At 39.4% G+C, this 57671-nt stretch carries 45 protein-coding genes and 1 tRNA gene (2 of these 46 cut by a window edge); 32 read left to right on the top strand and 14 right to left on the bottom strand.

Annotation, left to right across the window (positions count from 1 at the left end):
- Both C7972_RS08995 and C7972_RS09000 read left to right on the top strand, forming a co-directional pair.
- Positions 1-1284: the 3' portion of an ATP-dependent helicase gene (locus C7972_RS08995; protein WP_027126735.1), read on the top strand. Its footprint begins 492 nt before the window's first position; only the last 1284 of its 1776 coding nucleotides appear in the window; the start codon falls outside the window, past its left edge; its stop codon occupies positions 1282-1284.
- A 60-nt stretch (positions 1285-1344) separates the two neighbouring features.
- Positions 1345-3054, top strand: coding sequence for a hypothetical protein (locus tag C7972_RS09000; protein ID WP_027126734.1), 1710 nt, complete (start codon positions 1345-1347; stop codon positions 3052-3054).
- 72 nt (positions 3055-3126) lie between these two features.
- Here the strand turns inward: C7972_RS09000 and C7972_RS09005 are convergent, their stop codons facing one another.
- Positions 3127-3804, bottom strand: coding sequence for an N-acetylmuramoyl-L-alanine amidase (locus tag C7972_RS09005; RefSeq protein WP_257895163.1), 678 nt, complete (start codon positions 3802-3804; stop codon positions 3127-3129).
- A gap of 154 nt (positions 3805-3958) precedes the next feature.
- Here C7972_RS09005 and C7972_RS09010 point away from each other — a divergent pair, with 154 nt between their 5' ends.
- The 9 genes from C7972_RS09010 to C7972_RS09050 all read left to right on the top strand — a co-directional run bounded on the left by C7972_RS09010 (position 3959) and on the right by C7972_RS09050 (position 11719).
- On the top strand, positions 3959-4246 hold the full coding sequence (locus C7972_RS09010; protein WP_025743366.1) for a hypothetical protein: 288 nt from the start codon (positions 3959-3961) through the stop codon (positions 4244-4246).
- On the top strand, positions 4246-4530 hold the full coding sequence (locus C7972_RS09015; RefSeq protein WP_027126732.1) for a hypothetical protein: 285 nt from the start codon (positions 4246-4248) through the stop codon (positions 4528-4530). The genes C7972_RS09010 and C7972_RS09015 overlap by 1 nt, the downstream gene beginning before the upstream one ends.
- Entirely contained in the window at positions 4517-6919 is a 2403-nt protein-coding gene (locus tag C7972_RS09020; protein WP_025743365.1) for a TraG family conjugative transposon ATPase, read from the top strand. The genes C7972_RS09015 and C7972_RS09020 overlap by 14 nt, the downstream gene beginning before the upstream one ends.
- Before the next feature lie 35 nt (positions 6920-6954).
- Complete coding sequence (locus C7972_RS09025; protein WP_339917541.1) at positions 6955-7512, top strand: conjugal transfer protein; 558 nt, start codon at positions 6955-6957, stop codon at positions 7510-7512.
- The gene (locus C7972_RS09030; RefSeq protein WP_034230060.1) at positions 7512-8351 is read left to right on the top strand and encodes a hypothetical protein; all 840 of its coding nucleotides are present in this window, start codon (positions 7512-7514) and stop codon (positions 8349-8351) included. The genes C7972_RS09025 and C7972_RS09030 overlap by 1 nt, the downstream gene beginning before the upstream one ends.
- A gap of 21 nt (positions 8352-8372) precedes the next feature.
- A complete protein-coding gene (locus tag C7972_RS09035) occupies positions 8373-8999 on the top strand; it encodes a conjugal transfer protein TraK (protein ID WP_025743362.1) in 627 nt (208 codons plus the stop codon).
- A complete protein-coding gene (gene traM, locus C7972_RS09040; protein ID WP_025743361.1) occupies positions 8980-9954 on the top strand; it encodes a conjugative transposon protein TraM in 975 nt (324 codons plus the stop codon). The genes C7972_RS09035 and traM overlap by 20 nt, the downstream gene beginning before the upstream one ends.
- 13 nt (positions 9955-9967) lie before the next feature.
- On the top strand, positions 9968-10768 hold the full coding sequence (locus C7972_RS09045; protein ID WP_027126729.1) for a DUF4138 domain-containing protein: 801 nt from the start codon (positions 9968-9970) through the stop codon (positions 10766-10768).
- Between the two features lie 84 nt (positions 10769-10852).
- A complete protein-coding gene (locus C7972_RS09050) occupies positions 10853-11719 on the top strand; it encodes a cation diffusion facilitator family transporter (protein ID WP_025743359.1) in 867 nt (288 codons plus the stop codon).
- Between the two features lie 53 nt (positions 11720-11772).
- On the opposite strand, the gene C7972_RS09055 is transcribed toward C7972_RS09050, so the two are convergent.
- The 5 genes from C7972_RS09055 to C7972_RS09075 all read right to left on the bottom strand — a co-directional run bounded on the left by C7972_RS09055 (position 11773) and on the right by C7972_RS09075 (position 22821).
- Positions 11773-12294 carry an ORF6N domain-containing protein gene (locus C7972_RS09055; protein ID WP_025743358.1) on the bottom strand — a complete coding sequence of 174 codons (522 nt, stop codon included), beginning with the start codon at positions 12292-12294 and terminating at the stop codon, positions 11773-11775.
- Between the two features lie 21 nt (positions 12295-12315).
- Positions 12316-13581, bottom strand: coding sequence for a site-specific integrase (locus C7972_RS09060; protein WP_025743357.1), 1266 nt, complete (start codon positions 13579-13581; stop codon positions 12316-12318).
- A gap of 254 nt (positions 13582-13835) precedes the next feature.
- Positions 13836-13910 (bottom strand) — tRNA-Pro (locus C7972_RS09065).
- Between the two features lie 37 nt (positions 13911-13947).
- Positions 13948-14139 carry a GIY-YIG nuclease family protein gene (locus C7972_RS24400; RefSeq protein ID WP_220020883.1) on the bottom strand — a complete coding sequence of 64 codons (192 nt, stop codon included), beginning with the start codon at positions 14137-14139 and terminating at the stop codon, positions 13948-13950.
- A 291-nt stretch (positions 14140-14430) separates the two neighbouring features.
- Positions 14431-22821 (bottom strand): T9SS type B sorting domain-containing protein, encoded by an 8391-nt coding sequence (locus tag C7972_RS09075; protein ID WP_110355859.1) that lies wholly within the window; start codon positions 22819-22821, stop codon positions 14431-14433.
- A 135-nt stretch (positions 22822-22956) separates the two neighbouring features.
- Between C7972_RS09075 and C7972_RS09080 the strand changes: the two genes are divergently transcribed.
- Positions 22957-24078 carry a PQQ-dependent sugar dehydrogenase gene (locus C7972_RS09080; RefSeq protein ID WP_110355860.1) on the top strand — a complete coding sequence of 374 codons (1122 nt, stop codon included), beginning with the start codon at positions 22957-22959 and terminating at the stop codon, positions 24076-24078.
- A 39-nt stretch (positions 24079-24117) separates the two neighbouring features.
- On the top strand, positions 24118-24522 hold the full coding sequence (locus C7972_RS09085; RefSeq protein ID WP_110355861.1) for a cytochrome c: 405 nt from the start codon (positions 24118-24120) through the stop codon (positions 24520-24522).
- A gap of 1 nt (position 24523) precedes the next feature.
- On the opposite strand, the gene C7972_RS09090 is transcribed toward C7972_RS09085, so the two are convergent.
- Both C7972_RS09090 and C7972_RS09095 read right to left on the bottom strand, forming a co-directional pair.
- A complete protein-coding gene (locus C7972_RS09090) occupies positions 24524-25339 on the bottom strand; it encodes an N-acetylmuramic acid 6-phosphate etherase (protein WP_110355862.1) in 816 nt (271 codons plus the stop codon).
- Between the two features lie 208 nt (positions 25340-25547).
- Positions 25548-26297, bottom strand: coding sequence for a DeoR/GlpR family DNA-binding transcription regulator (locus C7972_RS09095; protein ID WP_110355863.1), 750 nt, complete (start codon positions 26295-26297; stop codon positions 25548-25550).
- 192 nt (positions 26298-26489) lie between these two features.
- Here C7972_RS09095 and C7972_RS09100 point away from each other — a divergent pair, with 192 nt between their 5' ends.
- The 10 genes from C7972_RS09100 to acs all read left to right on the top strand — a co-directional run bounded on the left by C7972_RS09100 (position 26490) and on the right by acs (position 41435).
- Complete coding sequence (locus tag C7972_RS09100) at positions 26490-29465, top strand: SusC/RagA family TonB-linked outer membrane protein (RefSeq protein WP_110355864.1); 2976 nt, start codon at positions 26490-26492, stop codon at positions 29463-29465.
- Between the two features lie 18 nt (positions 29466-29483).
- Positions 29484-30827, top strand: a complete 1344-nt coding sequence (locus C7972_RS09105; RefSeq protein ID WP_110355865.1) for a RagB/SusD family nutrient uptake outer membrane protein — start codon at positions 29484-29486, stop codon at positions 30825-30827.
- 81 nt (positions 30828-30908) lie between these two features.
- The gene (locus tag C7972_RS09110) at positions 30909-32420 is read left to right on the top strand and encodes a glycoside hydrolase family 10 protein (RefSeq protein ID WP_110355866.1); all 1512 of its coding nucleotides are present in this window, start codon (positions 30909-30911) and stop codon (positions 32418-32420) included.
- 71 nt (positions 32421-32491) lie between these two features.
- The gene (locus C7972_RS09115) at positions 32492-33766 is read left to right on the top strand and encodes an MFS transporter (protein ID WP_110355867.1); all 1275 of its coding nucleotides are present in this window, start codon (positions 32492-32494) and stop codon (positions 33764-33766) included.
- The gene (locus C7972_RS09120; protein ID WP_110355868.1) at positions 33756-35321 is read left to right on the top strand and encodes a glycoside hydrolase family 3 protein; all 1566 of its coding nucleotides are present in this window, start codon (positions 33756-33758) and stop codon (positions 35319-35321) included. Before C7972_RS09115 ends, C7972_RS09120 begins: the two co-directional genes overlap by 11 nt.
- A 5-nt stretch (positions 35322-35326) precedes the next feature.
- Complete coding sequence (locus tag C7972_RS09125; RefSeq protein ID WP_110356060.1) at positions 35327-35986, top strand: bifunctional 2-polyprenyl-6-hydroxyphenol methylase/3-demethylubiquinol 3-O-methyltransferase UbiG; 660 nt, start codon at positions 35327-35329, stop codon at positions 35984-35986.
- 45 nt (positions 35987-36031) lie between these two features.
- Complete coding sequence (locus tag C7972_RS09130; protein ID WP_110355869.1) at positions 36032-37108, top strand: anhydro-N-acetylmuramic acid kinase; 1077 nt, start codon at positions 36032-36034, stop codon at positions 37106-37108.
- Between the two features lie 80 nt (positions 37109-37188).
- Positions 37189-37449 carry a DUF4212 domain-containing protein gene (locus tag C7972_RS09135; RefSeq protein ID WP_110356061.1) on the top strand — a complete coding sequence of 87 codons (261 nt, stop codon included), beginning with the start codon at positions 37189-37191 and terminating at the stop codon, positions 37447-37449.
- Positions 37450-37555: 106 nt separating this feature from the next.
- Entirely contained in the window at positions 37556-39253 is a 1698-nt protein-coding gene (locus C7972_RS09140) for a sodium:solute symporter family protein (protein WP_110355870.1), read from the top strand.
- A gap of 274 nt (positions 39254-39527) precedes the next feature.
- Positions 39528-41435 carry an acetate--CoA ligase gene (gene acs / locus C7972_RS09145; RefSeq protein ID WP_110355871.1) on the top strand — a complete coding sequence of 636 codons (1908 nt, stop codon included), beginning with the start codon at positions 39528-39530 and terminating at the stop codon, positions 41433-41435.
- 522 nt (positions 41436-41957) lie between these two features.
- On the opposite strand, the gene C7972_RS09150 is transcribed toward acs, so the two are convergent.
- Positions 41958-42374, bottom strand: coding sequence for a response regulator (locus C7972_RS09150; RefSeq protein ID WP_110355872.1), 417 nt, complete (start codon positions 42372-42374; stop codon positions 41958-41960).
- Between the two features lie 13 nt (positions 42375-42387).
- Positions 42388-45045 (bottom strand): PAS domain-containing sensor histidine kinase, encoded by a 2658-nt coding sequence (locus C7972_RS09155; protein ID WP_110355873.1) that lies wholly within the window; start codon positions 45043-45045, stop codon positions 42388-42390.
- A gap of 429 nt (positions 45046-45474) precedes the next feature.
- On the opposite strand from C7972_RS09155, the gene C7972_RS09165 reads away from it, so the two are divergent.
- A complete protein-coding gene (locus C7972_RS09165; RefSeq protein ID WP_110355875.1) occupies positions 45475-46776 on the top strand; it encodes an APC family permease in 1302 nt (433 codons plus the stop codon).
- 60 nt (positions 46777-46836) lie between these two features.
- On the opposite strand, the gene C7972_RS09170 is transcribed toward C7972_RS09165, so the two are convergent.
- The gene (locus C7972_RS09170; protein WP_110355876.1) at positions 46837-47073 is read right to left on the bottom strand and encodes a hypothetical protein; all 237 of its coding nucleotides are present in this window, start codon (positions 47071-47073) and stop codon (positions 46837-46839) included.
- Between the two features lie 574 nt (positions 47074-47647).
- On the opposite strand from C7972_RS09170, the gene msrA reads away from it, so the two are divergent.
- From msrA to C7972_RS09185, 3 genes are all read left to right on the top strand, one after another.
- Positions 47648-48313: a peptide-methionine (S)-S-oxide reductase MsrA gene (msrA, locus tag C7972_RS09175; protein ID WP_110355877.1), complete on the top strand. Its 666-nt coding sequence runs from the start codon at positions 47648-47650 to the stop codon at positions 48311-48313.
- Positions 48314-48535: 222 nt separating this feature from the next.
- Positions 48536-49927: a DUF1080 domain-containing protein gene (locus C7972_RS09180; protein WP_110355878.1), complete on the top strand. Its 1392-nt coding sequence runs from the start codon at positions 48536-48538 to the stop codon at positions 49925-49927.
- Positions 49928-51256, top strand: a complete 1329-nt coding sequence (locus C7972_RS09185; RefSeq protein ID WP_110355879.1) for a Gfo/Idh/MocA family oxidoreductase — start codon at positions 49928-49930, stop codon at positions 51254-51256.
- Positions 51257-51331: 75 nt separating this feature from the next.
- Here C7972_RS09185 and C7972_RS09190 read toward each other — a convergent pair whose 3' ends face one another.
- The 3 genes from C7972_RS09190 to C7972_RS09200 are packed head-to-tail and all read right to left on the bottom strand — an operon-like array spanning position 51332 to position 54009.
- Positions 51332-52846 carry a hypothetical protein gene (locus C7972_RS09190; protein ID WP_146216290.1) on the bottom strand — a complete coding sequence of 505 codons (1515 nt, stop codon included), beginning with the start codon at positions 52844-52846 and terminating at the stop codon, positions 51332-51334.
- A gap of 40 nt (positions 52847-52886) precedes the next feature.
- A complete protein-coding gene (locus C7972_RS09195) occupies positions 52887-53483 on the bottom strand; it encodes a hypothetical protein (protein WP_110355881.1) in 597 nt (198 codons plus the stop codon).
- The gene (locus tag C7972_RS09200; RefSeq protein WP_110356062.1) at positions 53467-54009 is read right to left on the bottom strand and encodes an RNA polymerase sigma factor; all 543 of its coding nucleotides are present in this window, start codon (positions 54007-54009) and stop codon (positions 53467-53469) included. Before C7972_RS09200 ends, C7972_RS09195 begins: the two co-directional genes overlap by 17 nt.
- A gap of 142 nt (positions 54010-54151) precedes the next feature.
- On the opposite strand from C7972_RS09200, the gene C7972_RS09205 reads away from it, so the two are divergent.
- The 5 genes from C7972_RS09205 to C7972_RS09225 form a co-directional block, all read left to right on the top strand.
- A complete protein-coding gene (locus C7972_RS09205) occupies positions 54152-55060 on the top strand; it encodes an aldose epimerase family protein (RefSeq protein WP_110355882.1) in 909 nt (302 codons plus the stop codon).
- Positions 55061-55089: 29 nt separating this feature from the next.
- On the top strand, positions 55090-55650 hold the full coding sequence (locus tag C7972_RS09210; protein ID WP_110355883.1) for a DUF2911 domain-containing protein: 561 nt from the start codon (positions 55090-55092) through the stop codon (positions 55648-55650).
- 2 nt (positions 55651-55652) lie between these two features.
- Positions 55653-56699, top strand: a complete 1047-nt coding sequence (gene meaB / locus C7972_RS09215; protein WP_110355884.1) for a methylmalonyl Co-A mutase-associated GTPase MeaB — start codon at positions 55653-55655, stop codon at positions 56697-56699.
- Positions 56700-56890: 191 nt separating this feature from the next.
- The gene (locus C7972_RS09220; protein WP_110355885.1) at positions 56891-57604 is read left to right on the top strand and encodes a glycosyltransferase family 2 protein; all 714 of its coding nucleotides are present in this window, start codon (positions 56891-56893) and stop codon (positions 57602-57604) included.
- Positions 57605-57671: the 5' portion of a lipid-A-disaccharide synthase N-terminal domain-containing protein gene (locus tag C7972_RS09225; protein ID WP_110355886.1), read on the top strand. The gene runs 572 nt beyond the window's last position; the window shows 67 of its 639 coding nt (coding positions 1-67); it begins with the start codon at positions 57605-57607; the stop codon falls past the right edge of the window.

Raw genomic sequence — 57671 nt, forward strand, 5'->3', positions numbered from 1 at the left:
ACAGAGAAGTTAATTGATTTTGAGCTTCTACTATACTATTCATACAAACTCTTAACCAAGCATCCTAAAATAAAAAAAACGTTATCGAACATTTTTAGCCTTATATGTGTTGATGAATATCAAGACACGCAAGATTTGCTTTACGCAATTATTTCGTCGATTGTAACAACTGGGGAAGGTAGCTCAAATCTATTTTTAGTAGGAGATACAGACCAAGCAATTTATGCATCTTTGGGTGGCATTGCCAAAAGTTTGGAAGAAATACAGGAAGAGTTAAACACTTTACCTATTGAGCAACTTACGCTTTCTGGAAATTATAGGTCCACACAAAGAATTATCGACTTTTACTCTATATTCCAGACAAACCCAATTAAAATTGAAGCTATTGGTACTAATAAAGACGTTGATAGTATAATAACGTACAATAACACCATTGACAAAGGATATTTAGTAGATGAAATTGGACGACTTATAGAGCATAGTTTAGATAATGGAATTCCAGAAGATGAAATATGCGTATTGGTTCCGCAATGGTGGTTAATAACTACTATCACAAAACAGTTGAGAGCTAAACTACCAGATGTAAATTTTGATGCTTCAGGTTTAGCACCAATGTCAAAAAATCGAAATAACATTTGGTATAAGTTATCGAGGTTGTTCTTAACGCAGCCACAACCAAAAATATATTCATTGCGATACAAATGGTGTTCTGAAGTAATTGAAAACTTTAAAGAACATACCAATACTGAATTCAGCGAACAATATCAAACAGAGCGAAATGTATTGAAATTGATTAACTCGATAACATCCAATGAAACTGAAGGTATCGATTATCTTAATGATTGTTTTGACCAGTTTTTAGAGGCTGTTGGGATTGACCAAACTATTTACGCACAACTTCTTATAAATAGGAAGACCTTTTTCGATGTAATAAAGAGCCGTCTTGAAGACCCAACGTTTCAAGTTCCAAGTGACATAGCATCATTTATGAGTTTTTATAGAGAAATGTCAGGCGTCGTCATCAATACTTGCGTTGGTGTTAAAGGAGAAGAATTTGAAACCGTTATTGCTTATGGTTTGCTAAATGGGTATATCCCACATTGGAATGACATTTTTACTGGAGACCCTGTTGCCGCTTCAAAAAAACTACTTTATGTTATCTGTTCAAGAGCCAAAACCAATTTACACTTGATATCAGAAACTGGCAGACAAACCAAAAAAGGAAACCCGTTAGAGATTACCCCAGAATTGCAAAATCTTAATTTTGAATTTGATGAAATATAAAAAATGTTGTAATCCATTTGTAACGATTTGAAAAATTAAGGATAGTGTTTTTAGGATAAAATGAAGAAAATAGATTTAGAGAAAAAATCATTAGAAATTCAAAAAATAATCTCTCGTTATACAAAAGAGAGCTTTGTATGTTTTTTTGCTGATTTTATTAGACACCATCCAGAAAGAAGCAATATTGGATTTTCAAAAAAATTCAAGTCAAAATTAAAAGATTCTTTATATCTGATAATGTTAAGACTCTCTACACCATTGGCAGGCAAGGAAGAACTTCATTATTCAGAAAAAAATGATTTAGTACTTCAGCAAGTTGCTGACATTCTTTTAGAGATAGTTAGTTTCTATTTATCAGAAAATTATGAGGGAAATGAATTTGATGAGATTTCTGATAAAAGACAAAAATTACTTGTTCACGAATTAGCATTCAAAAATTACTTTCAAAACGGAATATTAAATTATAGAGAACAAGAGGTAAATAAGGTTATTAGGATGTTTAAACCTTATCAAGATAAAATACAGGAAAGATTAGAAATCGATTTAAAAACCTTAATTAATTTATGCAATCATTCTGAATTAATTTATCGTGCAAAGTCAATAAATTCAAAGTCATTTATTTTAGACAAAGGCTTTGACAAACTGGCTCGACAATCTGCAAATGGATTATTAGCAGAGAATGAGTTTACAGATAAGCTGTTAGAACTTTCGAATGAGACCCAAGAAAGTTTTTTGAATTTTTTTGAGAAACCCCACCAATGTTTACTTTTTGCCAAACAAGATTTTCACCTCTCTTTTGAAGAAAAACATATTGATATTTTCTGTGGCTTATTTTCAATTGATATTAAAGATAATCATAGTAATTTATTTTATTCCCAACAAAATCCTTTAGAAAATAAACCGATTATAAGAATTAGTGATAATCAGTATTTAAACGTATATCAAAAACAATTGCCTTCAGCTCTATATGATTTACTTTATACCACGCTTACTCAAACAAAAAAGGAAAAAGAACAAGTAAATTTCCGTAGAGGAAAAGTTGTTTTGGAAAGCCATACTTTGGATATATTTAAAAAATTCTTCAAAAAATCAAAAAGGATTAAAATTTTCACCAACTATTACATAAACAACGAGCCAGAAGAAAAAGATATATTAATCCTTGTGGATAATAACGCCTATATCATTGAATGTAAAGCTTCAAGATATAGAGAACCACGAAGGGTTACGGAACAAGCATACCAAAGAATTAAATCTGACTTTAACGACTGTATTCAAAAAGGTTATGACCAATGCTATCAGGTTGAACAGGAATTGTTAAACAATGAAAAGGTTATTGTTAGCTTGAAAAATAAATCGGAGGTAATTATCACGAATGAAATTCACGAGATTTTTTGCATTGTAGTTACTTCAGAAAGATTTGCTTCCATACAAACCGATTTAGGATTAATGCTTAAAAGGAAAAATAATGAAGACCCTTACCCTTGGTCAATATATGTCGATGATTTAGAAACTTTTTTGAAAGTGCTTTACAATAGTTTCAGTAATCCATCCAGAAAGATTTTTAACTTTTTGGAGCATAGAGAATTACTACACGGAAGATTAATAACCAATGATGAATTGGATGTATGTGCTATGTTCCTAAAAGACCCAAAGAACTTCAAAGAAATATGTGAAAGTGAATATGTTGTTTTTACTGACCCAACCCTACAAAATTATTTTGACAAGTTATATTTTGACAAAAAACTAAAATTTAGGATTGAGGATTTTTAGTTTTAATTATCTCTTTGAAGATAGTTATAATAATCTTTCTAATGCTTTTTACAATTTCCATAAATATTTCCTTCATAACCCAACATTTAAATAGTTATACAATCCCATTAAAATGGCCAATGCCATTGCTCTTATATTTTTGGGCTTTAAAAAATAATCTGCTTCATCGGTGCTCGAAATAAAGCCCATTTCGATGAGTATAGCAGGGCGAATTTCGATATTTTCACGTAGCACTTGAAAATTTGCGAATCGAACTGCTCGTTTTTTAAAGTCCAATTTCAGAGTGCTTTCTTCCAAAATGGACAATCCCATTCCGATAGATTTCTTTATAAGTACTTCTTCATCGTTGGTATTATGCACGTAAATGTCCATTCCTTTTGCCGATGTGTTAGAGGCATTGCAATGTAACGATACAAACACATCAGCCTTTAAGCTTTCAGCTAATCGACTTCTATCGGATAAAGAAATTAAAGTGTCCATATATCTGGTCGAATACATATCAAACTCGTTATTTAAGAGGGTTTCATTTAGCCTTATAATCTCTTTGGCAATACTTAACGATACATCCTTTTCTTGAATACTATTTGTACCGATTGCACCAGTATCTTTTCCACCGTGTCCAGGGTCGATGATAATGACTTTTTGTTGACCGAAAATCACACAGAATTGTAGCATCAAAATCACAAAACTGACGTTTTTGGGCGTTACCCACTTCCAAAATTTTAGAGTTATCAACATCGCACTTTTCAATTTTCATAAAATTTGATACCAATTCGCATCAAATAAAAACAATTGACATCAAAACTTATTTTATTCACAATTTACTGATTATCAGTTCTTTGTATTGCAATATACACTATTTTTCAAATATCAAAATTGACGTAAAATCTAAATCACTTTGATTATGAAAAAATCACATTATGTAACCATCTTATCATTACTTATTTCAAGTACAACTTTTGCACAAATTGGAGGTATCGAAGATTCCGTAAACGATGTTTCTGATACTATCCGAACCATTTTCCCCATTATTTTGGGCGTTATCTTTTTAATTGGATTCCTATTTAATGCTGGACATTTCTTTGGCGAAAATGCCGATTTAAAAAAAGGGATTACCCGCGTACTGGTCTTTGTATTGATTGCGGGAGCAGTCGTGGGCATCTTTACGTACCTCATTAGCATCGTAGTGTAATGAAACGATTCGAGGTCTATAAAAACATACGCAAGCGAGCCGTGATTATGGGTCTGCCCATATCATTGTTCGCTTTAATGATGACCGTTGTTATCGGTTCATTGCTGTTCATCATCTTTTCGTTCAGCTTTACTGTTATCATTTCAGTATTTCTATTGAACGGTGCACTGTATATCGTATTGACTCACATTACCAAAAACCCTGCATTGATGCACATCAAAAAGGTATTCCCACAAACAATTAGTAACAAAAAAGGAAGTCGTCTGTACTATGAAGAAAATTAACCTATCGGCATATCATCCTATTTTGGATATTCAAGACCATATCGTGTTCGCTAATAACGGCAATGTGGTATTGGGCTATCAAGTGGACAATCCTGAAATCTATTCCCTCGCGGAAAAAGATTTTGAGGATATTCACGGTTCGTGGTTTCAAGCGTTTAAATCATTGCCTATTGCCACGGTTATCCACAAACAGGACATCTATCAGAAAGCTGAATATTTGGCGGAAGAACTTCCGAACAAAAGCTTTTTGCAACGTGCCACACACGATTATTTTAAAGGTCGGGAATTCATTAAACATTCTTCTTACCTATTCTTTATACTTCCGCACAACAAAGCTTTGAACGCACCGAAGTTTACCAACCCATTCCGCAAGGTCGAAAAGGGTATTCATAAGCAAATGGACCATAACGTTCAGGAATTTATTGCTTCTGTTAACGATGCCGTTTCCTTTGTAAATAACAGCCGGAAAGTGTCATTGATACCTTTGGGTATCGATAAAGTCTTGTCATTGACCAATGCTTATTTTAATGGATTCAACGAAGGATTTGATACCGACATTCTATTGAAAAAAGCGAATATTGAAATTGGCGACCATCATTTTGATGTGCTGGCCATCAATAGCGAATTGTGTTATGGCGATGTGGTTCAGAGTAGCAAGACCAATGATAAATTTACTTCGGACGACTTTGTATTCCACCAAGGATTTATTGACGGATTAGGGTTGAATCTCAATGAAAATCATATTGTCAACCAAATCATTTATTTGGATGATAAGCACAAATGGCGAAAGCTGTTGGACAAGAAAATTGAAGAACTCAAAAAGAGTTCCAATTTTGGAACACAGAACAAAGTCATCTTAAAGAAGATTGAAGACATTGTTACCAAAATCAATGAGGACGATAGTTCAAGAATTATTAGGGGTCATCTAAATATTATATTCTGGGATAAAGATGAAGCACAATTAGAAAGAATTGCTTCCAAAATAAAAACCGAATTCAAAGAATTGGATATAGTGCCTTATTATCCAAAAGGCGAAGAACGCAAGCAATATTTCTTAAACTCATATTGCTGTTTTACTTCCAATTTTTCTAATGAGGATTTATACGTAACCGATTTAAAACACGCTCTTTGCCTGTACATTAACAATACCAACTATCAGTCAGATGCCACAGGTGTCATCTTTAATGACAGACAACATAACATTCCTGTACTTAAAGATGTCTGGGATGAAAAGAAGAAACGCATCAAGGCAAGGAACTTTGCCATTTTCGCACCTACTGGAGAGGGAAAATCTTTTTTGGCAAACAATATTCTACGCCAATATTTTGAACAAAATGTTCGATTGGTCATTATTGATTTAGGTGGTTCATATTCAAAATTTGCCAAGCTCTATCCAGACGACCATATCATCCTTCGCTATGAACAGGGAAAAAATTTGGGTATCAATCCATTCTATATCTCTGATGTCAATGATTTGACACCAGAGCGATTGGAAGATTTGGCAATCTTCCTTTTAGAGCTCTTGGCTTCGGGCAAAGCAACGACTAAAGCTGAAGAAGTGGCGGTCAAAAAAGTACTTCGGTACTACTATCTACAAAATGTGGGTGGTACACATTCTTTGGAAAATTTATACCAGTTCGTTGATACAAAAAAAGACACCTTTTTAGAAGAACTACATATTCAAGAGCAACATTTCAACATCTACGATTTTCTGCACATTCTCTCTGAATATGTGGATGATGGCTTGTACAGCTTCCTGTTCAATGTAAGTGAAGACCAGACCTATAAAATTGAGGATAAAAGACTGATTGTTTTTGAACTTGATGAAGTAAAGGACAATAAGGAAATCCTTTCCGTAATGTTGAAGCTGATTAAATCTGCCATTCAAAGAACCATTTGGAGAAATAAAGCCGAGAGGGGAATCATCCTATTCGACGAGTTTGCCAAACAGCTCAAATTTGGAAATGTACTCGAAAGTGTAGAATTCTATTATCAAGCCATTAGAAAACAAAATGGAGCGATTGGGATTATACTGCAATCCATTAACCAATTGCCCAACAATTCCACATCGGCGAGTATTCTTGAAAACACCCAAGTAATTTACAGCCTTCGTAATGAAAAAGGCTATGCCGAATTAAAAAACAGGCTCAACCTTACCAGTCACGATTTAAACCAGTTAAAATCCATTCGTAACAACCTTACAGGAACACGAAAATATACCGAAATGTTCATCAAAATCGGAAAGGAAAGCAACATTTTCCGATTGGAAGTACCGCCCGAAGTCTTTGCTGCTTACCTCACGGATGGCAAAGAAAACGAAGACATTATGAAACATTTTGAAGAACACCAAAATATGGAGAAAGCCATTAAAATATTTATTAATTCTTAAAAATAAAAATTATGAGACACACTATCAGAAATCTAATGTTATCCGCACTATTTGTAGTGCTAATTGGAAGTAAGGCTTCGGCCCAGGGGATGCCTGTGTATGACAACACAAACTTTATCTCTTTTGTAAAATCATTATTGGAATCAGGTAAACAAACCGCCAATTTAATGAAGACGGTAAAATTCCTTAAAACCCAAAAAGAGAATATCGATAAGGTAAACAATGTCATCAAACAACTTCAAGCAGTCAGGGAACTGGCAAGAAACAACCAACGATTGTTTGATGTTGTACAGGATGATTTGAGGGAAATCCTCAATTCCCCTTTTATTAAACCAAATGAAGTTACACGCATTTCAGATTCCTTTGATGCCATCCTTCAGAACTCTATGGCTGGTATGGAATATATCGACCAAATATTGTCCAGCGACAATCTGAAAATGACCGATGCCGAACGTGCCGAAGTCCTTAAAGAAAAAGAGCTGGAATCCAAGGAAATGGTAGCGGAAATTGAGGCAAAAACCAGACGCTATCGAGAGATTATTCAATTTCGAGAAATGCAGTACAAAATCAATAACCGAGAAACCGATTACTAATGTCAGGTATTTTTTTAGGCATAGGGTTAGAGTTTGTGGACACTATTTTTCAAACGATAAAAAATAGTGATTTCTCACAATACACTATTGTAGGAATGAAGACACTCGCCCTCTTGTTTTTTCTCATCAACATCCTAAAAAAGTACAATGAAGGTGTAGCCAATAATGAGGGTTATACGTGGGGATTGACCCCTGCGGAACTGGCCAAAAACTTTGCAATAGTGATTTTAGTCATTTTTTCCACACAGGTATTAAGTGTTTTCGACACCATTTTGGTGGCCATTGAAAACCAATATCGGGACACGGCACCCGCACTTCTTCCTTTACAGATGCAAGATATTGACATCGAACAGGATGTAAGTGCTTGGGATGCCACCAAAAAAGCAATGGCAATGCTTTATGAAGCATTAGTAACACCTTTATACGGCTTAAAAATACTATCCTTTATTGCCGGAATATTTCTCTGGCTATTGGATTTGTTTATTTACCCCTTATTCCTTGCAGAACGATTCTTTTTGCTGGGCATAATGCAAGCCTTTTTCCCTTTGGTCATCAGCTTGGCGGTTTTTGAAAAGTTCAGGTCGTTGGCATACAACTTTTTTAAGCTTTACGCTGGCGTATATATGTTAGTTCCTGCCTTCTTTCTGGTCAATGTTTTCGTGAATAATCTTTATACCGAAATCAATACAAATTTCTGGAGCGACTTATTTGGTACGGATTGGGGGAGTAATTTTTTCGCACCGCTTTTACAGTTAGGGTCTATCGGATTTATTGTATTGCTGAAATTCAAATTATATAAACGAGCGACCTCGTTCACTTTTAAACTCTTTACAGGCTGATAAAGCAATAATAATTTACAGATGAAAACACCATATAAGAATATTTACAACATCTTAAAGCTCAATCGCTTTATAGTATTGACCGTCGTTATTGGAGCTGTGCTCACGTGCGTCATTTCCGTTTTGATGGTCATAAAGCTGCATAAAGAAACAGTTAATAATGCTTTTGTAGTCAATTCGGACGGAAGTGTTATTCCCTTGAAACTGGTATCTCAACAAGAAAATTTAAAAGTAGAAGTCTTGGCACAATTGGAGTTGTTTCACACTTATTTCTATAACATTGATGCCAGCAATTACGAAAAGAACTTGGAGAAAGCCCTTTGGTTGGGTAATAGTTCTGTAGATGCTCTGTACCGACAGAAAAAAGCCGATGGAGTTTATAACCGTTTGTTGCAATACTCGTTGGTTCAAAAAGTATTGAATATCGAATCCAAAGTTGATATTCAAAACGAACCCTACAAGTTTGAAACGAAAACCATTTTTGAAATCAATAGAGGTACTATCACAGATACTTATGAGTTGACCACTATTGGAAATTTGATTCACGTAGATAGAAACTTTCCAAACAATACCCACGGACTGCTAATTACCAACTTTTTTGAAAGCACATTACGAAAATTAGAAAATTATGAAAGTAGAAAAAAATAAAATAGTCTTTGCCATCGTGTTGGTATGCATCCTGCTTTTTATAGGTGGCTATGCAATGCTTATATTGGGCGAGGACGAAGAACCGACCATTGAGAACAACCAGATTCCTGTACCGGAACTGGAAGACGACCAAAAGGAATACGATTCCAAATTGGATGCCCTAAACGACTTAAAGGAAGTTAGGGAAACCAACGCACCCAGCATTTATGATGAACGGCTGTTGGATTCCACAGGCGTATATGACCCTGATTTATTGGACAAGAAAAAAATGCAGATGGTAGATAGCATTTACCAACAAGGGCAGATTCGATATTCAGATAGAACGTTTGAAAATATTAATCCAAGATACTATCCACCAAAACCACCTGTTAAGAAGGAAAAAGACACAACGGATGCTATTGAAGAGCAAGAAACGAACGTGGAAGCCAAAGAACGTGCTTTGGAGCATCAACTCTTTTTTGCTTCGCATCCTATTGAAAATGAGGATTTGAATTCAAAAAATACCGATGATTTCATTTATGTACGAGTAGATGGCACACAAACAGTTAAAACCAATTATCGCTTACAAATGCGGTTGATAAAAGATGCTACCATTTATGGACAACGCTATTCCAAGAATACGCCTATTTATGGATTTGTCAATTTTAAACCCAATCGCACCATCATAGACATTGAGAATATCAATCATCAACCAGTAAAATTGAAAGCCTATGATTTTCAGGATGGTAGCGAAGGCATTTATGTTGAAAACAGTTTTAGAGCAGAAGTTACCAATGAAATTGTTGGCGATATGGTGGACGACATTAATATTACTGGTGTTCCGCAAGTAAGCGGTTTCAAGAAAATATTCCAACGTAACCATAAAAACGTAAAGGTTACGATAACCGATAATTACAAACTCATTTTAAGACTTCCTAAAACAAAATATCAAGGAAAGCCCATAATGGGCAATTAATAAACTCACTCTTATGAAAACATATATCACATTACTGTTATTGATTTGTTCAATGTCAATTTCAGCACAGCAACCCCTTGACACTATTTACGCCAACGACCAGAAAAACGTTGCCCTGTTTTTTCCAAACCCTATTCGACAAGGAATTACAGGAGCTTCCAATTTTGTATTCACCTATAATCGTGAGAAAGAGCAGTATTTCGGTTTGTTACAGGCGAAGCCTGGAACAGAAAGCAACCTATTGACCGTTACAAGTGATGGTCGCGTTTATTCTTATATTTTGAAATATTCTGAAAAACTTCCAGAACTGAATTATTTTATCAATGAAAATGAAAGCATTGGCAGTGAACTTCCGGAAAAGATTAAGCAGAAGCCAGAAGTTAAACCGTTGAACGAATATGCAAATAGAATAACACATTTTCAAAAATTCAGCGAGTATTTATTAAAATCCAACTTTGAGCGTATTGAAACCAAACGCAAAAAAGGAATTAAAGTCCAATTACAAAAAATAGCGTATGATGCTTCTGAAGTGTATTTGGTTATAGAGGTCAAGAACAGGTCTGGAATCGATTTTGAAATTGACTACATTAAAGTTTATAGAACCAACGGAAACAAAAAGCGTAAAGCCTCTTACCAAAGATTACAACAAGAAGTTATTTACAAACACAAAATGCCATATTCCATTACTGATGGAGAAAGTCAATGCTTTGTGTATGTAGTTCCAAAGTTTGTTTTAGGCGACAACGAAAAGTTAATGCTGGAGCTGAAGGAGCTAAAAGGGAGCAGAAAAATGATTTTGGAAACCAAAATTTAAGAGGTGTTTATCACCTCTTTTTTTTGTGATTAAAAAAGTATCTTTGTTATAAATATAACAAATTTATTGACAACTAAAATTAGAATGAATAACGAACAAACCGCAATACGAACAACTTATTTCAGCATAATTGGGAATACTGCTTTAGCCTTAATTAAAGGACTTGCGGGATTTTTTGGAAATTCTTATGCTTTAATTGCAGATGCGATTGAATCGACAACGGATATTTTTGCTTCATTTTTAGTTTTATTAGGTTTTAAATATGCAAAACGACCAGCGGACGAAAATCATCCCTATGGACACGGCAAAATTGAGCCATTAATTACCTTTGGAGTTGTTACATTCCTTGTTGTTTCTGCCACAATAATCGCCTATGAAAGTATTCAAAACATTCAAACACCTCATAAAATCCCGAAATCTTGGACTTTGATTGTGCTAGGTCTAATAATAGCTTGGAAAGAAATCTCATTTCAAATTGTAATTAAAAAAAGTAAACAAACAAATAGTTCATCATTAAAAGCAGATGCTTGGCATCATAGAAGTGATGCCATAACTTCGGTAATGGCCTTTATCGGTATTTCGATAGCAATCATATATGGAAAAGGTTATGAAACAGCAGATGATTGGGCTGCCTTATTCGCTTCTGGATTCATTTTATATAATAGTTATTTAATATTACGTCCAGCTTTAGGAGAAGTTATGGACGAACAACTTTATGACGAACTGATAATTGAAATTAGAGAAAAATCAACAGAAGTTCAAGGTGTTTTAGGAACAGAGAAATGTTTTATTAGAAAATCCGGAATGAAATTCCACGTGGATTTACACGCAATTGTGAATAATGAAATTTCGGTAAAATCTGGTCACGACATTGCTCATAAGTTAAAAGACCATTTACAAAAAGAAATACCGAATTTAGGACACATACTAATTCATATTGAACCGAATTAATAAAAGCAATATATTCATAAAAATTGTCTATTCTGATAAGCAAAGAAAAGTTACTAATCTTTCCTATCCGTTTTAAAACCAATTCGTTCCCTGTTATGCTGTTCAATCTGTACCTTGTCCTTTTGCAGTAAATAATTCAAAGCCTGATGAATGTCCTTAAATTTGATATTCATTTCTTTTTCAAGTTGGGCTATATGTTCTTTAAGGTTGCTATAATCTGTAAGATGCTGCCGTAACGCTACAAATGCACGCATAATAGATATATTTACGTCAATGGCCTTGTCGCTGTTAAGTACGCTAGAAAGCATTGCCACGCCCTGTTCGGTAAAGGCAAACGGAGTGGCAGGACTAAATTTAATGTTCTCTGGAAGGTTGTCACAATTTGTGATAACCTCTTTCCACTCATCTTTTGAAAGCTGAAACATAAAATCATCGGGGAAACGTTTAAGATTACGTCTAACCGCTTGTTTTAGTACTCTAGTTTCTACTTCATAGAGTTCAGCAAGGTCAAAATCAAGAATAACTTTGTTTCCTTGAATATTATGGATTTTATTTTTTATTATAGATAGTTCCATTGTATTTTTAATTAACTGGAATTATGAATTTTGAGAAACCACTTTAGAGATAGATTCATTTTCTATCTCATTGAATTGAGCCCTTAATTTTTGCATATCATCACTTACTTTACGTTCAATGACTTTAGCATAAATTTGGGTTGTAGATATTCGGGAGTGACCCAACAATTTTGAAACCGTCTCAATGGGCATACCATTACTTAATGTAACCGTTGTAGCAAATGTATGTCGGGCAATGTGGAAAGTAAGGTTCTTTTTAATACCACAAACATCAGCAATTTCCTTTAAATAAGAATTTAGTTTTTGATTTGAGATTTTAGGAAATATACTTCCTTGTGATATTGATTTACGGTTGCTCTTGTATTTTTCAACAATTTGCATCGCCTTTGGCAACAAAGGTATTCGTATGGGCTTTGTCGTCTTTTCCCGTTTGTAATAAATCCAAAGTTCGCCATCGATGCCAATACAGATATTATCCGCAGTTAAATGGATGACATCGATATAACTTAAACTGGTATAGCAACTAAAAACAAACAAATCCTTTACCAATTCCAATCTTGGAATGCTAAATTGTTTATTTTCTATCTCTTGAAGCTCTTCGAGACTTAAAAAGCCTCTTTCGTTTTTAATGAATTTAGATTTGAAATTGATAAATGGGTCGCGTTGAATCCAACCCAATTTAAACGATAAATTTATCATCTTTCTAAAACGCTCGATATGCTTCATTACGGTATTGTTGCCCATTGGCTTTTGATGGTCTTCTGGTATGTAGTCCCGGAGATATTTCTCAAACTTTATGATAAAGTGATAATCAAGTTCCCGTAAATAAAGGTCTGTGGTCTTATAGGATTTCGATAAAAATTTGGAGATATAACTCTGTGTAGTGTAATAATTTTTTTGTGTTCCCCACTTTAATTTGTTTACCATATCTTCATTATGGTAATTGATAATATCTGTAATGGAACGATTATTTTCGTCATTACCGAAATATCGAGCCTTAACGACCTGTGCGGTAATCAATTTATGCTCATTCATTAAATCGCGATAACATTTAAACAGATGATTGTAAGTTTCATCTAAATAACTGTTTAGAATTCTTGATTTCTGATTTGTTCCCCGAGCTCTGTTTTTATGGACATCCCAATCAGACACTAAAACTTTTCGTTTTAGACTGATGGTAGCTCGCTTGCCATTTACCGTAATTCTTGCGTAAATAGATGCTTGGTCATTTTTTGCCCTGGAGAAGTCCGCCCAGAACAAAATACTGAAGGTGGTAGATGTTTTCATTATTTCGTCTTTTAGTTAACAATAATTCGTTGTTATCAGACGAAAGTCAAATCACTTATAAAGATACATTTATTTATTGATTAGCAGACCGTTGGTCATAAATCTGGTCAACACTTTTTGAAATTTTAATTTGTTATCCGATTTGTTGACATTTTTAATCAAAACATATCAATTCTTATGATATTCTTAAAAACAGAAAAACCTGAAAATCATACGATTAACAGGTTTTTGTTATAGATTGATACTATAATTTGTCGGGGTGGCAGGATTCGAACCTGCGACCTCCGCGTCCCAAACGCGGCGCGATAACCGGGCTACGCTACACCCCGAAATGGTCATCTATAAAACGTTTTGCTCCTCTCTTTTTTATTTTACGCTCCAAGACCAATGCCTCAGATCGTGATAAAACTTCAATTTGCAAAATAATTTCCAAGGCGTCCCACTCTTAGTAAAAGGAACTACTCCTTGATTATGTCTTTTTAATCTTCTTTCAATATCAGCAGTTTGACCTACGTAATATTTTGAACGTTTCTCGCTATATAAAATATAAACGAACATATGTACTATCTTTCTTCGGGTGGTCACGCCCAAAGCGTGACGACCTCCGCGTCCCAAACGCGGCGCGATAACAATGCCTTGGGCTTTGCAAGCCGGGCCAGACCTGCCACGCCATCAGCGTGGTACACCAAGAACATTTAATAGAACCGAATATTTCAATGGGAAAATTCAATCCTATTTTTTGGGACTGCAAATATAGCATAATCCTTGGAAATAAAAAGATATGTTACATAAAAAAGGACACTAATATTTTTAGTGCCCTTTTCATGGAAAATACAGGTAATAATTCCGTTATCTATACAGGGTGAAGTGGCCCATAAACTGCTGCTTATCCTCGTCATTGGCATTCACTTCATACCAATAATCCCCAGAAGGTAAGGCTTTGCCATCATAATTACCATCCCACCCGGATACCTGGTCCAAAATAGCCACTACCCTACCATATCGGTCATAAATCTTAACCTCCAAATTAGGGAAATAGTCCCTATTGTCGGGAAACCACTCATCATTCATATTATCTCCATTCGGAGTAAAGAAATTTGGTACTACCAACATACCCGTAAATTTAAACGGAATGGATATTGTAGCCTCGCAACCCATACGATCTACAACTCTCACCGTAACATTGGTATCTTGGTTGGACAAAAACACATTTACTGCACCATATGAGTCCCCTTGGAAAAAATATTCGTAATCGCCAAAGCCTCCAGTCGCTGTTGCAGTAACCTCATTTGGACCTGTTTTTATGGCTGTCAAAGTCAATGGTTCATACGCATCCACAGTAAAGTCAACTGAAGTAGCACAACCATTTTCATGATATATGTAAACAGTATGATCGCCTGCCGGCAAATCTCCAAAAACAGTTTGGGTATTGGCCAAGGTCATATCGTCCACATCCAAGGAAAAGAGCAATCTAGGCATTAAACTAGTATCCGTCATTCGAATGGTAACCGTGCTATTTGGGAATATTCCCTCACAACCGTATTCTACAACAGGCTCTGCACTTAGGTCAACACCTATCATAATGGGGACAACAACATTTGTTTCACACCCCATAGCATCCCGAATGAAGACCACATAGGTTTCACCGCCCATTAAATTATCAAAAAACAAGGTATCGTTTCTCTCAAATACTTCATCTCCAACAGAGTTTGGCCCAATAATCCTTGTCTCATAATATTCCACTCCGGTAAGTATGTCCACAAAGGGTGTACCACCCATCATGGTCAACTGTGCAGAACCATCAGCTGCATTGATACATGTCTCCGGAGTGGTATCTACATTGGCTACCACCAATTCCTCCGGCTCCGTAATGGTTACTTCCTGCAAAATATTACATCCCAACTCGTCCTGTACTATTATCTCGTAGGTTCCAGGAGGTAAATCCGTAAAAGTAAAGGAATTTGGATTCAAAGGATCTTCCCCTTCAAAGAACTCACTTAAGGTATCGGAGATGGAGAAACGAATCTTTCCTGTACCACCACTGGCTTCAATAATGACCTGACCATCTACATCCCCATAACAACTAACAGGTACCATTTCCAAACGATCCAAAATCAAAGGGTCTTTGGGAGTTATCAAAATTTCCTCGGAAATAGCAGTACATCCCAAACTAGTGGCATAGACATAATAAGATCCCGGTGGCAAATCCCTAAATATACCCGAGCTTTGAGTTCCCCTCACAATATCAGCTGCAACAGGGGGCCTTGGAACTCCAGGGGTTCCACTATCCAATACATTGTTTACCAACGTATAAATGTAGTTCCCTACCCCTCCAAAAGCCTCAGATCTCACAATACCGGTGGGTTGTCCTGCACATTTAATATTGGCATCTACCAGATCAAGGGCTATAACCAATGGTAAAGCAGGATCAAGGTTAATTTCATTCGATTTCTGTTCTGGACAACCATTGCCATTTTGTACATCAAATTGATAAGGACCTGGATTAAGATTTACATCGGGTATAATAATCTCAGTGGTAATTACATCAATTCCACCAAAAGAAACAAAAGGATCAGTAGTACCCGACCTACGATAGAAATACTCCATTCCAGCAACTGGATTTGCAATAGTCAATTCCATACGGCCCTCATCCCCACAACCAGGTGCCAAAGTCTCCACAAGATCGGCATCTACGGGCAATGGATCTTGGATAAAGACTGGTAGGGTAGTAAAACTACATCCCCAACCGTCATAGACCACTATAGTATAATTTCCAGTTGGAAGGTTAGGGAATACAGCAGACTCCTGTAAACCACTGGTATTTACAATATTGCCCAATGCATCCAACCTATTCAACTGGAATAGATATTCCTCGCCATCCCCATTAGTATCCTCACCACCGCTTACATTGTAAGCTTCAATTATTCCGTCATTTGATCCAGGGCAGAGTAATGGCTGTACAATTCTAATATCGGCAGCAATCGGTACAGGTGGACTAATGATGAAATCCTCCATTACCACACACCCTCCAGAGTCACGAATACCTACACGATATGTACCGCTTATTAAATCGCTGAATACGTTATTGACAGAAAAGGAAGCAATCATAAGATAAGTCCCAGGAGCAGTTTCCAATTCCAACTGATATTCATAGCCTCCCCAGCCGCCATCGCCCGAAACCGTAATTTCACCCCTACCCGGGATAAAACAAGTTACATCCGCAGTTTGGGCCGGAGTGGGATCCAAAGGTCTATCAGGCCCGTGTACCGTTGTTGTGTTACTAACGGTATCACAAAATGGACTATCTACAGCCTCTACCCTCACCAATAAGTTCCCAGCGGGTACGCCTGTAATTATTTCAGGGGTATTTATAGGATTGGTCGTATCGAAACTACCGGTAACCCCTGTGCTGGTTTCAACGCCTGAGGCATCACGGGAAAATACTTCATAGTTATAAATACCGGTATAATTATTTAGTTCAACACTAATTTCCCCATCAGATCCATTAAAACAAGTTACTGGTTTCACCTCATTAATAACAGCCTCTATAAGGTTGTAGTCCGGAACATTATAAGTTGGCGTAACAAACAAACAGCCACCGTTTGCAATATCCCTCACGGCAAATATATAGTCTCCCGGTGTATCCAAATCCCAAACAATCCTATCGGCCCCACCGGTGAGTCGCTCTGGCTGTGAACCCAAAGGCAATATTTCAATGCCATAGTTTCCTGGCCCTTGGTCTATAATTATCTCTACATTACTTGCCATTACACCAGATCCCGAAGCATCGCAGGTAATAGGGTTAAGTTCGTTAAAGCTGAAGCTTAGCCCGGACGGGGGAGTCAAATTGACCGTGTCGGTAATTTCACAACCATTGTCATCCCTTATGGTTACAATAATAGTTTGGGGACCACCATTATCAATAATCTCAAAGGTATTACTACTCTGGAAATTGGTTCCATCAAATACCGCAGTTCCATCATTTATACTGTAAGTGTATGGACCCGTACCTGTCAATGTACCAGATCCGTCGCCATTGGTATCGGTATATGCTGTAATTATTGTTGTATTAAAAGTATTGCTGGACGGATTACAGGTAAATGGTGGTGCTGTTGCCACTCCCATTAATGCCGTCGGTTCCAAAATATTAGCAGGTACACGCGGCGATGTACACCCTCTGCTGGACACTACCTCAACTTCATAGGTGTCAGCCGTCAAATTATCGAAAATTGCATCGGCCTGACTCGTAACCAAACCTCCTCCACTGTCATACAAATTATAAACAAAAGGTCCGTCCGTAGCCAAAGCCGCTACCAAATCCACCGAAATACTGCCATCGGCACTTCCGAAACACGAAATGTCCTCGGTTAATATTGAATCAATAATTGGCTGATCTACCGTAATAATTTCTACTATCGCGGTATCTGTACAAAGTGTAGGGGTATTGGAACTTCTATCCGTTACGGTAATGGTATAATTCCCAGGAGGTAAGGCGGTAAACACTGGATCGTCCGATTGATTTACCACGAAACCGGCACCATCGTCCAAAACATAATCAAAATCCCCGCTGCCACCTGAAGTTACAACGGTAATAGAACCATCTGCATTATTACAGGAAGGCTCCGCCGTTGCACTGGCGGTTATGGAAAAGAAGTCGAACACCTCAAAAGTATTGGTTGCAGTACACCCGTTACCATCCCTTACCGTCATAGTATAAGTCCCTGGATTGGGGACAGTGAAAAGCGGGCTATCTTGAAATCCGTTGCCCATATCGTATTGAAAAGTAGTTTCCGGGGCCGGCCCACTGTTTAGTGGCGAGGTAACGGCTACATTATAGGAGGCCACTACAAAACACTGATTGGTAACATCAATGGCAGGTACCGCAGCTCCAGGATCTTCTGAAATGGTCACAGTTGTGAAAGAACTACAACCACTGGCATCCTGTACATATATATCATAATCTCCTGGAGACAGATCATAGTCCGTTGTTGCCGAATAAGCCCCGACTGGCGTTGTGGTAGGTACCACTGAAAATTGGTAAGGCCCTGTTCCCCCTACACCTCGTATCACCAAATGACCATCTGGATCAATACAATTGGCATTGGTATTACTATCAATGCTAACGCTTGGAATATCTTGAACTATGGATACCAATGCTTCACCCACACATCCACTGGTTAGGTCTTCGGCGAAGATCTGATAATTACCAGGGTTAAGAGCTGTTAGATCAGGATATGGTCCGGCAGATGGCATAATTGTAGGTGCCAAAATTAGATTTCCTGTATCGGTATCATATACTGTGATTTCTACGTTGACCCCAGAGGTACCGGTAACGTTATAGGAAATGGTTCCATTACCGGCAACATCACACGAAGCGGAAGTTGCGGTAGCATTTACAGTTAATGAAGGTCCTGGAATAGGATCTATCTGTTCAACATACCTACAACCCAAAGCATCAATAACTTCAACAAAATATGTTACTCCATATTGAATCTGTCCGGTAAAATCATGGGTATCCCCATCAACATTGGGTGCCCCCAAGGCTCCTCCAACCAAACCAATTTGATATGCAGGTGTTCCTCCTACAATATCTACAATATATGTAAAAGTAGTAGTACAATCTTGTGGGTCTGTTGTTGAAACAGGCACCAAATCGATTGTATTTTGATCAATGACTACCTCATCACGATCTTCACAACCGGCGGCATCATTTGTAATTACGGTATATGATCCCTGTGGCAGATTCGGAAAGTTTTCGGAGGTACTGGCTGTTGGACCAATGGTATTAAGAACAACTCCTGCGGCATTCACCAATGTATAGGTATAAGGTGATACGCCATTGGCAATTGCCGTAACATCTATAGACCCAAAAGTTGCCACCCCCGAACAAACTGCATCATTTGGCACCACTGTGGCGTCCACCCCAGGATCTGGTGCTCCAATCGTAAAATCAACATCTATAAAACACCCTCTGCTATCCCTAACATAATAGGTATAATTTCCTGGTGAAAGGTTCCCATAAACAGCTTGATTGGTATATGTAATACCATCAATACTATAGGCGTACGGAGCTACCCCTACCGTAGTATCAGGTAACAATTGCACTATCCCGGTATTGGGGTCATTACAACGTGGGTTGGTAACATCGGCGGTTGCCGCTATTATATCTGTTGGGCTTATGGTAACCACATTGGTTTCCACCACACAACCATTACCGTCCGTAATTTGGAACTGGTAAGTACCGTCACTTGGAGTTGTATAAATAAAACTACTTCCTGCAATAGGTGTAGTAGGTCCATATGCCCCTCCATTAAAACTGACTGCATAATTGGCATAGGGTGGATTTCCATTTCCGATATTGACTCGGATATCCGCATCACCTGCACCAGGTACCAGGCTACAAGTAAGTTCTTTTTGTATACTGACCGTAGAAGTAGTCTGTGCCCTTATATTCCTAACCACCGAATCCATACAGTTATTTCCATCCCTAACCTCAACAGTATGGTTGCCAGGGTTAAGACCACTAAAACTTGCACTGGCACCACCTGCTGCCCAAGGCCCATTGTCTATTCGGTATTCATAGTTCCCATCTCCTCCACTGGCATTGACCACCATGGTAGTGGCATTGGTACTATCAAAACAAAAATCAGAGGCTCCAGTGTCCAATACCAATGTTGGTGCTGTTAACATGGTAAATGTATAGCTAGCTGAAGCGGTGCAACCACCGCCATCTTCCACACTTATGGTGTATGGTCCTGAATCATCTGTTAAACCTGTGAAATTTGGATTGCTCCTAGGGCCTACAGTACTTCCGTTAGGCCGGGTAAGAGTATATTGAAATCCGCCCCACCCGCCGGAGGCATTCCCGTTAACAGCACCCCTATTGTTATTCTGACAACTCATATCCGTCCATATGGGAGCTATGGTCAAGGATGATGATGGCTCCGAAATAGTCAAGGTTGCCGTATCAACGCAATTGGTATCTTCATCCGTTACCGTTATAGTATAGGAACCAGCACTTAATCCACTTACAGAAACTATGTTGGAAGTCTGGCCGGTAACTACAGGATCGGCATCTATTTGATACGCATAGGTACCGCTAAATCCGTCCACTATAAAACGGCCTGCCCCATCGCTATCGCCAAAACAGGTGACATTGGTCAGCAACTGACTTGTAACCCCAATAGAACTTATATCGGTTATGGCGAAACTTTCTGTAAAACTACAACCAGCAGAATCGGTTACCCTAAAGGTATAACTACCAAGCCCTAAGCCGGTAAAGGTGTTGGATCCACCATTATTTACACTTGTCGGGGCTATAATTTCATAGGTACTTATAGCCGTGCCACCTGTTACCGCAAGGGAAACGGATGCCGTACCTGTGGCACAATCTATACTGGATACCGCAAAATCGATATCCGTAGGTTTATCCAACGGATTAAAAACAATGGCCGGTAAGGTGGTAACACAGCCATTCGCATCCCGTATCTGAGGGGAATATGTTCCTGCAGAAATACCATTAAAGACCGTATTGTTCAGAATGAAGCCAGATCCAATACTATACTCATATGGACCTACACCTCCGCTAACTCCTGAAAAAGTAATCTGCCCCCCACTTTCGTTTAAACAACTTGGGGTTTGGGTGGCGTTGGCACTTCCTAAAATAGTTGAAGGGGTCGCTATAGTCCTACTAACCGCCGGTGTGGTACATGAAAAAGTATCTTGTTGATACCTTATTACTATATCATAGTTCCCTGGTGCCAAATTGGAAAACACATTACTGTTCTGAAACGTACCACCATTATTAATACTGTACTCCAGATTATAACCGTTACTATTCGTTACATTTACAGTAATACTACCATTATTGGATCCACCACAGTTGGCGTCTATAGAACTAATGTTATATACTGGGGGTGGAATATTCTCAACATCCACAACAGCATTTTTAGTACACCCATTGTCATCCCTTACCACTATATTATACGTACCGGGACTATTTACCGTATGTGTGGTGGAAGTAGCGAAACTTCCTCCAAAGGCTCCTCCATTAACACTATATTCATACGGTCCCGTACCACCACTTGCATCAATGGTAATATCCACAGAAGTAGCACCACAGCCAAAACTGTCTGTGGCAAAGGCCGTAGCATCTACAGGAACAAGTCCTGCACCTATGGTAATTGGATTGCCATCAATAGTACTAATGGTTTGGGTACAACTGCTGCCCGCCTGAACAGATACCGAATAGGTACCGGCCCCGAGATTATTAAAGGTATGTGTGTTAGAACCATTTGGTCCAAAGGTGTTCATGGTAACACCATTTCTAATTAACCTATAACTATAAAATCCGGGTACCCCAGAAATGTCGATGCTAATACTTCCCTTATCACCACTACAGATGATATCTACCTTGGAAACATCTACCGTCATATCCACTGCACTTATGGTTACGGTTTGGGATGGAAAAACACAGGCACTTGGGGAAGCATTTTTTAAGCGAGTATATACCTGATAATTACCAGGTGTAGTTATATCAAAATACGGATTGTCCTGATAAGGGCCTGCAGCAGAATTAAGGCTGTATTCGTAGCCGGCAGGAACATTGGTAACCTCCACCCTGCCCGGATTTCCACAGATAATGTTTTGGGTACTAAGTTGGGGGTTCAATGGGTTTGAAGAAACCCTAAAGTAATAAAAGGCCCCGGATCCTACCCTTACTCGATATTCTCCCGCAACAGCGGGATCACTGGCATCAAGGAAATATGTTGCACTTGTTACTGCCGGCCCATAACAACTATTATCCTTTACAGGGCAGGTATCCGTTCCAACAAAAACACAGCTGGCAGAAAGTTTCTGCCAGGTAATGGTGCCAGAACCGCTTACTGAAATAGTTCTATCATCACCAGTTCCACATAGGAAAAATTTAGCCAAAGTACTACCGTCATTGGTACAGGTTACCTCTTCATTGGCGCCATTGATGATTGTAGCGAACATCATTGGACTTGAAATAGCTTCTATTTCAGCCTCTTTGTCGGTATTTATTTTTGAATCATTTCGTACGTTATTCTCCTGACTTTCTTCAACTACCGTTTCCGTCGAATTTATATTCTCGACAGCAGATGACACATCCGCGATAAGTTCGTAAACTATCGAGTTGGCCTTCGAGGCACTAAACACAATGCTTAGTGCTAACAGAAGTAAGGCATAATAGACATGCCGTGGTTTTTTCGGGAGCATAGATTAAGTAGGTTTTACAAAATACATTTGGACTTGGGGAAGTCTAAGTATATTCTTGGTGTATTAGTTTAAACTTATATTTTATATTTATCTTTAGCGTTCTAAGCTACATTATTAATTATTTAACGTTGAATTATGAAAAATAGTATCCCAATTATATTCATTGCCTTAATGTTTTTGAATTTATCTTGTGCACAACAATCTGAAAATGAGGTAAATAACATAGATAATCCACCGTTCACCACTGAGCTAATAATCGATGAACTACAACTACCGTGGGGATTTACCTTTCTTCCGGATGGTAGTATGCTCATCACGGAAAAGGCTGGTCAATTGATCCATTTTAAGGATGGCAAAAAAAATATAGTGGACAATGTTCCTCCGGTATATGTTAGGGGCCAAGGAGGGCTGTTGGATGTTGTCCTACATCCCGATTACGCCAACAATGGATGGATCTATATATCCTATGCTTCCGAAGAAGGTGATGAAAAGGGGGGAAATACGGCCATTATTAGGGCAAAGTTGAACAACAACAGCCTTACCGACACCCAATTATTGTACAAGGCCACCCCCAACACTACCAAAGGTCAGCATTTTGGTTCCAGAATCACCTTTGATGATAAGGGCTATCTATTCTTTTCCATTGGAGAACGTGGAGACCGGGACGTTAACCCCCAGGATATTACCAGGGATGGCGGTAAAATATATCGTTTAAACGCGGACGGGAGCATTCCTTCCGACAATCCTTTTGTAAACAACGAAGGGGCAAAAACTGCCATATATAGCTATGGACATAGAAACCCACAAGGTCTGATTAAAAACCCAATGACCGGGGAAATCTGGGACAACGAACACGGTCCACAGGGCGGGGATGAAATAAACATTATTGAAAAAGGAAAGAATTATGGTTGGCCGGTAATTACCTACGGTATCAACTACAGTGGCACCCCTATTACCGACAAGACCGAATTGGAAGGCATGGAGCAGCCAATACACTATTGGGTGCCATCCATAGCACCCAGTGGTATGGCTTTTGTTACCTCGGAAAAATACCCTGATTGGAAAGGTAATTTATTAATTGGCTCCCTAAAGTTTCAATACTTGGAAAGGCTTGAGCTAAAGGGCAATAAAGTTGTTTACAGAGAAAAACTAATGCCCAACTTGGGACGTGTTCGGGACGTTAGACAAGCCCCGGACGGTTTCATATACGTGGCCGTGGAAGGCAAGGGAATCTATAAACTGGTACCAAAAAAATAATACTTCTTTCTCACATATCATTATCCTAAAAAGTAACACATGAAGCTTTTGCTTTTAACTTATATTTCATCTATTTCCTTGTTAACCATTTTAATGTTCCAAGACAAGGAATTGGAGGAAAGCATTGAGAGAGGTGCGGATATCTATTCTGACTTTTGTATAAACTGCCATATGGCGAATGGGGAGGGTGTTGAAAAAACATTCCCTCCATTGGCAAAATCAGATTTCTTATTAAACAAAAGGGAAGAAAGTATTAGGGGTGTAAAATACGGCCAACAAGGTTATATATTGGTAAATGGAGTAGCCTATAACAACATTATGCCCCCAATGGGATTGGAAGATGAGGAAATTGCAGATGTCATGAACTATATCCTAAACTCTTGGGGAAATAAAAGTGACAGCATAGTAACCCCTGAAGAGGTTAGTATCAATGTGAATAAATAGTTCAGCCCTTACCCGCTTCTATGGCATTCTTTACAGAACCATATTTCTTTAATAGTTTCTCGGCCTCGGTGTAACCTATTTTTAATTCCTCAACCAAATATCGGGTTCCACGATCCACCAACTTTTCATTGGTCAGTTGCATATTTACCATTTTATTGCCCTTCACCCTACCAATCCTGATCATCAAAGCTGTGGAAATCATATTGAGTACCAACTTTTGTGATGTACCACTTTTCATCCGCGTACTTCCCGTAAGAAATTCGGGCCCTACGTTTACTGCGATCGGGATTTCAACGACTTGGGTCAAGGGAGATCCTGGATTATTGGTGATACATGCGGTCAGTAATCCATGGGAAGCCGCCTCCTTTACCCCTCCAATAACATATGGGGTAGTTCCCGATGCGGCTATTCCTACCACTGTATCGTTCTTGGTTATATCAAAAGCTTCCAAATCCTTCCAAGCCTGAACGGTATCATCCTCGGCATTTTCAACGGCCTTTCTAATCGCCACATCACCACCGGCAATCAGTCCAATGACATGATCATGGGACAATCCAAAAGTAGGAGGGATTTCCGAGGCATCCAATATACCCAAACGGCCACTGGTTCCGGCACCTATATAAAAAAGCCTACCACCTTTATCGAATCTTTCCTTAAGGGCATCCACCAGTTTGGTCACTTCCGGTATAACCAAGGCTACGGCATTGGCTATCAATTGGTCCTCCTTGTTCATATTCTTCAGGATGGTTGCTGTATCCATCAATTCCAGGTCCGTATAATTTGATGGTAATTCGGTTATTTTTTTATAATCTTGCATATTTTTTGGTTGGTATTTGATTTGACTAGTATTTTAAATGGGTTTAAGGTAAGTGGGCTTCCTTGATCAGAGTACATTTTATTAATTGTATTAACTCCTGTTTTATTAAACAATAACTTATTTTTATGAATACTGCAAACTTAGGCAATTTTACTTTTTAACACTGTCTAAAACCTATGTTGGGTATTGATAAATAGTATCTGAAATTTTATAGCAATTTTATTTTAGCTTCACTAAATCCCTTTAATTTAACGTCCTCAGGTTCAAGTTCGGTAATCAAAACATCAATAGTATCCAAATCACATATCTTGAACCGTTGCGTAGAGTTTAATTTCTCAAAAATTGATGGGGCCACTATTTTTCTAGAGGAATTTATCATAGCCTTTTTTATTTGAACAATTTCCCAGTCAAAGTCGGTTACACCATTCATCAAATCAATTGAATTGATGCCTAAAAAACATATATCAACCTTAATATCATTCAACATGTTTATGGCACAACCACCAATAGCAATCTGGGAATCCTTGGACAACTTTCCTCCTACCAATATTACCTCAACATCTGTTTTGGCCATTAATTGAACAGCAACAGGCAAACTAGGTGTAAAACAGGTGATTTTCAAATTGGGCGGAATCATTCGGGCAATTTCCATATTAGTGGTTCCTCCACTTAATAGTATTACTTGGCCATTCTTAATTAAACTAATTGCCTTTCTGGCTATCCGTGACTTATTCTCAAGAGCATAGATTTCTTGATTATCAACATGATAATTATTAAATCCTAAAGATATGGCCCCGCCATGCACTTTTTTTAATTTTTTAGTTGCATTGAGCTCATTGATATCACGACGTATGGTATCTACCGAAACACTCAAAAGTTCGGCCATATCCGTAAACAAAACCCTATTATGTATTCTAACCTCGTTTAAGATTACTTGTTGTCTCTCGGCTTTCAGCATATAATTATCAAATCAACAGAATATAGTCACTAGTAGCAAAATACTGCAAATATACCGTACCGTAGGCATTTATTTAAATATTAAATGCAATATATTGCAAATTATTGCAAAAGATGCAGTTTTTTGCATATTTTTGAGAAAATTTATTATTCTAATTCTAACTTATTTACTAAAATTTAACTCTAAAAGCCGATGAAAAAATTTCAAACAATTAGGGGAAAGTTACCAAGCCATTTATTTCTATGGCTCCTTCTGGTAGTGAGTACAAACGTATTTGGGCAACAATCCCCAATTACAATAAGTGGAAACATTACAGAAAGCGGATCTGGCATACCAATAGCCGGGGCTTCTGTATTTATTGCAAACACCTCGTTCGGTGCAGTTTCGGATTTCGATGGAAACTACAGTTTTAAAGCTACGTTGGATAACGGCGATTATTTACTCACCGTTAGCTATCTTGGGTTTAGCACTCAAAAAATATCCTTCACTGCCTCTGGCGGAGATATTACACAGGATATTGTTCTTGCGGAAGACCTTTTAAGTTTGGACGAAGTAGTAGTGACAGGTACAGGAACCGGTGCAAATAAAAGGTCTTTAGGAAATGCCATATCCTCTGTGAAATCGGAAGATTTGACCAATAACGGTGCCACCCAGGTAGACCAGGCCATTGCCGGGAAAGTTTCTGGTGCCTTAGTGCAGCAGAATTCTGGTGATCCTGCCGGCGGTATAAGTATAAGGCTGAGAGGTCCTAGCACCATTGCCGGTAGTTCCGATCCACTTTATATTGTGGACGGAATCATTATTAGCAACTCCAGTAACGAACTGATAGATTTGGGAGGTAACTCCCAAAACAGGCTGGCCGACCTAAACCCAAATGATATTGAAAAAATAGAAATAATCAAGGGTGCTGCGGCAGCTGCGATCTATGGGTCGAGGGCCAGCAACGGCGTGGTTCAAATTTTTACCAAAAAAGGAAAAAGTGGAGAACCCAAGTTTACCTTCATGACGAATACCAAGCTTAACGAGCTTAGAAAAAAAATAGACTACAATACAGTTCCTCTGGCTTGGGAAGTGGCCACCGACAGGAATAATTTAGCAACAGTTGCAGTAGAGCGTTATGATTTACAAGATGTTATATTCGATACTGGTTTCGGTTTGGAAAATTATTTTTCAGTAAACGGTGGCAATGAGAAAACCTCTTATTTTCTCTCTGCCTCACATTTGGACAATGAAGGTATTGTTAAGAACACCGACTTTAAACGTTATGGATTTAAAGCCAACATTACCCAAAAAGCATTTGATTGGTTAGATATCACAGGAGGTTTCAACTACGTGAGAAGTATAAGTAACGACGTTCCCAATGGAGGGATTAATTCCGCCTATGGATCCATTACAGGGTTCTTGTTCAGCGATAATTCCATAGATCCAACCCCTGATGCTTCAGGTGTTTACCCAGTAACCTCCCCTTTAGTAGCCAGAACCAACCCTTTAGAGGCTGTAGACCGATTTGATTTTGGACAAAAAACCAATCGTTTCATCACCAGCATTGCTTTGGATGGAAAATTTAACGAACACCTTTCGGCAAAATATACTTTGGGAATGGATTATTACAATCAATCCGCATTTGCCTTTATCCCTATTAATAATACCTCTACACTTCCTGACGGATTTTCTAGAAGATCTGATTTAAACAGTTTTCAATACAATAGCGACCTTAATGTAACCTACAGGACCGATATTTCTGATAGTGTAAACTCTACCACAACAGCAGGAGGTTCTTGGCAATACGAAGAGAGGGATAGGGTCGGCATCAGTGCCACCGGACTGCCACCCGTTGTACAAACAGCAACAGGAGGTAGTTTGTTGGAGCAAGGTGAGACTAGGTCCCAGATATCATATTGGGGAGCCTTCCTTCAGCAGTCATTTTCCTTCATGAATAAACTTTATATAAATGGTGCAGTAAGAATGGACGGAGCTTCAACCTTTGGCAAGGATGAACGCAATCAACTTTATTTCAAGGCCAGCGCCTCCTACGTTCTATCCGATGAGGATTTTTGGAAAGAGGCCTTTTCAGATACTTTTAACTCCTTCAAACTAAGGACCTCATGGGGACAGGCCGGTAACCTTACAGCATTGGGTGCCTTTGATAGATTTTCTGTTTATACCCCTTCTGCCATTGGCGGTGCGGTAAGTCTTATACCATCTACCGCCCAAGGAAATGAAAACCTAAAACCAGAACGACAGGATGAAATTGAATTAGGTTTTGATGCCGGGTTTCTCAGCAACAGGTTAGGCTTGGAATTTTCCTATTACCATCAAAAGGTAACTGATCTATTGCTGCCAAGGGTATTGGCCCCATCAACCGGTTTCAGCTCTAGATTTGAAAACGTAGGAAACTTGGAAAACAAAGGGATTGAATTACTGCTTAGGGCCGCACCCGTCAAAAATGAGAACTTTTCATGGGACGTAACTGCTTCTTTCTCCAAAAACAAGAATGAGGTTACCAATGTTGCCGGAGGTGGTCGACTAACCCTAGATGGAAGTTTCTCTACCAACTATGTCATAGAAGGTGAATCATTGGGCGTTTTTTACAGGGAATTTTACGCCAGAAACGAAGATGGTACCATAGCTCTTGATACGAATGGATATCCTTACAGAGGCACAACAGAGGATGGTGAATCGTCCAAAGTACTGGGCGACCCAAATCCAGATTGGTTTGGATCCCTGATCAATGAAGTTTCTTATAAAGATTTCTCTCTAAGAGTGCAGTTTGATGCCGTTCAAGGTTATGACGTTTTCAACTGGAACCGCAGGCTTCTGGACAATGTTTTGTTTGGCGGCGGGTACAATGTTGGCCAGGAACTATTAGGAAACCTTCCTAAGGGATATGGAGGGGCACAGGCTAATATCTTTGAAGAGTTTGTAGAAGATGGATCTTTTGTTAAGTTAAGGGAAGTAGGCCTTAGCTATAACTTTACACCCAAATGGGATTTTATAGACAATGTAGAATTAAGCCTAGTAGGTAGAAACCTTGTTTCTTGGGACAATTATTCCGGATGGGATCCGGAAGTAAGTGCTGCCGGGCAAAGCAATGGGGTTAGAGGATTTGATTTCGCTACAGTTCCAATTCCAAAAACTTATCAATTTGGCGTAAATGTTAGTTTCTAAACTTTAAAAAAAAGAACGATGAAAAAATATTTAAATTTTAACATAAAGGCAATTGCAGTATTGATGACCGTCTTGGCCGTATCATCTTGCGAAACCGATTTTGACAATCCCAATGCCGCAACGGACGCCCAGGTTTTTTCTTCCAGGGAAGGCATATTGGCAGCAACCATAGGTATGCAGCAATTATATTCCACTACCGGTCTCAGGTGGATCATAGAAACACCAGCAGTCACCACGAGAGAGGCTGGTATCACAACTACCTTTCAGAATATGATAGATCTTGAGGACGGTGGAGACATTCCAAACTCTACCTCCAATATAGTTGGACTCTGGTCTACTATGCTTCGGGTTATGTCGATTTCAGAAGATATTGCAAAAAATGCACCTGATCTGAACATCAATGACGGAACCAAAAGTGGGCTAGTTGCCTACGCCAATTTATTCAAGGCAATGGCCATAGGAAGTATGGCTCAGAACTATGAACAAGTAATTGTAGCAATCGGCCAAGATGGGGATGCAGCATTTGTATCCCGAACAGAGGCTTATAATACCGCCGTAGCACTTCTCAATGAAGCCCAAAACCTTATTTCATCCAACCCAATATCGGACGAGTTCAGCTCAGAGATCTTGAGGGGAAACATAGATTTGGAAAACACCCTACAAGCCATGTCGGCCAGATACAATTTATTTGCAGGGAATTATGATGCTGCAATTTCAGCGGCGGGCTCAGTTGACCAATCCTCTACCTCCGTATTCACCTATGATTCGCAGAATATAAATCCGGTATGGAGCAGGGTTTTTCAAAATGGGGTTCCCAATTTTAAACCTAGGGACAATTTTGGCTTGCCCGCTTCATTTTCAATAGACCCCGCAGATGGTCGTATTGATTTCTATCTGGTTCCTTTGGATGAACTAAACATAAACCAGTTGCCAATTGAGGACCTTGCAGGATTCTTTGATGAGGAAAGCGGCACGGAATCCATTCCTGTTTATCTACCGGACGAAATGAACCTGATTATTGCCGAGGCCAATCTTAGAAAAACTTCAGTTGATATTACAGCTGCAGTAACGGCCATAAACAACGTTAGAACGGATAGTGATGATGCCTTTGGCCTAAATGCCAATATTTCGGCTTATTCCGGCGACACCTCCATTGACGCCTTGTTGGACGAGGTCTACCTTAACCGCAGGTTGGAGCTGTTCTTAACGGGAACTAGTTTGGAGGACAGTAGAAGGTTTGAACGACCTGAACCCAGTACAAGTGCAAAGGTATTTACAGATGAAAGAAATAGAAACTTTTATCCATATCCTAACACTGAAAGGGACAACAACAGCAATACTCCCGCCGATCCATCAATTTAAGGAAAATATTGTTTTGCATTTTAAAAGGCCTACATTTATGTTTAAATGCTAGGCCTTTTATTTCAACACTCAATGTTACATATGTTCAAAAGAATTGCCATATTACTTGCATTATCTCTCACCTCCTGCTCGGTATTCAAACCCTCCATACCAACACCCAAACATGAATTCAGGGGGGTATGGATAGCCACCGTAGTCAATATCGATTGGCCAAAAAGCGGCCTTGACGATATTGAAAAACAGAAACTCGACTATTTAAAGATCCTTGATTTTTATAAAGATTTAAATTTTAATGCCGTAATAGTGCAAATTAGAGCCGCTGGTGACGCCTTTTATCCATCCCAGTACTCACCCTGGTCAAGATTTTTGACCGGTAATGAAGGCACTGCCCCCGAACCTTATTACGACCCATTACATTGGATGATACAGGAAGCTCATGCCAGAGGAATGGAGTTTCACGCATGGCTTAACCCTTACCGAGCCACGTTCGACGAAAAACTGGAAATCTTAAGTAAGGACCATGATTACAACCTACATCCACATTGGATGCTGAAATACGGAAAAAAATACTATTACAATCCTGGCCTACCGGAAGTACAACAGCATTTAACAAATATAATGGGAGAAGTAGTTGCCAATTATGATGTAAATGCCGTTCACTTTGACGATTATTTTTACCCCTATAAAATAACGGATGAAACTTTTGAGGATACGGAAACCTATTCCAAATACGCACAACCACAACAGTCCTTGGAAGATTGGAGAAGAAGCAATATAGACAGTCTGGTAAAAAACGTACATAAAACCATAAAAAACATAAAACCTTGGGTACAGTTCGGCATCAGTCCGTTCGGAGTGTGGAAAAACAACTCTACCGACCCGCGAGGATCGGATACCAAAGCGGGTCAGACCACTTATGAGGACCTGTACGCCGATCCATTGTTATGGATGAAAATGGGTTGGATAGACTATTTGGTACCCCAGGTATACTGGAGCATGGATCTACCCGTGGCATCCCATAAAAAAATTGTGGACTGGTGGTCCAAAAACAGCCATAACACCAACCTATATATTGGCAACGGACCTTACAAAATAAGAAACAATAGTGACAAAGCTTGGGACAGGAAAAAAGAACTTCCCAACCAAATAAGATTTGCCAGGAAAAATAAAAACGTAATCGGCAATGTGTTTTTCAGTGCCAAATCCCTAATGTCCAACAAAGAGGATGTGCTCAAAATATTGAAGAAAAAATACTATAACAATATAGCTTTGCCCCCTACCTCGCCCCTTCAAAAAAATGTATTTGACAATGAGATTGTAGAAACCGAGTTTGAAGAGAAAGACGGACTTCTACATTTCAGTTTACCATCCACGGAAAGACAAAATTTAAGATATGCGCTGGTGTATCTTGCCAAAAAAGAATCAAAATTAAGTCTGGAAAACACGGATAGATTAGTGGCAAAAATACCACTTTCGGACTCCGAACATTTCAGTTTTGACAGTTCGGGATTCAAAGGAAAAAAACTTTTGGCCTTAACTTTTATAAATAATTTTGGACAGGAAAGTAAACCCCAAATCATCAGAATAAATTAATGTCAAAGAAGATTTAATATCTTCATGAACAACAAAATAAAATCAATTTTAGAAAATAAAAATCCAACAAAATGATTCAAAAAGACAAGTGGGCATGGGCATGGGTTCCTGTTTTATACTTCACACAAGGCATTCCATACGTACTTGTAGTTACAGTTTCGGTAATAATGTATAAAAAACTGGGTATCAGTAACTCAGATATAGGTTTATACACCAGCTGGCTGTACCTTCCATGGGTATTGAAACCCCTTTGGAGTCCGTTTGTAGATCTGAATGGCACCAAACGAAAATGGTTTTTGAGCATGCAATTATTAATTTCCCTTGCTATCTTGGGAGTGGGACTAACCGTTCCTACATCCATATTCTTTACCACTACTTTGGCCTGTTTTTGGATGGCGGCTTTTGCTTCCGCAACCAACGATATTGCATCTGACGGATATTATATGTTGGGGCTTACAGAGAAGAAACAAGCCTTCTTTGTGGGCATGCGAAGTACCTTTTACAGGTTGGCAATGATTACTGGCCAAGGACTCATTGTTATCCTTGCCGGATTTTTGGAAAACTACTACGGGGACAATACCAAGGCATGGTCCGTTACTATGATCGCCGCTGCCGTTTTAATGTTGATATTGACCATTGCCAACTTTTTTGTCACTCCAAAATATGAAACATCCGAAGCTATTGTCCATGTTAAACCTGAGGGATTTTTGGATGTATTTATTTCCTTTTTTAAGAAACCCAATATTGGAATTGCCTTGGCATTTATTTTAAGTTATCGTCTTGGAGAATCCCAGTTGGTAAAAATGGCTGCCCCCTTTTTGCTGGATAAAACTTCAGCTGGAGGATTGGAATATTCCACGGAGGCGGTCGGGACCATTTACGGAACGGTCGGAGTAATTATGTTGTCCTTGGGAGGTATCCTCGGAGGAATCTTGATTTCCAAGGATGGACTAAAAAAATGGATGCTGCCCATGGTCCTGTCTTTGAATGTACCCAATGCCATGTATGCAATTCTTGCACTGACCAAAACCACCAGTATAGTAGCTGTGGTTGCAACGGTAGTATTGGAGCAGTTTGGTTATGGGTTTGGATTTGCCGCCTTTCTAATCTTCCTCATCTATATTGCCGAGGGAATTTCAAAAACCTCGCACTATGCCATTGCAACCGGTTTTATGGCCCTAGGTATGATGCTGCCCGGAATGATCAGCGGTTACATTCAGGAATGGCTCGGATATGGTGGTTTTTTTGTTTGGGTGGTTATTGCTGCCCTACCAGCCCTTTTTCTTTTAAGATTTATTAAATACCCAGCCGATTACGGCAAAAAGACGAATACCGATGTTATTTAATATAGACTCATACAAAACGGCAACCAACACGCTTTCCCTAAGGGAAAAACTTGGGCAACTATTTATGCCTGCCGCCTTCATCAATGATAAGGAGGAGGAGATTCAGGAATTGGAAAACCTTATTGCCGAACAGCATATAGGTGGACTCTGTTTTTTTCATAGCAGGGCCAGTGCCGCCACTAATTTTGAAGGCAAAAAGAGAATCGTATATAACGAACAAAGCCTTTCCACCCTTAAAACCCTTATACAACGCTATCAAAAAGCGGCAAAATATCCATTGCTCATAAGTATTGATGCGGAATGGGGATTGGCCATGCGCATAGAAAACACTCCCCAATACCCCTATGCTATAACGCTAGGGGCCATTCAAGACAACGATGAGCTTATTTTTAAAGTGGGACAACGAATAGCCCGCGACTGCAAGGAAGCCGGTATACATTGGAATTTGGCCCCAGTGGTAGACATCAACAACAATCCCAATAATCCAGTAATTGGTTACCGCTCTTTTGGCGAGGATAAATTAAACGTTACCAAAAAAGCAATTGCCTTTATCAAAGGGGCTAAAAGTGTAGGTGTTTTAAGCTGCATCAAACATTTCCCAGGACATGGGGATACCGCAACCGATTCCCACCTTGGCTTGCCAATCATTAAAAAATCCAAGGAAGCCCTGATGGAAAACGAACTCTATCCCTTTAGCGAGATCATAAAAAATGGAGTGGATAGCGTTATGGTCGGTCATTTATCCGTTCCCTCTTTGGATAACGGAGAAGGCGTACCGGCCACCATTTCCAAAACCATAATTAAGGGACTCTTACGCCAAGAGCTGAATTTTAACGGTGTGGTCATCTCCGATGCCTTGAACATGCACAGCGTTAGCAAAATGTTCCCCGAAAAAGGGCAACTGGAATGGCGGGCTTTCGACGCTGGCAACGATATCCTTTGTTTTGCAGAGAACACGATGGAAGGAATTCTAAAAATATTGGAAAATGCAGACCCTGCTGAAATAGAAGTGCGATTTAAACGGATATGGAGATTAAAGGAGCATGCCTTCACGCCCCCCGAACCAATTGACTTTGGCACGGAAGCTCCCACTGCCCTAAATAAAAGATTGGCCAGGGAGAGCATCACCTTATTTACCGGTAGTGAGAGCCTTGTACATACATTTAAAAATGATGGTTTTTCCTGTCTTGTCTTTGGGGGACCAGCCAATCAAATATTTGCAGAAAAGGTAGCCAAAATAGCCCGTGAAGGACCTCAAAATAAGAATAACATTTTAATAGCCCTTTACCCACCAAAAGTAAAGCCCCAGAACAATTTTGACCTCAAAACCGAAGAACTGGAGTTGCTTCGGCAATTGCTAAAAACAAAAAAAGTTGTTCTATATGTGTTTGGAAACCCTTATGTGCTCAACCTCATCAATTATAAATCGGCCGAAGCCATAGTATTGGGTTATCAAAATTTTTCGGAATTTCAGGATATGGCCTTTGCCCATTTCATGGGAAATCAAAAAGCAAAGGGAGGCCTAGCTGTTTCTCTCAACCCTAAAAAGAATTAATGGACATGGAAAAAAACACAATCGATTCTTGGAATAAAAATGCCCTTGAGTGGATCAAGGTAATTGACAATGCCGAAATCGAATCCAGAAAATTTACCAATAAAGCCATATTGGATGTTTTAGGAAATTCTTCTGCAATTAAAATATTGGATATGGGCTGTGGCGAAGGTTGGCTCACTAGAACCTTGATGGGGATGGGAAAATCTGCAGTAGGAATGGATGCCATTCCCCAATTATTGGAAAATGCAAAAAACAAAGGTCAAGGAACCTATTTTCAAATGTCCTACGAAGAAATCATATTGGAAAACCCTATCCCTAAAGCACCCTATGATGCAGCTGTTTTCAACTTTTGCCTTTATCAAAGGGAAGGGCTCAGCCAACTCCTAAGGCAAGTAAAAAAATCGCTATCGGAAAATGGTTATATCGCCATCCAGACCCTTCATCCTTTTTTCCTTTTACAAAATGATTTGGGGTACAAAAGTCAATGGATCAACGATTCCTGGAAAGGACTTCCCGGCAATTTCACAGAAGGCCACTCTTGGTACGCCCGTACTTTTGAATCATGGATGTCCGTCTTCAAGAAAGCCGGACTTCAATTACATCAATGTCAAGAAGTCAACAACGATAACAACAAACCCGTTTCCGTAATATTTATACTCTCGTAATAAAATGCCCCAATTATAAACTAAAACAACACTATTAGGTTAAAGATGAAGATATATAAAGTTATAGGGTTAATGTCCGGCACCTCCTTGGACGGGTTGGACCTTGCATATTGCCATATATGGGAGACCTCCAACGCTTGGGATTTTGAAATTAAACAGACCCATAGTATTTCGTATAACGAGGAAATGCAGGAAAAACTAAAAAATTCAATTTTCCTCCCAGCAGACCAATTGCTGCGATTCCATAATTCCTATGGAACTTGGTTGGGAATACAAACCAAGGAGTTTATAGAATCTCATGGGCTGGAAGTCGATTTTATAGCCAGCCATGGCCATACCACCCACCACCAACCCCAAAACGGACTTACTTTTCAAATAGGTTCTGGCCAACACCTGGCCAACGAAAGTGCCACCAAGGTGATCTGCGACTTCCGTACCAACGACCTTGCATTGGGAGGACAGGGTGCACCTTTGGTACCCATTGGCGATCAACTCTTTTTTGGGCAATATCACTATTGCCTTAATCTTGGTGGAATAAGTAATATTTCTTTTGAGCAAAACGGCAAGAGACGGGCATACGACATAGGACTCGCCAATATGATCCTTAACCATATCACCCAAAAAATAAAACTCAATTACGACAAAGGAGGCTCCTTGGCACGAACGGGAAAAATAAATCAACCCATGCTGGACCGTCTGAACAACTTGGAGTTCTATAAATTGCCATTTCCCAAATCTATAGGTTATGAATGGTTTGTGGAGAAAGTAGTACCCATAGTGGATTCCACTTCGGATTCCATTGAAAATTTACTGCACACTGCCATTCACCATATTTGTGATCAGATAGCCATACAGGTAAATACTCAGAATAATAAAACAAATAGAAGCTTATTTGTTACCGGGGGAGGTGCTTTAAACACTTTCCTGATGGACTGCCTACAAGAAAAATTGGGTCCTGAAACAATGGTTGTTTCCCCATCAAAAACGCTGATCGAATTCAAGGAAGCTCTGGTATTTGCCCTCATGGGCGTTTTGCGGGAAGAACAAAAAAACAATTGCCTGAGTTCCGTAACGGGTGCCAAAAGGGATTGTTATGGTGGGGTTATTTATTTGCCGGCATAAAACATATCGTTTGGTATATTAATTCAAATACTTATCTTGGGTACCTAATCAATCTACCAACATCTAACAAAAGGGTAAAAATGAGTGAAAAACAAAAAAAGGCAACCGCCTATTGGAAGGAAAATGTACGCTATCTGTTTATTCTTCTAGCCATATGGTTTGCAGTATCATTTGGGGCCGGAATCATCTTTAAAGATGCCTTGAACAATATAAAGATTGGTGGCTTCAAATTGGGCTTTTGGTTTGCCCAACAAGGCTCTATATATGTCTTTGTAGTATTGATTTTTGTTTATGTTCGTCTTATGAACAAGTTGGACAAAAAGTATGGTTACAACGAATAGGCGTTTTGATTCTTCCAAATTCTCTTATCCACACCAAAATCCCTTTGGGCCTACCACCCAATTGACAAAAAATATAATCCAAAATATCAACCAAAAAACTTAAAAAATGAGTGTTCAAGTCTGGACGTACCTTCTCGTAGGAATCACCTTTACCCTATATATTGGAATAGCTATCTGGTCCAGGGCCGGATCAACCAAAGAATTTTATGTTGCCGGTGGAGGTGTATCCCCACTTGCCAACGGAATGGCAACGGCAGCCGATTGGATGTCCGCAGCCAGCTTTATTTCCATGGCCGGAATAATTGCATTTGCAGGTTATGACGGTTCCGTTTATCTGATGGGCTGGACCGGAGGATATGTGCTATTGGCTTTACTCCTTGCCCCCTATTTGCGGAAATTCGGAAAGTTTACCGTTCCCGATTTTATAGGGGATCGCTACTATTCCAACACCGCACGTATGGTAGCCGTTTTCTGCGCCTTAATAGTTTCCTTTACCTATGTGGCCGGACAAATGCGCGGTGTAGGGGTAGTCTTCTCCAGATTTTTGCAGGTTGATATCAATACCGGGGTGATCATTGGTATGATCATAGTACTTTTTTATGCCGTTTTAGGGGGCATGAAGGGAATTACCTATACCCAGGTAGCACAATATTGTGTACTTATATTTGCCTTTATGGTCCCGGCTATTTTTATATCCTTCCAAATGACAGGCAATCCTGTTCCGCAACTTGGAATGGGATCTACCTTAAACGATGGTTCCGGAACCTTTTTAATGGATAGGTTAAACGGACTCTCCACCGAGTTGGGTTTTGCCGAATATACAGATGGAACCAAATCGGTCATCGATGTTTTTGCCATCACCTTGGCTTTGATGGTAGGCACGGCAGGATTGCCCCATGTTATTGTTAGGTTCTTTACTGTTAAAAGAGTTAAGGATGCCAGGAAATCTGCCGGACTGGCCTTGTTGCTTATCGCAATACTTTACACCACCGCCCCCGCTGTTTCCGTTTTTGCCAAAATAAACTTAATAGATACGGTGAGCAATGAAGAATACAGCCTTATGCCTGCCTGGTTCAAAAACTGGGAAGAAACGGGATTATTGACCTTTGATGACAAAAACAAGGATGGCATCATTCAATACGTGGCCGATAAGGACAGGAACGAACTAACGGTGGATAATGATATTATGGTGCTGGCCAATCCGGAGATAGCCAACCTTCCCGCTTGGGTAATTGCCCTAGTGGCTGCAGGAGGACTGGCAGCAGCATTGAGTACCGCTGCCGGACTGTTATTGGTTATTTCGGCCTCCGTTTCCCATGATTTGATCAAAAAAGTTTTTAAACCCAATATTTCTGAAAAAGGCGAACTTTGGGCAGCAAGGGGTGCCGCTACCGTAGCAGTTGTAATTGCAGGGTATTTTGGAATCCACCCCCCTGGCTTTGTGGCGGCTGTAGTGGCCCTTGCCTTTGGACTGGCGGCCGCATCCTTCTTTCCTGCCATCGTCCTTGGAATTTTTTATAAAAAAATGAACAAGGAAGGTGCAATCGGCGGTATGATAGTAGGAATTAGTCTAATGCTATTTTATATGGCCAAATTTAAATTGGGCTGGTTGGGAGAAATCCCGGATAAGTCGGAATGGTGGTTCGGGATATCGCCAGAAGGCTTTGGAACCGTTGCCATGATCGTGAACTTTGTGGTGGCCTTGGTCATCAATAGATTTACCCCGGAACCTCCAGAGGAAGTGCAGGAAATAGTAGAGAATATAAGGATTCCCAGTGGTGCTGGAGAAGCCGTGGACCACTAACGGTCTTGTGGAAAGGTTAAGGGCAGCTTCCTGGAAATAACGGAAAAGTAAACTACCTCGGGGCAAGCCCACGAGGCATTCATAGGAAGCGAACTTTAATTTTCGAGGCAAGCCTCGGGGTATTATACCTTTGGCGGTGCCAATAAATTGGTCATCCCGACTTTGACCGCTTTAAGAGTTTCTCAGAAAAACAGCCTTTCCATAATAAAATCCTTGAATGAAACCGTCCTTTTATGGATGATTTATATAAATTTATAGAAATTTTTTAAACACGATGAGCAATTATCACATTAAACATTTAGAAGAGTACTACCAAGTTTATCGAAAATCGGTTCGAGAACCAGAAAATTTCTGGGGTGAAGTGGCCGAAGAACATTTTTTATGGAGAAAAAAATGGGAAAAGGTTTTAAGTTGGGATTTTGAAAAGCCGGAGATAAAATGGTTTCAAGGTGCGCAGCTTAACATTACTGAAAATTGTATAGATAGGCATCTGCTTACCCGAGGCGAAAAAACGGCCATTATATTTGAGCCTAACAATCCGGAGGAGGAAGCCCAGCATATTACCTATCATCAATTACACGAGCGCGTCTGCCAATTGGCCAATGTATTAAAGGACCAAGGCATTAAAAAAGGGGATCGGGTGTGTATTTACCTTCCCATGATTCCGGAATTGTCCATTGCCCTTTTGGCCTGTGCCAGAATAGGGGCTGTTCATTCAGTAGTGTTTGCAGGGTTCTCGGCAACCGCACTGTCCACACGCATCAATGACAGTGACTGCAAACTGGTTATAACTTCAGATGGCTCCTATAGAGGGGCAAAATCCATTGATCTTAAAGGAATTGTAGACGAGGGACTTGAGGATTGCCCCGGGGTTGAAACGGTTTTGGTGGTAAAGCGTACCAATGCCGAAATAAACATGAAGGTAGGTCGCGATAAATGGCTCCAACCTCTGTTGGAGAATGCCTATTTGGATTGTGTTCCTGAAATAATGAATGCCGAAGACCCTTTATTCATATTGTACACCTCTGGTTCCACAGGAAAACCCAAGGGAATGGTACATACTACCGCTGGCTATTTGGTGTATACGGCCTATACGTTCAAAAATGTTTTTCAGTATACCGAAAACGATGTCTATTGGTGTACCGCCGATATAGGTTGGATTACCGGGCACAGTTATATTGTTTACGGTCCCTTGGCCAATGGCGCCACTACCATTATGTTCGAGGGGGTACCCAGTTATCCGGATTTTGGGCGCTTCTGGGAAATTGTGGAAAAACACAAGGTGAACCAATTTTATACGGCACCTACAGCTATACGGGCCTTGGCCAAACAAAACATATCCTTTGCAGAAAAACACGACCTCTCTTCTTTAAAAGTATTGGGCTCCGTTGGAGAACCCATCAACGAAGAGGCTTGGCATTGGTACAATGATGTTATAGGTAAAAAGAATAGTCCAATTGTGGATACTTGGTGGCAAACAGAAACAGGAGGCATTATGATAACTCCAATACCTTATGTAACCCCCACCAAACCCACCTATGCTACCCTCCCATTTATTGGGATACAACCGGCATTGATGGACGAGCAGGGCCAGGAACTCAAAGGCAACCAAGTAGAAGGTCGGCTTTGTATCAAGTTCCCATGGCCGGGAATGGCTCGTACCATTTGGGGCAATCACGATCGGTATAAGGAAACCTATTTCACAGCCTTTCCCAACAAATACTTTTCTGGGGATGGCGCGTTAAGGGACGAGGTGGGATATTACAGGATTACCGGTCGTGTAGATGACGTAATCATCGTATCTGGCCACAACCTGGGTACCGCCCCAATAGAGGATGCCATAAACGAACACCCTGCCGTGGCGGAATCTGCTATAGTAGGTTTCCCTCATGATATAAAGGGCAATGCCCTTTATGGCTATGTAATCCTTAAAGAAACGGGAGAATCACGTAACCACGATAATTTAAGGAGCGAGATCAACCAAATCATTACGGAGCACATAGGCCCCATTGCCAAACTGGATAAGATACAATTCACTTCTGGCTTGCCCAAGACCCGGTCCGGCAAGATCATGAGACGTATATTGCGTAAGATTGCCAGTAGGGACATGAACAATTTGGGAGATACCAGCACTCTGCTAAACCCAGAAGTAGTAGAAGAAATTAAGGACAACGTACTATAATTATTTAGTGGGGCATTGCCACTTTATACAATAACATAAAGTGGCCGTGCTTTCCGCTATATCTTTTTTATGCCCAGGACATCAAAGATGTTTTTAATACTTTCCCCATTGGCCTAAAAAAGGATGCCGCTACAATCACTAATGCGGCTTACTTCAAGGAATACTCCCTCCCCTATCCAATTAGTATTGCCCCCCTTAAAACAAGGTAATAATTAAAGCGCTCCGAAATACTACAGAAATTAAAGACTGGACCATTAAAAAGAACCGGTTGAACATAAGAAAAGACAAGCATCTACTTTCCAAGGAACAACGACCTTATAATTTATGGGCAAAGGGCAATATGTTTGTCCTACTTACCTTAAAGTCAACTATGAAACGGAATAACTCTATTTTACACCTGCCACCGACCACCCCATTATAATGGAACAATCCTACCAACTTATACAAAGGAGAATAAGGCACATGAAAATCCCTTCCAATGAACGAAGGGCTTAAATATAATCCACAAAGGGAGCAATTCAATTACAATGCTCCGCTACTATCCAATTCCCTGATGATACCCGTTAACTGATCGTGGGTTATTGGTTTCACAATATAATCTGTAATTTCACTTATTTTCTTTGCCCTATCAATATCAACGGGGTCTACAGATGAAGACACCATATATATCGTTATTTTTTTTCCCAACTTTGGCTTTATCCTTACATATTCCTCCATAAACTGAAATCCGTCCATTATAGGCATATCAATATCCAAAAAAATCACATCGGGAAGCTCCTTATCATTGTGTAGATTGTCCAACATAAAATCCAATGCCTCCTCTCCATCGGAAAAAACCATAATACTATCGGTTAACTTTAAGGATCGCAATGTTTTTACCATTGTAAACTGATAAATGTCGTCGTCGTCAACAATACATACATTTAAAGTACTATTCATTATATCTAAATATCTAATTAAAATTAATTTTAAAGGTGGTACCCACATCTACTTCACTTTCTGCCGATATAGACCCGCCATGCGCCTCGACCTGCATTTTAGTCAAGAACAAACCTATCCCCTTGGCATCGGGATGTCTATGAAAGACCTTGTTTAGACCAAACAATTTATGGCCATGCCTTTTTAAATTGATACCCTGCCCATTGTCCGAAACCTTCAGGAATTTTTTACCATTTTCAATTCCCGATGACACAAATATTTTAGGTACCCTATCGGCACTCCTATATTTTAGGGCATTTCCTACCAAGTTAAGAAAAATACTTTCTAAATAAATTTTATTATAGGCAATTTGTGGGAAATTTGTAAAATCACTTTTAATTTCGGCCCCTGTACCCATAATTTCACCAGATAGTATTTCCTGTGTTTTAACCATGACCGAATTGAATTCAATATCCTCCAGTGTTTCCTCGGTATTATCCTTCTTTATATTTAAGGCCTCTACTAAGGTATTGAGCGTTAGTGTAAGGTGATTTATAACGGTTTCAAATTTTTCAAAAAGATCCACACGCTCCTCTTCACTTTCGGCAAGTTTGTAAAAACCTAAAAGTGAATTTAGGTTGCTCACCGGGGCTCTTAAGTTGTGTGAGGTTATATGGGTGAAATCGGCCAATTTTGCGTTTTTTGAAACCAATTTTTTAGAAAAAATTTCCAGTTCTTCCTTGGCCTTCAATATTCTTCGCTCTGCCAATTTTTGGGACGTAATATCCCTAATGGCAGCGGATACCAATACTCCTTCCTCCGTTTTAAGTGGGCTAAGACTAATTTGTATAGGAATTAATTCCCCTTTCCTGTTAATTCCATATAAATCCTTTCCTTCACCCATATCCCGTGTTTTGGGATTGGCAAAGAAATCCGACCGATGTTCGGAGTGTTTGCCCTTATAATCTTCGGGAATAAGAATTTCCACGGGTTCACCCGCTAATTCCTTAGCACTATAACCAAATAATTTTTCCGCCTGCTTATTGATCATATGAATTTTCCCGGCTTCATTTACGATCACCATGGCATCAGGAGCCGATTCCAACAGTCCACGAAATTTTATTTCCGCCATCCGTTGTTCCGTTACATCCTGACATGTACCTACCAATTCAATTACCTCTCCAGCGTCATTGGTTATAATTTCTGCCAAAAGCTGAATATTTTTTACCGTCCCATCCATTAACTTGATCCGATGCAATAAATCCGGGAATTTTTTTTCCTTCAAGGAATATTGCACATGGTCTGTTACCATGTCCTTGTCCTCAGGATGCACGAATGAAAAATAGGTATCGTAAGTCAACCGAGTGTTTTCTTCAACATTAAAAATCTCATATAAATTGGAAGACCATATCACATCATTCGTAATTGTATTCCATTGCCAGTTGCCGATCATGGTTAAACGTTCCGCAAAATTGAGTAGCTGATTTTTTCGTAATAATTCAACCTCCGCTTGTTTCCTTTCCGTTATATCGGAGGCTACATTTAAAAATCCGATCAATTCACCTTCTTCATTTTTAATGGCCGATAATGTTACCTGAACCGTTAGTCTTGTACCATCTTTCTTAATATAGGTCCATTCCCTAACATCAAACTCATTTTTTTCTGCCAATTCCTTTAAAGGATCAAAATGACGCGGGTCCTGTCCATATTTAAGGGACATATCCAACATGAATTTTTCCACCTCTTCCTTCACTGTATAAATACCAGGTGCTTTTTTTCCGATTATTTCAGAAGCAGAGTAACCCAATAAATTTTCCGCACCATAATTGAAGCTGTTTATAATCCCCTTATCGTTGGTTGTGATAATGGCAACGGTCTTGGAATTGAATATGGCCCTTAATTCGGCATTGGCCTTACTCAATGCATGCTCGGACAGCTTTCGTTCATTAATATCCTGGAAGACCCCAAAAAGGCCAACGCATTTTCCATCAACAAATTCTCCATTTCCTATGGCCCGTACCCATATAGAAGCGCCTTTAGCAGTCACTATTTCAACTTCAATATCAAAAGGTTCCCCTGTTGCCATGATTTCTTGCATTACCCTTTGGATGGTATCCCGACTTTCTCCTTGCTTATAAAAGTTTATGGCCGATTCCAGACTCGGTTTATAATCATCGGGCACCTCGTGAATCTCACACACCATCTTACTCCAATAAACTTCATTCTTTATAAGATTCACTTCCCAAGTACCTATACGGGCCACTTCGTTGGTCTTGTCCAATATTTCGATCATGCGGGCCCTTTCCCTTTCCTTTTCTTTCTGAATTGTAATGTCTCCGGTATGCATAAGCAAACCACCAATCTTATCCTCCGAAATATACCAAGGCCGTACATCCCAATAGATCCACTGTATAGTCCCATCTGCACGCTTAAACGGTGCCTCCTCACAAATATCTATAGCTCCATTAAGACATTTTTGGTGGTTTATTTTCCAATCTTCCCCAATTTCCGGAAATATATCATAATGTGAACGGCCAATTATTTCCTTGCCTTCCATTTTATAATCCGATATCCAGCGTTGGGATACTGCAATATAACGCATGTCCCTATCCAACATCGCGATGGCCGTAGGTGCCTGTTCAATAAAGATCTTATTATATTCCCCACTTAATTTTAAATCATTTTTGTGCATACTCAATCCCTAAGATTAATGAAAAAAATTCCAAAAATTAACGTTTATTGGTATTTCCAAATCAGTAATATGAAAGAAGTACCTTTAATTATATCCAACTATAAGACCAGGTCGAAATACATACATATGGCCCTAAAACTCAAGTACTTGTTTAAAATTCGGTTCCAATTGTTAAAATTAGCACATTTTTCCTACATAAAATGGTGACGACCAATCTTTAAGGTCCATTTAATGAAATTAATAACACTACGGAACCCTTGGCCCTATAGAGCCGGAGGAATAAAATTAACTTGGATCAACCATTAAACGATACACATTCCACTTAAGGAATTCCATGGATAACAGCACATTCCGGAACACCTTTTAAGGCGAAAATCAATTATCCATAAAATCAGTATATTAGGTCGCCCCTATAAAACAAATCGACCAATGCAAGAAACCAATGAACATTTAAAAAGGGAGGTCGGTGTTTGGGGCCTAAGTGCCAACTTAGTAAATATTATGATAGGCGCCGGCATTTTTGCCTTACCTGCCATAGTTGCTGCCGGACTAGGTACTTCCAGTATTTACGCTTATTTATTCTGTGGTCTGTTAATTGCTTTGGTAATGCTCTGTTTTGCCGAAATAGGTAGTAAAGTAACTACTTCAGGAGGTGCCTACACCTATATTGAAACAATTTTTGGACCCTATTGTGGTTTTCTAACGGTAATTCTATTTGCACTTTCCGCCTTATCGGCAGACGGTGCCGTTGCCAATGCCTTGGTAGACGTTTTGGGGTCTATTTTTCCCTTTTTTAAATCCAATTTTGTTAGGACGTTCGTTTTTGTTATCCTATTTGCAGGACTGGGCTATATTAACGTTAGAGGTATTAAGGAGGGAATGGTTTTGGTTAAAACAATTACCCTCACCAAACTCATTCCTCTCCTATTACTGGTTTCCTTTTCATGGGGTCATATTTCCTTGGAAAACCTTATAATCGATTCTACCCCGACAATTTCGGAAGTAGGTGCTATATCCCTGATTCTGTTTTTTGCCTTTCAGGGCGCCGAGACCGGATTGTCTATAAGTGGCGAGGTGAAAAAGCCCAATAGGACTATTCCAAGAGCTATATTTATAAGTATCACTGGGGTTTTAATCCTGTATATACTAATACAAACGGTTTCACAGGGCGTGCTAGGGGATACCTTGGCCACTTATACCGAAAATCCTTTAAGCGTGGTGGCACAACAGGTGTTTGGCCCCGTGGGTTTGACCATAATCACAATAGGAGCTGCCATTTCTATGCTAGGAAATTTAAGTAGTGAAGTATTGAGTATGCCGCGGGTACTTTTTAGGGCCTCAAAAGACAATGTACTTCCCCTAAGACCACTCTCTAAAATCCATGACCGATATTCCACCCCCTATATCGCGATAATTACATATGCTACAATAGGATTCTTATTGGCCTCCCTGGGAGGGTTTGAACAATTGGCCGTTATTTCAAGTGCATCTATCTTATTGGTCTATCTAGGTGTATCCCTTTCTGTAATAAAATCGAGAAGAAAATCGGGTAAATCTACCAAACCAGAATTTCAAATACCTGGAGGTTACTTGGTACCCATATTGTCGATTATCATCATTGTTTGGTTGCTATCCAACCTAGAACCCAAAGAGGTTATTGGATTTGGGGTTTATATTGCGTTGCTTACTTTGCTATACTTCCTTAAGGATAAATTAGGGAAGGGAAAATAGGGGTAACAACACAACCCAATAACTTAAAATCAAAATGTATAGAGGTATTGTACGCTGTAATTAAGCCAATTTAGCCTTGTTCAATTTTGTAGTGAAAGACAATTCTTTTTTAATCTTCGAATTTTTGAACATGTACAAACGAGCCACTTTGTTCTCGTTTTTAACAGTAACTTCATTTGGAGTGGCAGTAACAATACTCATGGTAGCCGTTTCAACCTTTACTTCCTGTCCAACATTGTTGGCTTGAGCAGTTACTCCGATAAAAAGAACAAAAATTAAAGTTAAAAGCGTTTTCATGATGCGTTGTTTTGTTATGTAAATTTAACGCCACATGCACCCAAGTTTAGGTCACAAATCGTTTAAACCCCCTTATTTTTCGGTATCTGACAAATCTCTCGATTAAGTGCAGAGAATGCTCGGTGAATGAAAAGTAGGTTGGTATTCGCTAATCGATGATATCTGTTTTTAATCGGTTATTCCTACAGCATATTTGATATCGAAAGCCCTATTCAATCCAACATTGTAGTATAAAACTGATATTTATACCATATTAAAAATTGTATTACTCCATATCTGGCATCCATCATTTCCATACACCCAGCTTCGGTTTAACGTGAATACCTTTTATCGATAAAAATCCTTTCCCTTCCCTAAAGGCTGAAATAGAAATGATATTTTAATACTTTTAAGCAGAAAAACGTAAGTATTTTGGATATACGGATACTAAAGAAAAAAATATTTACAAGCAATACATTTGGTTAAACTGTCTTACCTTTAAAAAGGCAGGATTTTTGTAGTTAGATAATTGTTGCCCCATCCAAGTTGGTTGGACCACAAAAAATAGCATATAATAATTGTAAGAAATTCACCTATGAGACTTTTACAGATTACCCTATTCACCATTTTAGGATTGACGGCAAGCAGTTGTCTATCAAAAACCAAAACGGACCAAAAAACTGAAATGCTCACGGAACACACTCCAAGTGAACTTCAGGAATATGAAACCGCCTATTTTGCCAGCGGCTGTTTTTGGTGTGTAGAAGCGGTTTTTGAAAGTGTTAAGGGGGTCAAGGAAGTCGTATCCGGATATTCGGGTGGCAAGGAAAAAAACCCCACTTATGAACAGGTGGGTTACGGCCGAACCACCCACGCCGAAGCGGTAGAGGTTTATTACGATCCGAAAGTCATTTCTTTTGAAACCTTGGTAAAAGTATTTTTTGGTTCCCATGACCCCACTACTTTAAATAGACAGGGACCCGACAAAGGTGCTCAATATAGATCCATTGCCTTCTATAAAAATGACTCCGAAAGAAAAATCATAAAGGACTATATTGCCCAATTGGCTAAGGATAAAGTCTATTCAGCACCCATAGTTACGGAAGTAAAACCCTTTAGTGTTTTTTATGAAGCCGAGGACTATCACCAGGATTATGAAAAAAACAATCCCAACAATTCCTATATACTAAACGTATCCGTACCAAGATTAAAAAGATTTCAGGCCAAATTTCCTGAATTATTAAAGGAGGGGTCCCATTAAATTAACCACATCACAAATTTTGGAATCAAGGCCCAATGGTTACCACCTAACCTCACTGGGAGAGTGTTTATAGGTTGTGCCCAGGCAGGTAACAATAAGCGGGAACATCCATTTTCTAGTCGATTTTTAATTTAACGATTGGGCTAATTTTAGTGTATAAAGACAATATTTAATCACTTTTTTATACCTTTCAAGCTCACATTTTAAAATAAGATTAAAAAAATGAAAGTACGATCAAAAATCCCATCCTTTTTATTTGCCACCCTCTTGATGGGATCCTTATTAATAAGTTGCGCAGGAACGGAAAAGGACTCCACACCATGGATCAATTTATTCGACGGTAAGACCCTAAATGGTTGGAATCAAAAAGGTGGAGTAGCCAAATACGAAGTGGTCGATGGCACTATTGTTGGAACCACAGTTCACAACACTCCCAATTCCTTTTTGACGACCAACAAAATGTACGGGGACTTTATTCTAGAATTGGAATATAAAGTTGATCCATCCATGAACTCTGGAATCCAGATTAGGAGCAATAGCCTGCCAACGTACATGGACGGTCGAGTACACGGATACCAAGTAGAAATAGATCCATCAGAAAGAGCATGGAGTGCGGGTATTTATGATGAAGCCAGAAGGGGTTGGTTAAATCCGTTGGACAATAATCCAAAGGCACAAAAAGCCTTTAAACAAAATGATTGGAATCACTACAGAATTGAAGCTATAGGGGATACCATAAAGACATGGATCAACGACGTACCGGCCTCCTATTTAATAGATGATAAAACTGCAAGTGGCTTTATTGCGCTTCAGGTTCATGGCATTGGAAAAGATAAAACCGAAGGAACCCAAATTGTTTGGAAGAATGTAAAAATACTAACAGACAATTTGGAAACCTATTCCAGAAAAACACCTTTGACCCCTATTACCACTAAGAACAAACTTACAGTGGGTGAAGAAAAAGACAATTGGAAATTGTTATGGGATGGGGAAACTACCAAGGGTTGGCGTGGTGCACGATTGGATGGTTTTCCTGAGTCGGGATGGGAAATTGAAGACGGTATTCTTACGGTATTGCCATCAGGCGGTGAAGAATCTGCCGCTGGCGGCGATATAGTAACCACAGATATTTATGGCGATTTTGAATTAAAAGTGGATTTTAAGCTTTCCGAAGGTGCCAATAGTGGTATAAAGTATTATGTGAATACCGATCTTAATAAAGGACCTGGATCTTCCATTGGTCTTGAATATCAAATTCTGGACGATGCTCGCCATCCAGATGCCAAGTTGGGAAATCACGATGGCAGCAGAACGGTAGCTTCGCTTTATGATCTTATCCAGGCAGACCCCAACAAGCCGATCAATCCCATTGGGGAATGGAACACTGCACATATCAAATCGATCAACAACCATGTTGAACACTGGTTAAATGGAACCAAGGTTTTGGAGTATGAAAGGAAAAGTGATGATTATCGTAAATTGGTATCCGAAAGTAAATATGTGAAATGGCCAAATTTTGGCGAAGGAGACCAAGGTCACATCCTGCTTCAAGATCATGGGGATAGGGTTTCTTTCAAAAACATTAAAATTAAGAGCATAAACAAAAGCGAATAAATGAAAACGAGAAGAGATTTTATTAAAAAAACGGCAGCAGGCAGCGCTGCCCTTAGCTTGGGCGGTTTAATAATGCCAAGTATGGGTTACAGCAATATCATCGGGGCCAATGACAGAATAAATGTTGCGGTCATTGGGGTGAGAAGCAGGGCCAAGGCCCACTTCGTGGCCATACATAAAGACCCCAACGCCAAAATACTCTATAGTTGTGATGTAGATGACCAAATCTTGGAGGAGCACAATGTATGGTGCAAAAAGAATATAGGTTATATTCCCAAGGTAGAAAAGGACTTTAGAAAGGTATTGGAGGACAAAAAAGTTGATGCCGTTTTCATAGCAACCCCAGAGCATTGGCATGCTCCAATGGCTATCATGGCCTTGCAAGCAGGAAAACATGTTTATGTAGAAAAGCCCTGTAGCCACAATCCACACGAAAATGAACTATTGGTTGCCGCACAAAAGAAATATGGCAAAAAGGTGCAAATGGGAAATCAGCAGCGTTCCTCCCAAAGCTCCGCATTGGCCGTTAAGGAAATACGTGAAGGTATCATTGGAGAAGTGTACAAAGGGGAAGCCTATTATTCCAGCAATAGGGGTTCTATTGGTATTGGGAATAAGATAGAGGTTCCTAGCACATTGGATTGGGATTTATGGCAAGGACCGGCACCTAGGGAATCCTACAGGGACAATGTACATCCATACAACTGGCATTGGTTCCGTACCTGGGGCACTGGGGAAATCCACAACAATGGCACCCATGAAATTGATATTTGTCGTTGGGCATTGGGTGTGGACCTTCCTAACAGTGTAACCTCCTTTGGCGGTAAGTATACCTTTAAAGACGATTGGGAGTTTGTGGACAACCAACAGGTTACCTACAAGTATGATGATGATAAATTTATTACCTGGACTGGTCATAGTAGGGGCCTGATAAAACCGGAGCAACCTGGAAGGGGAGCCACTATTTACGGAAGTAAGGGGATGATTACTTTGAGTAGAAATGAATACAACCTTTATAATCTGGACGGTAGTTTAATCAAGAAGGTGGAAGAAGGGGTTAAAAGTGCTACTACCAATACCATGGGAATGGGTGGTTTGGATGTTAATCACATCCACAATTTCTTCAGTGCCATACGTCAGGACACTTCCTTGAATTCCGACATAAATGATGCCAGTATTTCCACTATGCTCTGTCATTTAGGTAATATTGCCCAAGACGTGGGTAGGACCATTCATATCAATCCAACCACGGGTAAGGTTAAGAATGATGATGAGGCCATGTCCCATTGGAAAAGGGAATATCAAAATGGATGGGAGCCTACATTGTAATACTTGTTTTTCCTATAAAAAAAGAGGGGGATTTTCTATCGAAAATCCCCCTCTTTTTGGTCATGATCATTCCCTTTACTGTAGAACAACTTCCGTAAACTTGGAATTTATGATAATGGACTTGCCACTACTCTTGTTTATATGATATCCCTTACTCAGGGTATTATAACCATTTTTAGTTTTTACCAATTGTAGCTCCTTTGGGTAAACCAAATCCGAATTGCTACCGTTTACCGCAATATTAAATGCGGTTTTGGGCAATATACACCGTAATTCGGCATTTTGTAGGTTGATATCCAGATCGGTAAAATCCTTGGAAATGGACTTAATGGTCAATGGGCCGAAATTATTTTTTATAAAGGCCTTGTTCAAAAGGTTATCAATATTCACGTCGGAAAAAGTAGCACTAAGGGTAAGGTTTTCAACCTCCTTGATATTTACATTCTCTGAGTAATCTGCCTTTAATTTACCATAGTTCCATTTTTGCACACTAACCGGCGAATAGGAAACATCAATATTGGTTTTATCCCCGTCAATGGTAGTGGCCAATAAGGTGGAATAGGATAAAGTAGCACTTAGATTTTTGGTGTTATCGGCCAAAATAACTTCCCCATGTCTTACGTTCATCTTTATTTTGGTCGATTTTGGCAATCTAATCTTAATGGTTTTCTTGACCTTAAAATTTTTATCCCCTCCCTTTTTTACTGAATAGAAAACATTGGGTGCATTGGGGTGGGGTATGTCCAAAACTACAAATTCACTATTAACCCCATTTACCGTATCGATCTCAATAGTAATTGTCTTGCTATTGTTTCCAATATCTTTTGCCCGTTGTTTCAACTCCATAGCCCTCCCCCTATGCTCTAATACTTTTTCGGCTATTTCCACTCGTTGCTTTTGTAGATACTGTAATTTCTCCAAACGCTCTTGTTGGGCATCTTCCCTATTCCTTTCCATTTCAAGTCTTCTTTTATGGATTTCAGCCTGCTTTAATTCCATATGCTTGCTCCATTCTTTCATTTTACGCTGATAGTCCTTATCAAAACCTTTATCAAATTCAGTTTTCCACTTCTTTAAATAGGCTTCCCCATCCTTTTTATAGGCTTCATAATCAAAAGGTTGTATGTTCATTGGGGGAAGTGGAGGCAATTCCATCACTTCTGGCAACTCTGGCAGTTCTACAAGTGGTGCTATGTTCTGGGCTCCCCCTACCCCATTAAATTGATCTAAAAAATCGATATCTATATCATCCGTATTATAAGTGATGAATTCTTGGCGCCCCATACCTGTGCTTACACTTACCCCCTTACTATTCCCTACAATCTTAACGGGTTCATTGTTGAAGTAATTGTTGGCCTCCGCCTCCGAGACATCTTCCAATTCCACCACGGCCACAACATCCACTTGATCCTTGTTCCACGTTTCAAATTCTATATCGGCATAACTGGTGTTTATTTCCAATACCACGTCATTGGCCACATTAAAATTCTCATGAAATGTTCTGGATTGTTTTTGGGCGTGTACACCACTTGTAGCAGTTACTAGAGCTATGGTCACCATAACTCCAATTTTCTCTATTATGTTCTTCATCTGTACTATTTTATTTTTCCTTTTTAACTCCATAACCTTTTTATATTATGGTAACCAGGTCTTTTACTCCTGCCTCGTCCCCAATTTTTTTCAGTTCCTGTAACTTATCCCTTAGTTTGTGCAGTAATTGTAATCTCAGTTGTAAATTCTTGATCAATGCCGTTATAGTCAGATCATTGGGGCCTATTTCATTTAATTCTATATTCAATTTTTTATACTCAACATTTAATTCCTCCAACCGCTCCATAAAACTATCCACCAAGGCCTTGTTACGATCTGAAATGTTTAATTGGGAAAGCTCCAAATTGATATTGACCATATAGTAATTTTCAACCTTTTTTAAATTCGGGGAAAGATCGCCGAGAGAAATACCCCTTTCTTCCGTGGCGGAGTTGTTTTTTTCTACTATAATTGTTTCCAAAGGCTCTGTGTTATTCCAATTCATAAAAATGTAGGCTCCTAAGCCAGTCAACATAATTATGGAAGCAGCAATTTTAAACCATGGCAAGGATGGCCCCTTAGCAACCGGTAGTTCCACTTCCATTCGTTTTATAAAACGCTGTTCATGCCCATCCTTCATGGATTGCACTATTTCCGTATTGGAATTCTTGAACATATCTCTAAGATCTTGCGACATACTTACTCGATTTTAACATTTCCTTTAATTGTCCTTTTCCCCTTAATAACCTTGTTCTACATGCGGTATAACTTATACCCAGTATTTCGGATATCTCATTGTGATCGTACCCCTCTACCAAAAATAACTGTACCACATATCTGTATTTATCGGGCAACCCCGCTATGGCATGCATTACCTCCTTTACCGTGACCGAATCCTCTACGGACCAATCCTCATCTTCGGCCACATGCATATACCCTTCATTCAATTCCACTGTTTTAAGTTGTTGCGATTTTAAAAAGTCGATACTCTTGTTTACTACGATCCGCTTTAACCAGGCCCCAAAACTTACCTGGCCCTTATATTGGTTTATTTTTTGAAAAGCCTTAATAAAGGACTCTTGGACAATATCTTCCGCATCGTCCGGATTTTTTATAAATCGCATGGCAACACAGAACATGCCCTGACAATACTGATTGTACAGTTTTAATTGTGCTTTGCGATCATTACGTTTACATTGTTCTACAATATCAATCTGAAACATTCTGGCCAGTTTCTTTGGTTGGCGGGAGGGTTTTACAACACCTAGAGCATTCCCCATAAATCCCAATTACCTAAAGGACGATGGAATGATCGAAATGTTGCAAAAAATAGTATTTTTATCATAAATCTTAAAAAGAACTATCTTGAATCAAGTTACAATAAAAAACAGTTTCATCACGCTTACCGTATTGGACTATGGGGCTATCATCCAAAAAATGGTCTTAAAAAACAAAGAGGGCGTAGATACCAATGTGGTGGTTGGCTTGGAAGAGCCTGACAAATATTTAAACGATAACAAATCACTGGGAGCCTGTATCGGCAGATACGCTGGTAGAATTTCTAAAGGAGGTTTTAAAATCAATAACATCGATTACCCCATTTTTTCAAAGGACGGGGTTCACCTTCACGGTGGACAAAAAGGCTTTGGAAAGAGATATTGGACCATAGAGCAGGTGCACGATGGGGACAATCCCTTTGTAAAACTGGGTTACCTCAGCAAGGATATGGAGGAGGGCTATCCTGGAAATCTGAAGGCCACGGTGACCTATAAGCTGGTAGGTTCATCCTTGTTTATAATTCACGAGGCCACAACGGATAAGGCCACGCCGGTAAACCTTACCAACCATTCCTATTTTAACCTGGACGGTGCCGAAACCATAGACCATTGGGATCTAAGGTTGTCATGTTCGCAATATTTGGAAACGGATGCAAAACTTCTGCCTACAGGAAAATTGATTTCCGTGAATAATTCAAAATATGATTTCCTCGAAATGAAAAAAATTGGTCAAGTCCGTTTGGACACACCCTTTGTTATGGATTCCGGTCAAGAAAAAGGTACCGTATTGGCATCCGATAGATCCGGTTTATCCATGGAAGTCATTACCGATCAACCAGGCGTTGTTGTCTATACCCCGACCGCCTTTGCCGCCATCTGTTTTGAAACGCAAAATTACCCGGATGCACCCAACCAACCCCACTTTCCCAATAGTATTCTGCAACCTGGAGAAACCTATCACAATGGAAGCGAGTTTAGGTTTAGTTTCGTAAATTAGAAGAATTAACCTAACTAAAATCCGAGGATATGAAATTTCTTAAGTGGTTACTAATAGTTATCGTAGTGTTGGTATTGGCCTTCTTTTTATTTGGAAAATCCTATCTAAAGGAACAGACAAAAAAGATCAGTCCAGAAAAAACGGTTACCTATAGCAAAAATGGAATGGATCTAACCGTAAATTACAGCAGCCCCTTTAAGAAAAATCGTGTAATCTTTGGGGAGTTGGTTCCCTATGATGTGGTATGGAGAACGGGCGCAAATGAGCCTACCACCTTTACTACGGGCAATAATATTAAAATAGGGACCAAAAGCCTACCGGCTGGAAGTTACTCTTTATGGACCATACCTGGCAAGGAGGGCTGGACCTTTATTTTCAATAACGAAATCCCGGATTGGGGTGTAACTATTTTTAGTGGCGGAAAAAAAACAAGCAGAAATGCCGACGCAGATGTTTTACAAATAAGTGTCCCGGTACAACAACTGCCACAAACCGTTGAAAGTCTGACTATAGATTTTGAGGATAACGAACAACTTCACCTAAGTCTTGCCTGGGACCATACCAAAGTAAGCCTTCCCATTAATAAGTAGATTTGATCACCAATAAAAACACCGACGGAAATAGCAACTCTAAAAACAAAACTTTTAGAAAAAAGAGTCCGTCTACGGCGGACTTGGTTCAAGGTATATTAAATGGTGATATAGCCACCTTGGCCAGGGCTATTACGTTGGTAGAAAGCACCAACATTGCACATTTTCAAAAAGCTGATGACATTATAAACCAATGCCTTCCCCATAGTGGCAAGAGCATACGAATTGGAATAACCGGAGTTCCCGGGGTAGGAAAAAGTACCTTTATCGAAACCTTTGGCACCCACCTTACGGCCCTGGGCAAAAAAGTGGCCGTACTGGCTGTAGATCCTACTAGTACCATTAGCAAGGGAAGTATTTTGGGAGACAAGACCCGAATGCAGGAACTGGTGAAGGATAGGAATGCCTATATCCGTCCGTCCCCTACAGGTTATTCTTTGGGCGGAGTTGCCCGAAAAACCCGTGAAACCATAATCCTGTGCGAAGCCGCCGGCTTCGATACTATTCTAGTGGAAACAGTCGGGGTGGGACAAAGTGAAACAGCAGTACATGGGATGGTAGATTTCTTTTTATTATTGAAATTGGCCGGGGCCGGCGATGAACTACAGGGTATAAAAAGAGGCATTATGGAAATGGCAGATGCCATTGTTATCAATAAGGCAGATGGCAAGAACATTGAACAGGCCAACTTGGCCAAAGTTGAATTTAGCAAGGCACTGCATCTCTATCCCCCAAAAGAAAACGGTTGGACCCCTAAAATCCTTAGCTGTTCCGCTATTCAAAAAAAGGGAATAACTGAAATATGGGAAGTTATTAAAGCCTACATAGACGATAAACCAGGCCTGGACGGAATATTGGAAAAAAGGAAAATACAAAACAAATACTGGCTACTACAGACCATTGAAGACCGGCTAAAGCAACAATTTTATGAAAACAAAAACATAAAAAACCATTTGGAACAAATGATAAAATTAGTTGTGGATGGCAAAATTTCACCATTCAACGCTGCTGAAAAATTGTTACGTCTGTCCAAGGAACCCAATTCCTAAGAATATTCTGGGACCAAGTACCTGTAGATTCATACCCGGAGGAATAGGCTATTTCCATGTATTGAATGTCATATTTTTATTCCAATAACACCTCCCAAATAAGAACTAAGGCCCAATACCACATAGGTTGACAAAGTTGATTATCTTTGGCCCTAAATTTTAAATACAAAAGCCCTTATCCTTTTTATAAAATGAATTACGAATTCACCATAATTATACCTGTCTACAATGAAGAAGATAATTTGGAACGCGTTGAAAAGGAGCTAAAGGAGTACTTGGTTGTATGCACTAAGAAAGCAAAAGTGTTGTTTGTAAACGATGGCTCCAAGGATAAGAGCCAACAATTAATTGAGGCCATTTGCCAAAGAAACGAAGCTTTTAGTTTTGTGAAATTTGCCCAGAACAAAGGGTTGAGTGCCGCCATTAAAGCCGGCTTTGACTATACGGATACCCCTTTGGTAGGCTATATAGACTCTGACCTACAAACCTCTCCGGAAGACTTCAACCTACTCCTTGAGCATATAGATCAATATGATCTTGTAACAGGGGTAAGGGCAGATAGAAAAGATTCCTTCGTCAAGAATGCCTCCTCTACCATTGCCAATAGTATACGTAGAGCGTTTACAAATGATGGAATGGACGATACCGGATGTCCACTAAAGGTCATAAAAACGGATTACGCCAAAAGAATCCCTATGTTTAAAGGTTTACATCGATTTTTACCTGCCATGATCTTGTTGCAAAATGGCACCATTGTACAAATTCCCGTTCGTCACTTTCCCCGTATGGCAGGAACGGCAAAGTTTGGTCTTTGGAACAGGTTATTGGGCCCCCTTATGGATTGTTTTGCCTATTTATGGATGAAGAAAAAATATATTAACTATCAAGTAGATAAAATAGGGTAAATGGCAGATTGGATGGTTTATGCAATTGGATTCATTGCCCAAATTCTGTTTTCCAGTAGAATGGTGG

This window comes from Arenibacter sp. ARW7G5Y1 (genome assembly GCF_003201775.1).
GTDB lineage: Bacteria > Bacteroidota > Bacteroidia > Flavobacteriales > Flavobacteriaceae > Arenibacter.

What these genes read in the sequence shown, in the direction of transcription:
- C7972_RS09185 (WP_110355879.1), top strand. Translation starts at nt 49,928, where the DNA reads ATGAAAACGAGAAGAGATTTTATTAAAAAAACGGCAGCAGGCAGCGCT.
- C7972_RS09120 (WP_110355868.1), top strand. Translation starts at nt 33,756, where the DNA reads ATGTTATTTAATATAGACTCATACAAAACGGCAACCAACACGCTTTCC.
- C7972_RS09025 (WP_339917541.1), top strand. Translation starts at nt 6,955, where the DNA reads ATGTTATCCGCACTATTTGTAGTGCTAATTGGAAGTAAGGCTTCGGCC.
- C7972_RS09000 (WP_027126734.1), top strand. Translation starts at nt 1,345, where the DNA reads ATGAAGAAAATAGATTTAGAGAAAAAATCATTAGAAATTCAAAAAATA.
- C7972_RS09100 (WP_110355864.1), top strand. Translation starts at nt 26,490, where the DNA reads ATGAAAAAATTTCAAACAATTAGGGGAAAGTTACCAAGCCATTTATTT.
- C7972_RS09085 (WP_110355861.1), top strand. Translation starts at nt 24,118, where the DNA reads ATGAAGCTTTTGCTTTTAACTTATATTTCATCTATTTCCTTGTTAACC.
- C7972_RS09010 (WP_025743366.1), top strand. Translation starts at nt 3,959, where the DNA reads ATGAAAAAATCACATTATGTAACCATCTTATCATTACTTATTTCAAGT.
- C7972_RS09075 (WP_110355859.1), bottom strand. Translation starts at nt 22,821, where the DNA reads ATGCTCCCGAAAAAACCACGGCATGTCTATTATGCCTTACTTCTGTTA.
- C7972_RS09155 (WP_110355873.1), bottom strand. Translation starts at nt 45,045, where the DNA reads ATGCACAAAAATGATTTAAAATTAAGTGGGGAATATAATAAGATCTTT.
- C7972_RS09125 (WP_110356060.1), top strand. Translation starts at nt 35,327, where the DNA reads ATGGAAAAAAACACAATCGATTCTTGGAATAAAAATGCCCTTGAGTGG.
- acs (WP_110355871.1), top strand. Translation starts at nt 39,528, where the DNA reads ATGAGCAATTATCACATTAAACATTTAGAAGAGTACTACCAAGTTTAT.
- msrA (WP_110355877.1), top strand. Translation starts at nt 47,648, where the DNA reads ATGAGACTTTTACAGATTACCCTATTCACCATTTTAGGATTGACGGCA.
- C7972_RS24400 (WP_220020883.1), bottom strand. Translation starts at nt 14,139, where the DNA reads ATGTTCGTTTATATTTTATATAGCGAGAAACGTTCAAAATATTACGTA.
- C7972_RS09190 (WP_146216290.1), bottom strand. Translation starts at nt 52,846, where the DNA reads ATGAAGAACATAATAGAGAAAATTGGAGTTATGGTGACCATAGCTCTA.
- C7972_RS09195 (WP_110355881.1), bottom strand. Translation starts at nt 53,483, where the DNA reads ATGTCGCAAGATCTTAGAGATATGTTCAAGAATTCCAATACGGAAATA.
- C7972_RS09165 (WP_110355875.1), top strand. Translation starts at nt 45,475, where the DNA reads ATGCAAGAAACCAATGAACATTTAAAAAGGGAGGTCGGTGTTTGGGGC.
- C7972_RS09080 (WP_110355860.1), top strand. Translation starts at nt 22,957, where the DNA reads ATGAAAAATAGTATCCCAATTATATTCATTGCCTTAATGTTTTTGAAT.
- C7972_RS09150 (WP_110355872.1), bottom strand. Translation starts at nt 42,374, where the DNA reads ATGAATAGTACTTTAAATGTATGTATTGTTGACGACGACGACATTTAT.
- C7972_RS09035 (WP_025743362.1), top strand. Translation starts at nt 8,373, where the DNA reads ATGAAAACACCATATAAGAATATTTACAACATCTTAAAGCTCAATCGC.
- C7972_RS09220 (WP_110355885.1), top strand. Translation starts at nt 56,891, where the DNA reads ATGAATTACGAATTCACCATAATTATACCTGTCTACAATGAAGAAGAT.
- C7972_RS09090 (WP_110355862.1), bottom strand. Translation starts at nt 25,339, where the DNA reads ATGCAAGATTATAAAAAAATAACCGAATTACCATCAAATTATACGGAC.
- C7972_RS09135 (WP_110356061.1), top strand. Translation starts at nt 37,189, where the DNA reads ATGAGTGAAAAACAAAAAAAGGCAACCGCCTATTGGAAGGAAAATGTA.
- C7972_RS09170 (WP_110355876.1), bottom strand. Translation starts at nt 47,073, where the DNA reads ATGAAAACGCTTTTAACTTTAATTTTTGTTCTTTTTATCGGAGTAACT.
- C7972_RS09130 (WP_110355869.1), top strand. Translation starts at nt 36,032, where the DNA reads ATGAAGATATATAAAGTTATAGGGTTAATGTCCGGCACCTCCTTGGAC.
- C7972_RS09060 (WP_025743357.1), bottom strand. Translation starts at nt 13,581, where the DNA reads ATGAAAACATCTACCACCTTCAGTATTTTGTTCTGGGCGGACTTCTCC.
- C7972_RS09095 (WP_110355863.1), bottom strand. Translation starts at nt 26,297, where the DNA reads ATGCTGAAAGCCGAGAGACAACAAGTAATCTTAAACGAGGTTAGAATA.
- C7972_RS09045 (WP_027126729.1), top strand. Translation starts at nt 9,968, where the DNA reads ATGAAAACATATATCACATTACTGTTATTGATTTGTTCAATGTCAATT.
- C7972_RS09110 (WP_110355866.1), top strand. Translation starts at nt 30,909, where the DNA reads ATGTTCAAAAGAATTGCCATATTACTTGCATTATCTCTCACCTCCTGC.
- C7972_RS09115 (WP_110355867.1), top strand. Translation starts at nt 32,492, where the DNA reads ATGATTCAAAAAGACAAGTGGGCATGGGCATGGGTTCCTGTTTTATAC.
- C7972_RS09020 (WP_025743365.1), top strand. Translation starts at nt 4,517, where the DNA reads ATGAAGAAAATTAACCTATCGGCATATCATCCTATTTTGGATATTCAA.
- C7972_RS09015 (WP_027126732.1), top strand. Translation starts at nt 4,246, where the DNA reads ATGAAACGATTCGAGGTCTATAAAAACATACGCAAGCGAGCCGTGATT.
- C7972_RS09200 (WP_110356062.1), bottom strand. Translation starts at nt 54,009, where the DNA reads ATGTTTCAGATTGATATTGTAGAACAATGTAAACGTAATGATCGCAAA.
- C7972_RS09050 (WP_025743359.1), top strand. Translation starts at nt 10,853, where the DNA reads ATGAATAACGAACAAACCGCAATACGAACAACTTATTTCAGCATAATT.
- C7972_RS09030 (WP_034230060.1), top strand. Translation starts at nt 7,512, where the DNA reads ATGTCAGGTATTTTTTTAGGCATAGGGTTAGAGTTTGTGGACACTATT.
- C7972_RS09180 (WP_110355878.1), top strand. Translation starts at nt 48,536, where the DNA reads ATGAAAGTACGATCAAAAATCCCATCCTTTTTATTTGCCACCCTCTTG.
- C7972_RS09055 (WP_025743358.1), bottom strand. Translation starts at nt 12,294, where the DNA reads ATGGAACTATCTATAATAAAAAATAAAATCCATAATATTCAAGGAAAC.
- C7972_RS09210 (WP_110355883.1), top strand. Translation starts at nt 55,090, where the DNA reads ATGAAATTTCTTAAGTGGTTACTAATAGTTATCGTAGTGTTGGTATTG.
- traM (WP_025743361.1), top strand. Translation starts at nt 8,980, where the DNA reads ATGAAAGTAGAAAAAAATAAAATAGTCTTTGCCATCGTGTTGGTATGC.
- C7972_RS09140 (WP_110355870.1), top strand. Translation starts at nt 37,556, where the DNA reads ATGAGTGTTCAAGTCTGGACGTACCTTCTCGTAGGAATCACCTTTACC.
- C7972_RS09105 (WP_110355865.1), top strand. Translation starts at nt 29,484, where the DNA reads ATGAAAAAATATTTAAATTTTAACATAAAGGCAATTGCAGTATTGATG.